The following is a 57,459-nucleotide window of genomic DNA, read 5'->3' on the forward strand; positions in this document are numbered from 1 at the left end:
GTTCGCCACGACGGAACTGCAAGCCGTAGGTTTTGCCGCCGCGGTCAACTTCCACGTCCAAGCGGGCCGACAGAGCATTTACTACTGAGGCACCCACGCCGTGCAGGCCGCCGGATGCGCTGTAGGAGCCACCGCCGAACTTGCCACCGGCGTGCAGTTTGGTGAAGACGACTTCCAAACCGCTCAGCCCAGTCTTGGGTTCAACATCCACGGGGATGCCACGGCCATCGTCTTGGACTTCGACCGAGCCGTCAGAGTGCAAGATGACATCAATGGCCTGCCCAAACCCGCCTAACGCCTCGTCAACAGAGTTATCGATGATCTCCCAGAGGCAATGCATCAAGCCACGGGAGTCGGTGGAGCCGATGTACATGCCTGGTCGCTTACGAACTGCTTCCAGGCCTTCCAATACGGAAAGGTGCCGGGCACTGTAATTGTCGGATGAAGCCACTGAGCTGTTGTCTCCTACTTGCATGAGAAAGTACGTCTTGCTTCATATTCTAATCGTTAATGTGTTCGAATACCCGCTATTTTCCGGTGCTGGCGGGCACGCCGGGCAGGTATGAGCTTATCCACATGCGCTACGCGGTGAGCGAAAGAACAGCCAATTCGGGATAAAGTCGGGATCCAAGCTGGTTGTATAGAGTAACCATCAACTTTAGGAGGCTGGCAATGACTACTACGACCGCTAGTCGTGAACTTAACGCCCTCGACCGGTGCGACCGTTGCGGCGCACAGGCCTACGTGCGAGCCGTGCTGGCTTCGACCGGCGGTGAGCTGCTTTTCTGCGCTCACCATAGCCGCGATGTAGAACAAAAACTGCGTCCGCAGACTTCCCTCTGGCAGGACGAGTCCTCGCGGCTCTACGAAAAGCCCAAGGTAGACGCCAACGACTAATCTCGTGGCCAACTGCTGATCAAAGAAGGCGACCCGCTTTGGGTCGCCTTCTTCTTGCATTAATGGCAATAAAGAATGTGGCCAGCAGTTCATTGCATGAACTGCTGGCCACATCCTCAGTTTCTTAGTCCAGGTAGTCGCGCAGCACCTGGGAACGCGATGGGTGACGCAGCTTCGACATCGTCTTGGATTCGATCTGGCGAATGCGCTCGCGGGTCACCCCGTAGACCTTGCCGATTTCGTCCAGCGTCTTAGGCTGGCCATCGGTCAGGCCGAAACGCATTGCCACGACGCCTGCTTCGCGCTCCGAAAGCGTGTCGAGCACCGAATGCAGCTGTTCCTGCAACAGGGTGAAGGACACTGCATCGGCTGGCACAACGGCTTCCGAGTCTTCGATCAGGTCACCGAATTCGGAGTCGCCGTCTTCGCCCAGTGGGGTATGCAGGGAAATCGGCTCACGACCGTATTTCTGGACCTCGACGACCTTCTCAGGAGTCATGTCCAATTCCTTGGCCAACTCTTCTGGGGTCGGTTCGCGACCGAGATCCTGAAGCATCTGGCGCTGGACACGCGCCAGCTTGTTGATGACTTCAACCATGTGCACAGGAATACGAATGGTACGCGCCTGGTCCGCCATGGCACGGGTGATTGCCTGGCGAATCCACCAAGTGGCATAGGTCGAGAACTTGAAACCCTTGGTGTAGTCGAACTTCTCCACCGCACGGATCAGGCCCAAGTTGCCTTCCTGGATCAGGTCCAGGAAGAGCATGCCGCGGCCGGTGTAGCGCTTGGCCAGGGAAACTACCAGGCGAAGGTTTGCTTCCAGCAGGTGGTTCTTGGCAATCTTGCCATCGTGGATGATCTGCTCGTAGTCCCAGCGCAGACGCTGATCCATGGAGCCATCGTCCTTCTCCAGCTTGTCAGCTGCGAACAGGCCAGCTTCAATGCGCAGAGCCAAGTCGACTTCTTGCTCGGCGTTCAGCAGGGCAACCTTGCCAATCTGCTTCAGGTAGTCCTTGACCGGGTCAGCGGTCGCGCCGGCCACCATGACCTGCTGCTGCGGAGCGTCGTCATCACCGGTTGAAAGTGTGAAGCCCTTTGATTCATCGTCGGACTTCGCATCCTTCGAATCGGTGCCTGGCTCAGCATCGTCATCGGCGTCAGCCAACGCTCCGGTTGATTCGTCTTGCGCTGCGGTTTCGGCAGCGACCTTTTTAGTCCGAGGCTTGGCCTTGGTAGCGCGCTTCTTCGCTGCAGGGGTGGCTGATTCGGCCTCAGCCGCGTCGACCTCGGCCTCAGTTGCTATGCGATTAGCGTTCGTCTCAGAAGATGACACGAATAACCTTTCTAACGATGCGTTCCGGATGCACCTGCCGGTAACACCACTATGACCCTGTCAAGTCCGATAGTGCTCAGTCGCTGACTAAACACCTAGGGCTGGCACATTGGTATCAACGCATCAAGCCCGCCTAATGTTCCCGAAATCCACAGATTTCAAGACCTAGGCAATTCGAACCTAACCGGGTCTGTTGTCCCATTATCCATGAATTAGCATCAGGACACCACTTGAGACACTCCGGCCTCCGTTGCTCAGCTGAAATTGGCACGCCAAGCCCGCAATTTATCGGTCGCCCACTCGGGCATGATTCCATGGGACATCAGCTTCTGCAGCAACCGCGCCAACTCGTAGTTCGGGTTTTCTTCTACAGCCCTGCCCAGCAGGCACAAGGCCATAGTCCCCCGGCCTCGTGCCCACTCGATCCAGGCAAGAATGCACAGCAGGGCCTGCCGGTTGTTGCCTTCGGCCACACCGAGCAGGTCTCTGGCTACCGACCACAGCCGGTCAATCCGCTGCCAGTCTGGCGAATGCCAACCACGGCCCAGCAAATAGTTGGTCAAGGGCGAGGCAGCCGCTTCCCGATCTCCGCGCATCACGCCAAACAGCACATCCAATGCCGCGTCCAGACCTTGGCCAGCCAAATACGGAAGCAGGTCTCGGACGATTTTCACTTCCAGGGAACCAAGCAGCAGTGCGGTGTGCTCATGCTCTTCGTGGATCCAAGTTCGGGCTTCAGTTTCGGCGAGGTCCATCGTCTGCAGCCATGCTTCAAGGCAGTTGATCACGTTGTGCTGCTGGCTGGAAACAATCTTCAGGATCTCGGCGGCCTGCGGCCACTCAGGGATTCCACTGCCGTCCCATGGAACATCCAACGGTGCTGATCCAGCAAAGACCAGCGACAGATGCGTCTCGTTGGTTTCCAGCGGGCGCACCGGGGTCGGCTCTGCGTAGTCGTCGGTCGCGTAGTTCCAGACGAATCGGCCCTGCCGGCACCAGCTGTGGCGCAACAGGACTTTTTTGCCAGCCAGCCCCTGTTCGAGCTGCGCAACCATGTGCGAGTACGGAATACGGCCCTCGGCCAGCGAATCTTCCGGCGCGTAGACCACCAGAACCACCCCTTGGATATGGGGCATGCGATCCAGGAGGCGAAGCACCTGCGCGGTCCACGACTCCCGCTCGGACGAAGTGTCCTCTTCCGGCAAATCGACACGCAGGGTCGCTTCCAGGTGGTCCTCGTCGATCAGCATGAGCACAGCAGAATTTTGCGGATAGAAGCCGAGGGCATGAGGCACATAGGCCAGGATGTCCTCGCAGCTGGACAGCGAGAGGGGATGGCGTTCTGGTGTAGTTGTCATGGCTCCACGGTGCATCGCGGCGCTTGGCACAGGACGTCAACGCGTGCGAGCTGTGGAGAACCTTCTGGTCCGGGCCTCGGGGCCGGCGGTTACTGTTCGGCGAGGAATCGGCGCGCCTTGCGGCGTTCGATGACCATGAATGCCATCCCGAGCAATGCCATCACGAATTGGAAGGACAGTGCCACCCGGAAAGCCGGCAGGTTGTAGAGTTCTCCGACCGAGCCGTTGGCCTTGTGCAGCATGTCCATGATGAAACCGATGACGTAGATGGTGACGAATGCTCCGATGAATCCGCCGGTATTCACCAGGCCGGTGGCAGTTCCCAGAACCCGCGGCGGGTTGAACGTACGTGCGAAGTCGAAACCGATCACTGAGGCCGGGCCGCCGGCGGCAATGACGACCATCAGCAGCACCAGAATCCATAGCGGCGCCTGTCCTGGCCAGAGCAGAACGGCCGCCCATAGCGCCAAGATGGAGCCCACGATGGACAACGCAATATTGGAACGCTGGCTGGCATGGCGCGCGGTCAAGGCGCCGAGGATCGGACCCAGCACGATGGCGACGACAACGAATACAGCCATCAGGCCCGAAGCTAACGCACCGTCTATGCCTTGGCCCTCGACAAGGAATGGGTAGCCCCACGTCATCATGAAGGTGTTGATCATGAAGGCCGTAGAGAAGTGGGTCCAGAAACCCAAGCGGGTCCCTGGCTGCTTCCATGCCTGCGAGATCCGCGAGCCGGTCTCCTGCTCCCCCGCGCCATGCCCATTCCAGTTCTTCCCATTGCGCACGAAGGCGATCGTCGTGATGAAGGTGGCGAAAGCGAACCCTGACATGATCGAGAATGCCGCGGACCAGCCGACGCCAAGCAGGATCATATGGAATGGAAAGAGGCTGATCAGCTGCCCGAGCTGGCCAAAAGTACCGGTGAGCTGGGTGAGCACCGGAATGCGCGAACCGGAGAACCACAGGGGCAAGAGCTTGAGCACGGAGACGAAGACCATCGCGTCGCCCATGCCGACCATGACGCGCCCGGCCAAGCCCATGGGCACGTTGACCGAAATCGCCAGGAACGCTTGGCCGGCAGCCATCAGCAACGCGCCGCAGGTAATCAGGATGCGGGGCCCGAATTTATCCAGCAGCAGCCCTACGGGGACCTGCGCCCCGGCATAGACAACGAGCTGCACGACCGAGAACGTCGCCAGGATCTGTGCGCTGGCATCGAAGCGTTCGGTGGCTTGGATGCCTGCGACTCCGAAGCTGGTGCGTTGGGAAATTGCAGAAATGTAGGCAAGAATTGCGAAGCCGAAGACGAGCCACGATTTCGGCGAATTCAGCTGGGCTTGGCTCACTGGTCGTGATCACCTGGCAACGGTTCGATATGACCGTTTTTCAACCAATCTTCGGTGTTCTCGATGGCGGCCAGGAAATGCTCGGCACTGGCGCCCAGTTCCTCGGCATCCGCCATCTGCTCATCTTCGTCCAGCAACAGCGAACGCGACTCGTGCTCCTTGGCATGCGCGTCGAAACGTTCCTCGAATCCGTCCACCATCTGGCGGACGTCGCTATTGGCTTGAAGCTGCTCGGCGAGCTGCTGGTCAACCAATCGGGCCGCTTCGCGCAGCTTGTCGGTCGGCAGAGCCAGCTTCAGCGCCGCGCCCACATACTCCAGCGTCGCAACGGCGACCGCCGGGTACTCGGATTCGGCAAGGTAGTGCGGGGTATGCATCGAGTAGCCCACGACATCCCGGCCGGCTTCGCTCAGGCGGATTTCGAGCAGCGAGGCCAAGCCTGCAGGAGATTCGACCGTAGGGCTCCACGTCGAGATGTTCTCGATCAGATCCTTGCGGTTGCCGTGGGCGGTCACGCCGACCGGCCGGGTATGCGGCACCGGCATCGGCAATGATGCGGTCCCAACAACCAGCGATACGTTGAAGGCCTCGATGAATGACTGCAGTTCCGCGATCACGCGTTCCCACTTCAGATCCGGTTCAACTCCGTTGAGGAACCAGAACTTGCGGTCCATCTCATCAGTCATCAGGTAGATCTCGATGCGCGGGGCCTGGTATCCGGCGAAGTGGTCGCCGAGGAAAGAGACCCGCGGGCGCTGGGAGGTGTAGGCGATCAGCTCGTCGGCATCGAAAGTGGCGAAGAGTTCGGATTCCAGACGGCCGAAAAGCTCGTTGGAGACCTGCGCGTGATTATGCCCGGCATCACTGATGCTCTTCAGCGAGATGAACATGCCAAGACCTTGAAGGCGCGAGTTATCCAAATCGTCTGCGACCAGCGTCATCAACGAATCCTTGGACATTTTCTCCTCATTCAGGGTCGGCATCCGGCACAGCAGGGCGGCAACCATCGGCCAGGACTGAACTTCTGCAACAGATCAATGCTCCATCCTATCGCTACTTGGCTTTCGCTCGCTGTGAAGTAACGCACGATGACGCGGAACCTCGGATAACCTAGATGCAGGAGACGCACAGCCCACCGGCAGGATCTGCTCCGGAATACCACTTGGGCTGTCGCGACCTTAGACCCTACAAAGGCATAGAAGGAATGATTTTGTGATCAACTCCAGTGATCTCACTCTGAGCGCCATTGGCACTGACATCAAGCGCAAGAGCGCTGACGCCCTCATCCTGGGCGTACTCAAGAACGGCGACAAGGTGTCCATCGCGGCATCCCCCTTCGCCGCCGACACCACTACCTCGCTGGAGCAGTCGCTCTCGGCTTTGGGCGTTGCCGGGAAGGCCGACGAAATCACCGCGCTGCCTGGCGTGGACGGCACGAAGGCCAAGGTTCTGCAGTTCATCGGCCTTGGCGTTGACGAGCTGGCCGATCTGACCGAAGAGAAGCTGCGCCGTGCAGCCGGCTCGGCTGCCCGCCAGTTGAGCAACGCCAAGAGCGCCATTTTCGCTTTGCCTGCCGACAGCGTTGAGCGCGTTGCCGCCGTGGCTGAAGGCATCGCCTTGGGCAGCTACCGCTACGAGAACCACCGGTCGAAGAAGAGCGAGAAGCCAGTACTGGCCGAAGCCCAGATCGTCACCTCGGTTGCCACTTCCAAGGATCTTCCGGCCGTGCTCAAGCGCGCGGCAATCCTGGGCCGCGCGGTCCGCGGCACCCGCGACCTGATCAATGCCCCAGCCAACGTGCTGTACCCGGAGTCTTTCGCCGCGGCGGTCAAGGACTACTCAAAGTCGCTGCCGCTGAAGGTCACCATCTTCGATGAGAAGCGACTGGCCAAGGACGGCTTTGGCGGACTGATCGGCGTCGGCGGCGGCTCGGCTCGCCAGCCGCGCATGGTCAAGGTCGAGTACGCGCCATCGAAGGCAGCCAAGCACATCGCCTTGATCGGCAAGGGCATCACCTTCGATACCGGTGGCACCTCGCTGAAGCCTGCTGCAGGCATGCACGCCATGAAGTCGGACATGTCCGGTGCCGCCGCAGTCTTCCAGACCGTCGCCGCCGTCGCCGAACTTGGGCTGAACGTGAAGGTCACCGCATGGCTCTGCCTGGCAGAGAACATGCCAGGCGGCGCCTCGACCCGTCCGGGCGATGTGCTGACGATGTTCGGCGGCAAGACCGTTGAGGTGCTGAACACTGACGCCGAAGGCCGCCTGGTCATGGCTGACGGCTTGGCCGCAGCCAGCCTGGAAAAGCCGGATGTCATGATCGACATCGCTACGCTGACCGGCGCGCAGATGCTGGCTCTGGGCCTGCGCACTGCAGGCGTCATGGGCGACAAGCAGGTCACCAGCGACCTGGTTGCCGTCTCGGACAAGGTGGGCGAATTGGCTTGGGCCATGCCGCTGCCGGAAGAGCTGCGTCCATCCATCGAGTCGCAGGTCGCCGATCTGGCGAACATCGGTGAGCGCATGGGCGGAATGATGACCGCTGCCGTCTTCCTCGAAGAGTTCGTCGGCGAAGTCGACGGCAAGAAGATTCCTTGGGCCCACATCGACTTTGCTGGTCCGGCCTTCAACGAAGGAAGTGCCTGGGGCTACACCCCGAAGAACGGCACCGGCTCGCAGGTACGCACGCTGGTTGCCTACGCAGAACAGGTTGCCGCAGCGAACTAGCCGTTAAACGCAGCGGCATAGCAGCTGCAGTGCCATGAAACTCATCCCGGTATCGCCAGAATCAATTGGCCGATGCCGGGATGAACTCAAAATTAGAGACATACCTGACTTTTAATGCCCCGAAGGTGACTCTAGCCATTCGACGGTACTAAGGTAAGTTTTGAAACATCACCGTGGATCAAAGGTGCGCGCCCGCATGTGTCACGCTCCAGAAAGTCCACACCCGATCCCCTGGTCGGCCAAAGCCGGCCTCACTAAGCGAATACGAGGGAGCGTTCACGTGGCCGATTCGGCAGCAACGCAAGAATTTGATGTCCTCATCCTCGGCGGCGGATCCGCTGGATACTCGGCAGCATTGCGCGCCATCCAGCTGGGCTACACCGTTGGATTGATCGAGAAGGAAAAGCTGGGCGGCACCTGCTTGCACACCGGCTGCATCCCAACCAAGGCTTACCTGCATGCAGCAGAGCTGGCAGAGAACGCTCGCGAGGGTGCCAAGTACGGCATCAACTCCTCGCTGGAGTCGATCGATCTGGCCGGCGTTCGCAAGTACAAGGAAGGCATTGTCGCTGGCAAGCACAAGGGCCTGCAGGGCTTGCTGAAGATGAAGAAGGTCAACGTCATCACCGGTAACGGCCGACTGGTTGCCCAGGATTCCATCGATGTCGATGGCACCGTCTACAAGGGCAAGTACATCGTCCTGGCCACCGGATCCACTTCCAAGACCATGGGCCTGGAAATCGGCGGCCGCGTGCTGACCAGCACCGAAGCACTGAACATGGAAGACCTGCCAAAGAGCGCCATCGTTCTGGGCGGCGGCGTCATCGGTGTCGAATTCGCCTCGGTCTGGAAGTCCTTCGGCGTCGACGTCACCATCGTCGAGGGCCTGCCATCGCTGGTTCCAAACGAGGATCCAGCCATCATCAAGAACCTGGAGCGTGCTTTCAAGAAGCGCGGCATCAAGTTCAACACCGGCGTTTTCTTCGAGAAGGTCGAGCAGGATGCCAACGGCGCCAAGGTCTCGCTGGCTGACGGCAAGGTTCTGGAAGCTGAGATCGTCCTGGTTGCTGTGGGCCGCGGTCCAGTCACCGAGGGCCTTGGCTTCGAAGAGCAGGGCATCACCATTGATCGCGGTTTCGTAATCACCGACGAGCGCCTGCACACCGGCGTTGGCAACATCTACGCCATCGGCGACATCGTTCCAGGCGTCCAGCTCGCACACCGCGGCTACCAGCATGGCCGCTTCGTCGCCGAGGAAATCCACGGCCTGAAGCCAACCATCGTTGAGGACATCAACATCCCGAAGGTGACCTTCTGCGAGCCAGAGATCGCATCGGTGGGCTACTCCGAGCCGAAGGCCAAGGAGAAGTTCGGCGCTGACCAGATCGAAACCACCGAGTACAACTTGGCTGGCAACGGCAAGTCCTCGATCTTGGGCACCAGCGGCATCATCAAGATGGTTCGCGTCAAGAACGGCCCAATCGTTGGCGTTCACGGCATCGGCGGACGCATTGGCGAGCAGATCGGTGAAGCGCAGCTGATCGTGAACTGGGAAGCATACCCAGAGGACGTATCGCAGCTGATCCACGCTCACCCAACCCAGAACGAGTCCCTGGGCGAAGCCGCAATGGCTTTGGCCGGCGCACCGCTGCACGGTTAATCACGTTTTGGTCATTCAGGCAGCGCGTTGATGTAACGCGCTGCCTGAATGCACTAGGCTCGGAGGCAACGCCTCCCACCACTTTTCAAGCTTTATAAAACAAGGAGATACGGGACGATGTCTGAAACCGTAAACCTACCCGCACTGGGTGAAAGCGTTACCGAAGGTACGGTAACCCGCTGGCTGAAGCAGGTCGGCGACCGCGTAGAGGTAGACGAGCCGTTGGTGGAAGTTTCCACTGACAAGGTTGACACTGAAGTTCCTTCGCCGGTAGCTGGTGTCATCGAGGAAATCTTCGTGGCCGAGGACGAGGACGCCGAAGTTGGCGCCCCACTGGTTCGCATCGGCGATGGCTCCGGCTCCGGCGACGCTGCACCGGCAGCACCAGCCGCTGAAGAAGCACCTGCCGCACCAGCCGCAGAGGAAGCACCAGCTGAACCGGCAGCCGAAGAAGCTCCTGCAGCCGCACCTGCCGGTGGCGATGCCTCGGGTACCGAAGTTACCCTTCCAGCCTTGGGCGAGTCGGTGACCGAAGGTACCGTTACCCGCTGGCTGAAGGAAGTTGGCGATGAGGTATCCGTCGACGAGCCGCTGCTTGAGGTTTCCACCGATAAGGTAGACACCGAAGTTCCTTCCCCAGTTGCTGGCACCCTGCTGGAAATTCGCGTTCCAGAAGATGAGACCGCTGAAGTCGGCGCTGTTCTGGCCGTTATCGGTGCCGCTGGCTCCGCTCCAGCAGCTGCTCCAGCCAAGAAAGAGGCGCCAGCTGCTGCTCCTGCAAAGGAAGCTCCAGCTGCTGCTCCTGCAAAGGAAGAGGCTCCTGCTGCCCCAGCTCCTGCCAAGGAAGAGGCTCCGGCCGCTCCGGCAGCCCCAGCTCCAGCTAAGGAAGAAGCACCTGCTGCCCCTGTCGCTCCAGCTGCACCAGCAGCCGAGGCAAACAACGAGTCCGGCTACGTCACCCCGCTGGTACGCCGCCTGGCTAACCAGCACAACATCGACATCGCTTCGGTGAAGGGCACCGGTGTTGGCGGCCGCATCCGCAAGCAGGATGTGCTGGACGCTGTTGCCGCCCAGGAAGCTGCTGCTCCAGCTGCTCCTGCCGCCGCTGCTCCTGCCGCCGCAAAGCCGGCTGCACCTGCAGTAGAGGTTTCCTCGCTGCGCGGCACCGAGGAAAAGGCTCCACGTATCCGCCAGGTTATCGCTCGCCGCATGCGCGAGTCCCTGGACATATCGACTCAGCTGACCCAGGTCCACGAAATCGATATGACCCGCATCGTGAAGCTGCGAGCTGCGGCCAAGGCCAACTTCAAGGCCACCAACGGCGTGAACCTCACTTACCTGCCATTCATCGCCAAGGCTGTTGCCGAAGGCCTGAAGGCACACCCTAAGCTGAACGCTGAGTACAACGAAGAGACCCAGAAGATCACCTACCACAATGCCGAGCACTTGGCATTCGCAGTCGACACCGACAAGGGCCTGCTGGTTCCTGTCGTGTCGAACGCTGGCGATCTGAACCTGGCAGGCATGGCTTCGCGCATCGCTGATGTTGCTGCACGCACCCGCAGCAACAAGATCGGTCCAGACGAGCTGTCCGGTGGCACCTTCTCGATCACCAACATCGGTTCGGTTGGCGCACTGTTCGACACCCCGATCATCAACCAGCCACAGGTAGCCATCCTGGGCACCGGTGCGATCGTGAAGCGTCCAATGGTCGTCACCGATGCAGAAGGCAACGATTCGATCGCCATCCGCCACATGATGTACCTGTGCCTGACCTACGATCACCGCCTGGTTGACGGTGCCGATGCAGGCCGCTTCCTGCAGACCGTCAAGGCTCGCCTTGAAGGTGGCGCCTTCGAAGGCGAACTGGGACTGTAAAGATCCAGTCGTGGCCCTCGTAGCCTAGGTAGATAATCGCCCCTGTCGTTGATTCGACAGGGGCGATTCTGCGTTTTCTACGATCAGTCGAAAATAGATTAGGCTAGTGTCATGACTATTCTTCTTTCTCTCCTGATTTTCGTGCATATCTTGGGCGCAGCAGCTATCTTCGGTGGCTGGCTGGCCAACTTCAAGACCCCTACTGTCTCTGTATGGCAGTGGTACGGAGCCATCGTGCAGCTGGTAACGGGTCTGGCCATGGTCGGCATTCTCGAGGCCGGCGACGGTTCGCCAAACCACATGAAGATTGGCATCAAGTCGCTGATTGCAATCATCATCCTGGTCGCAGCTTTCATTGGCCGTAAGAAGATGAAGAACGGCGAGGAAGTTTCTACCGGTATTGCTCACGCAGTGGGCGGCATGGCCTTCATCAACATCGCGATTGCGGTTCTCTGGAGCTAGTCCGTAGCAGCCTTGATGGTGGGAGAAGCAACCAACAGCTTTGAGCAAGCTTTGGTGTCGTCTCCCGCCATTAAGCATTTAACGTCGTAATACCTTGCCGATCTTCCAGCCGCTTTCTTCCAGCACCATTTCAACTTCGATGCGTTGCGGCTCTGCGGCCTGGACGGTGTGCATCGTGACCCCTTCAGCATCCACGTATCGGTATTCCTCTTGGGTCGATGTCGCGGCAAGAATGACAGTGTCACCCTGTCCACGGGCGGATACCACCACATCCGTCAGTTTTGTGCGCAAGCCTTCAAGTCCCAAACCCAAATCCAGAAGCTGATCTATCGTTTCGAGATCTCGCTGCAATTGCTCGGCTCCCGGAGTGTAGAGCCTCTTGAGTTTCTCCCCCGCCAGCTGACCCATCGCTTTGTCTCGTTCTCGTGAAAGTGCCAAGAATGCAGAGACCACTGTATCCCGATTCAATGCACAGGCGGGCACTTGCGCACCATCCATGATTCTGCAGTCTAGGTCTGCTGGGGGCGCCATTGCCGGCGCAGTCGCTTCCTTCGCCTCAGCGGCCCGGAAATGATTGACGCCCAGCATGCTCCCGAGTATGACCATGATGCCCAAGACTGCAGCACCAGCCAGCTTCACGGCCCCGGGTGTCCTGCGCAACCGATGGCTGTGCCAAGATTCATCATTCCCGCTGTTCCGCTGCCTTGCTGCGTTATCCCTTGCGCGCTTTGAGCGCCTGTGCGCAGCACCCGATTCCTGGGTTGGATGGATGGTTTCCATCAGATGAGTAGCTTCAGCAGCTACATGACCTTCCCAATGGATGGGCTCAGCTGGACAGCTCGCGAACAGCGTTCGAGCAAACTGGTCGACGGTTGGCCTCGCTTGCGGCACCGGATTCATGGAATCAATCAAGAGCTCATGAATAATCGAGGGGATGCCGGGGAACATCACGCTAGCTGGTGGACGCATCAGTTCCTCTTCGGGAACCCGTCCCGACAGGAGAAACCACAAGCAGGCGCCCAGCGAGTACACGTCCTGCTCTCCAGCTTGGCTTTCCATCGCCCCGGCCTGCATTTCAGGGGCGACGAATCCGGGTGTGCCGGAACCAGTAAGCGCTTGACTTGACGAAGCAGCTTCCTGGAAGTCGATGATCTTCGGCATGCCCTTGGCGGTCAGCAGGATGTTGGCTGGCGACAAGTCCCCATGGCGTTGGCCCTGCGAATGCATGACCGATAGAGTTTGCGCAATGGGAGCCAACGCAGTCACGCATTCACCAAGCGCAAAGGCGCTGCGGCTGGAAACGAGGTCTGCCAAACTCCCGCCGGGACAATATTCCATGACCAGCCCCTCACCGAATTGAGTCGGCAGGGTTCCGTAAAAATCGACGACATATTTCCGCGACTGCCTGACCTCTTCCTGGCGCAGAGAAGTGATGTTTTCCATAGTCAGGCTAAGTTTAAGCGTCAGATACATCTGGTCGCTTTCCCTCCGGATCAGCCAAACTTTGCATGGTGACTTGGCACTTAGCGGCTTGACAGTCACATGCCCAGGGCTTGTCGGCCACGCTAGAACATTCGTTGATTCATCCATGTTTCCGTTGTATCCCACAAACAGGAAATGCAAGCTGGATATCCACAGGCAAGCTGAACGGCACTGAATTAGCGACCGATCGTTCAAGAGCGTAGGCTAGCCGTCATGGCGATCGAATTCGAACGAGTCGGACTAGGCTCAAAATTTGTGCCCTACATGGAAGCTTGGGATTATCAGATCCAACTGCATGATGCGGTAGCCGCGGACACGCAAACCCCTAGAGTCCTGTTCCTGGAGCACGAAGCGGTTTATACCGCAGGCAAGCGCACCGAACCCGAAGACCTCCCGCTGGACGGCACCCCCGTCGTGGATGTGGACCGCGGTGGCAAGTTGACCTGGCATGGCCCGGGACAGCTCATTGGCTACCCCATTGTCAAGCTCCGCAAGATCAGCGCAATCCGTCTTTACGTGGAGACCCTGGAAGAAGCCCTAATTAACGTCGTGAGCGAGCTTGGCATTCCAACGGCCCAGATCAAGGGCCGTTCCGGAGTTTGGGTACCAGGCAAAGACGGCGCGCAGGACCGCAAGATTGCAGCCATCGGCATCCGTATCAACCACGGCGTCACCATGCACGGATTCGCCTTGAACTGCTCGAACGCGCTTTCCGCATACGACCAGATCATCCCCTGCGGCATCTCCGATGCAGGTGTCACCACCATTTCCGAAGAACTGGGCCGTACCGTCACCCCTGAAGACGTCGTTGACCGAGTTCAAGCGGAAATAGAGCGTCTGCTTACCCCGCAAGTCGTCTAGACAACCACTCACTTCCTTCAGAAAGAGCAGTCAATGAGCATCGAGCCAGAAGGCCGTCGACTACTGCGCGTCGAAAAGCGCAACTCCGCCGTTCCCGTGGAGCGCAAGCCCGAGTGGATCAAGGCGAAACTCAACATCGGCCCGGAATACGTGGGGCTGAAGAACCTGGTGCAGTCCGAGGGGCTGCACACCGTCTGCGAAGAGGCAGGCTGCCCGAATATCTTCGAGTGCTGGGAAGACCGCGAGGCCTCGTTCCTCATCGGCGGTTCCGAATGCACCCGCCGTTGCGACTTCTGCCAGATTGCCACCGGCAAGCCGGTGGCCATCGACCGCTCGGAACCTTTCAAGGTGGCCATGAGCGTGAAGAAGATGGATTTGCGCTACGCCACCGTCACCGGTGTTGCCCGCGATGACCTCGAAGACGAGGGCACGTGGCTGTACGCGGAGACGGTGCGGCAGATCCACAAGATGAACCCGAACACCGGCGTCGAGTTGCTGATTCCCGACTTCAGCGGCAAGCCCGAGAACCTGGATGTCATCTGCGATTCGGAGCCGGAGGTCTACGCCCACAATGTCGAGACCGTGCCCCGCCTGTTCAAGCGCATTCGCCCGGCCTTCCGCTACGAACGTTCCATGGATGTGATCACCCACGGCCACAAGCGCGGATTGATCACCAAGTCAAACCTGATCCTGGGCATGGGCGAAACTCGTGAAGAAATTTCAGAGGCCATGCGCGACCTCTATGAGGCCGGCTGCGATCTGCTCACCTTGACCCAGTACCTGCGCCCCACGGACCTGCATTTGCCAGTTGACCGTTGGGTCACTCCGCAGGAGTTCCTTGAACTTCAGCAGGAAGCCGAAGAACTCGGATTCTCGGGCGTCATGGCCGGGCCATTGGTTCGCTCTTCCTACCGCGCTGGCCGTCTCTGGGCTGGTGCCATGCGCAAGAAGGGCCGGGAAATCCCTGAGGCCCTGTCGCATATCGAGTCCTCGGGCAACACTCGCCAGGAAGCAGCTTCGCTGATCAAGTAGCTGGTTCTTGCGAACCAGTTTGGACGATGGCCCCGGGCCTGCAGATGGAAACCATCGCGGGTTCCGGGGCCATTCCACTGCCCGTTCATGGCCAATTCAGCCGAAAATGCCATGTTCGTTCCAGCACGGCTTAGAACTATCAACTTCATCGCGTAGAATTAAGGCACTATGGCCAAAAACTCCGACAACGACGCAGCCGCGCCTAAGCGTGGCTTGTTTTCGCGTAAACCAAAAGCTGAGAAGAAGAACAAAGAACCAGGCCGCCTGAAGCAAATTGGCCAGGTCTTCCAGATGACGCGCCGCAACGACCCTATGGTCGTGTGGTGGATGGCATTGGCCGCCTTGGCCGTCATTGCTGTCTGCTTGGTCATCGGCTTCTTGATCAATAACTGGATCACGATGTTGATCATCGCAATCCCGTTGGCGCTTCTTGCTGCAATGTTCATCATGTCGCGCCGTGCCGAGAAGGCTGCGTTCTCGCAGCTTGAGGGTCGCCCAGGTGCCGCTGGTGCTGCTATGAGCGTGCTGCGTCGCGGCTGGATCCTGAAGCAGGAACCGGTTGCCTACAACCGCCACCAGGATCTGGTGTTCCTCGGCATCGGCCGTCCAGGCATCGTCCTGGTCACCGAGGGCCCGAAGAACCGCGTTCGCGAACTTGCCGCATCCGAGCGCAAGCGCATTGCCCGTGTTCTGCCGAACGTGCCTGTGCACATCATCAACGCTGGTTCCGAAGAAGGCCAGACTCCATTGGCTGAAGTCGGCAAGGCAATGAAGAAGCTTCCGAAGTCGATTACGAAGCTGGAAGTCAGCGCAATCGACAAGCGTCTGAGCACGTTGACTGCGAACCGTCTGCCCATCCCCAAGGGCGTAGATCCAAACCGCGTACGTCCAAACCGCCGCGCTATGCGTGGACGCTAAAGACAGCACTAAAGAAGCCGCAACAGGATTTTCCTGTTGCGGCTTCTTTAGTGCTGTCCGGACCCGAAGGCTAGGAGATATTCACCAAGATGGTTTTCGGCAACCGATCATGAAGGCCACGCTGGTCCTTGTCGGTAATGAAGGCCGGAATAGCCAAGCAAAGCAGCAACGAACGGCTCAAGCCTTGCAATGGCTTGATCGCGGTTCCATCCAGCGCCTGCACCTGCATGCCAAAGGTGCGATGACCGATCGTGTGCCCCGTGAACCCGACACCGATGATTTGCCCGGCACAAAACAGGCCCAGCGTTGCCAGGTCATGGCCATTGAACAGCCACCAGCTGAGCAGCATGGACAGTCCCCAGTCCAGGAGCAGGGCGCCGACCCTTCGCGGGAACCTGGCAACGGAGCCAGGACCCTTGACTGGGCGTCCCATATCCTGTCCGGGCCATTCTTGCGTATTGTGCTGCGGCGGCCCTTCAAGCCACGAGCTGAAGTCTTTTCTTTCCACCTATACAGTCTATCCAGCGATTCTGTGCGCCAGTTAGAACCCCATAACGCGGTAGCAAGTATCCAAGTCAGATTGTTACAGCTGGCAATCTGCGCAGATCAGATCGATACGACACGCCCGGATTCTCCGCTTGTAACAGGTTGGAAACAATAGAGACACCATTCAGAAATGGATTATAGGTAAGCTTGATACGTAAGCAAGAGGACCAGGCAGATAATTCTGGCTACGGGTTCCGTTTACCAAACCTCATATCTCACCAGGGAGTCACCTGCACATGTTTACCAGTCCAGAAGAAGTCTTGGCATATATTGCCGAAGAGGACATCAAGTTCGTCGATATCCGTTTCACCGACCTACCAGGTGTACAGCAGCACTTCAACGTGCCGGCCAAGTCCGTGGATGCCGACTTCTTCGTCAACGGCCAGCTCTTTGATGGTTCTTCCATCCGCGGCTTCGCAGGCATCTCTGAGTCCGACATGCAGCTGATCCCAGATGTCACCACCGGTTTCATCGATCCGTTCCGCCTGGAAAAGACGCTGGCCTTCAACTTCTCGATCATCAACCCACGCACCGGTGAGCCTTACCACCGCGACCCACGTGGCGTTGCCGAGCGTGCTGAGGCGTACCTGGAATCCACCGGCATCGCTGACACCGCATTCTTCGCCCCAGAAGCTGAATTCTTCATCTTCGAAGACGTTCGCTACGAATCCAAGCCGCAGGGCGCGTTCTACTCGATCGATTCCGACGAAGCACCCTGGAACACCGGTCGCAAGGAAGAAGGCGGCAACCAGGGGTACAAGACTGCTTTCAAGGGCGGCTACTTCCCTGTTGCACCAACCGACAAGCAGGCCGACCTGCGCGACGCCATCTGCGTTGAGCTGGATAAGGCAGGCCTTGAGGTAGAGCGCAGCCACCACGAAGTTGGCGCAGCCGGCCAGGCCGAAATCAACTACAAGTTCAACACCATGGTGCACGCCGCGGACGAACTGATGCTCTTCAAGTACATCGTGAAGAACGTGGCCGACGCCTGGGGCAAGTCCGCGACCTTCATGCCGAAGCCTGTCTTCGGCGACAACGGCTCGGGCATGCACGTCCACCAGTCGCTGTGGTCCAACGGCGATCCGCTGTTCTACGACGAAAAGGGGTACGCCGGCCTGTCCGACACCGCTCGCTGGTACATCGGCGGCCTGCTGAAGCACGCAGACGCCGTGCTCGCGTTCACCAACCCAACCGTGAACTCCTACCGTCGTCTGGTCAAGGGCTTCGAGGCCCCGGTGAACATGGTGTACTCGCAGGGCAACCGCTCCGCTGGCATCCGCATCCCGATCACCGGTTCGAACCCGAAGGCCAAGCGCATCGAGTTCCGCGCCCCGGATGCTTCCTCGAACCCGTACCTGGCCTTCGCAGCGCAGCTGATGGCTGGCCTGGACGGCATCAAGAACCGCATCGAACCAGCAGAGCCAATCGACAAGGACCTCTACGAGCTTCCTGCCGAAGAGGCCAAGGAAATCCAGCGCGCACCTGAAAGCCTCGAAGAAGCGCTGAAGGCTCTGGAAGCCGACCACGAGTTCCTGCTCGAAGGCGGCGTCTTCACCGAGGACCTGATCCAGACTTGGATCGAGTACAAGCGTGAAAACGAAATCAAGCCACTGAGCCTGCGCCCGAACCCATACGAATTCGAGCTCTACTACGGCTGCTAATCACCGTCTCGTACGGTAACGGCTCAACGCCGGGTCCCGCCTGTTGGCGGGACCCGGCGTTGTTTCGTCTCGGGGTAGGCTGGCGTCATGAACATTACAACTTGGGTCAGCGTGCAGCGCGAAGACGGTGAAACCGTCGGTTATCTCGACCCAGCGGATCCCGACTACCAGCGGGTGACCCCGCGCAATGTCTTGGGCCACGCCGTAGCCGATGATTGCGACTACCTTGACGGCGAACAGCTGCTCGTCGAGCGCGGCATCAGCGAGTTGATGAATTCCTGGGTGCTGGATGCCGGATCCTGCGACGCTACTGAATTGCTGTCCATCGTGGAGGTCTCGCCCCGCGGCATTGTGCTGGCCAATGCGTTGCGGGCCAAGGCATTGCAGCCTGCCGCACGCATCCATGTCCCGTGGCCTGATGTGGAGCATCGGCTGGCACCAGTCCAGCGCTGAGACGGCGGCGGCTAGTATTCCTGCTTGTCGCCCTTGGCGGTCCACGCCTCGAAAGCGGCAAGGGCTGAAGGCATGTCGACCTTGGTGAAGGGGATGCGGCGTTGGCTCATGGGCAGTTCCAGCTCGGTGTAGATGAAGTTGTCGTCGAAACCGATGCTTGCCGCGTCCTGCCGGTCGTTGGCATAGTAGACGTGCTTGAATCGCGCCCAGTAGATGGCGCCGAGGCACATCGGGCACGGCTCGCAACTGGTGTACAGCTCGCACTGGGACAAATCGAAAGTCCCAAGCTCCTGCCCGGCTTTGCGGATCACATTGACTTCCGCGTGGGCTGTCGGATCGGAATCATGCACCACGGTGTTGTAGCCGGCGGCAATGACCTTGCCGTCCAGTACCACTACGGCCCCAAATGGGCCGCTGTCGTTGCTGCCCAACGCCAGCAACGACTGGTCGACCGCTGCCTGCATTAGCTGTGGATCCATGGCCTGCTCCCCTCGCACCATCGGCGCCATCAGGCACTGCGCAAACGCCGAACCGAAATCTGGATCTGAGTGCCTAGCATATCCCCTTATCAGACACCGGTGCGAGGACTTCGGAAAATTGATGCTGTGGCGACCGCACCCTGCGCGCGACGATGTCCAGAGTTATCGTTGGCGTAGCGCCCGTAGGTAGCGCCATCGAGTAAGCTTCTGCGCGCCCAGCAGCAGCCAGAAGACCGAACGCCAGGCCCGGCGATCCGACGCGGCCGTGAGCGAACGGCTTTCCAAAAATCACTGATGACCCCAGCCGACGCAGGATGAACGCTTCCTCCCCGGAGACCGGGTGTCCGGGCAACGTTCGATAGGCGAATCCCACAACATCGCTGCGTTCAAGGACTTCCACAACCTCGACGGGCTCGTGGATGGACACCGGCCCCACCGGGACGATGATCTGCGGCTTGGCTCCGCTGCGGACTTTGTCCTGCGGGCTGATGCGAAATCCGCTGCGGGTCTTCACCTCCCAGCGCAGCAGCGCGACCGCGGCCTGCCCCCAGAATGCTTCGCCCGAGCCCAGATAGGCTTGGCGTTGCCACACCCGGTAGCGCCCGGGCTCAGGGTTCCACAGCTTCTCGCTGATCCGTGTCAGGGACATCCGGGTTAGTCTTCGAAGCCGTAGAACAGCTGCTCGAACAGGGCTCGCGAGTGCCTGGTGGCGCGCAGGTAGTCTTCTTCCAGTTCCATGCCGGTGTTCGGCTCATAGCCGCACCAGCGAGCCACGGCTTCCATATCGCGCGCCGAGCTGGGCAGCACATCGCTGGAACGTCCGGAGGTGATGATCTCGGCACTGCGGATCCGGGTAGCCAGCCGCCAGGCAGTCGCCAGCAGCTCGCTGTCTTGCTCGGAGATGAGCTCCAGTTTGGCCAATTCTTCCAACGCCTTGAGCGTGGATGTGGTGCGCAAGGATTCGTGTTTCCACGCGTATTGCAGCTGGTAGAACTGCACCAGCCATTCGATATCCGACAGCGAGCCGCGTCCCAGCTTCAGGTGGCGGTTCGGGTCGGCACCGCGCGGGAGCCGTTCAGACTCGACGCGGGCCTTGATCTTGCGGATTTCACGAATCTCCGTGTCTTCGAGCCCCTTGCTATAGCGCACCGGCTTGATCAGTTCCATGAAGTCTGCGGCCAACTGGTCGTCTCCGGCAAACGGGCGGGCACGCTGCAATGCCTGGCGCTCCCAGATTTCCACCCAACGCTGGTAGTAGCTGGCGTAGGCGTCAATCGACCGGACCAGCATGCCTTGGCGGCCCTCGGGACGAAGATCCGAATCGACCTTCAATTTCACTTCCGCTGGAATCGCCGGCTTCAAAGGCTTCGAAGTCCACGACACCAGGTCGGTGACCACCCGAAGCGCTTGTTCCTGGGCGGCTTGGTCTTTGGCGCCGGGGACCGGACGCTGGACAAACAGAACGTCCGCATCGGAGCCGTACCCGATTTCCCGACCGCCTTGGCGGCCCATGGCAATGACCGCAATTACCGCATGCTCCCCGTGTTTGGCCTGGTCGTCAGCCAAAAGGACCTTCAGCACCCCGTCCACCATGGCGGCGTCAATGTTCGATAGTGCATTGCCGACTTCATCAACAGTTAGCAGGCCCGCTCCGTCGGCCAGCGCAACACGCAAGAACTCGCGGCGGCGCACCATGCGGATCATCCGGATGGCCGCCTCGGGCTGTTTCGTGCGATGGATGATGGAAGTGTTCTGCTGCAGCAGGTTCTCGAAGGTCTGCGGCGCCAATGAGGCGTCAGAGCCCAGCCAGGCGGCTGCGGCAGGCTCATTGGCCAGCAGATCAGTCAGAAAGCGCGTGTTCGACAGCAGATGGCTCAATCGCTCGGCGGCGGCATTCGTATCGCGCAGCATGCCGAGGAACCAATGGGACTTCCCCAGCGCCTCGCTGAGCCTGCGGAAGCCCAGCAAACCTGCGTCCGGGTCCACCCCGCGGGCAAACCAGTCCAAGAGCACCGGGAGCAATTGCCGCTGCAGGGAGGCGCTGCGCGAAACCCCGCCGGTCAAGGCTTCGATATGTCGCATCGCTGCCTTGGGGTCGAGATAACCCAGGGCGCGAAGTCGGGCCTGCGCGGATTCTGCGGTGAGCCTGACATCATCGGCCGAAAGGTTGGAACTGCTCACCAGCAGCGGCCGGTAGAAAATACGCTCGTGCAGCGAACGCACCATGCGCTTGGTTTCATTCCACCGGCGCATCAACTTCTCCGGGCTGCTCGGCTGCAGGTCTCCGGCACCGCGAATTGATCGCGCCAGTACGCGCTGGGCATTTTCGGCCCGGGGCATCAAATGGGTTCGGCGCAATTGGCTGAGCTGGATTCGGTGCTCCAGCAAACGCAGGAAACGGTAGGAGTCATCGAAATTCGTGGCGTCGTCACGGCCAATGTAGCCGGTGTCGCTCATGGCCTGGATGGCCAGGGTGGTTGTTGCCACCTGAATGGCAGGTTCCACACGTCCATGGACAAGCTGGAGCAGCTGGACGGTGAATTCGACGTCGCGCAGCCCGCCGGGGCCGAGCTTGATCTGCCACGCGACGTCTTGCTTGTCGATGTTGTCGCTGACGCGGCGGCGCATCGCTTGGACCGATTCGACAAAACCCTCGCGTTCAGAACTGGACCACACCATGGGCGAGACCATGCGCTCGTAGGAGCGTCCCAGTTCTTTGTCTCCGGCTATGGCGCGGGCCTTGAGCAAGGCTTGGAATTCCCACGAGTGGGCCCAACGCCGGTAGTACGCTTCATGGGAAGAGAGCGTACGGGTCAACGCCCCGTCCTTGCCCTCGCGGCGGAGATTCGCGTCCACTTCCCACAGCATCGGCTCCGGTCCTGGCACCATCAGGGCACGCGCCGTGTTGCCGCAGATAACCGTGGCGATCGCGGCGGCGAGATCTTCGTCCATGCCCAGGGCTGAATCATGGACATAGATGACGTCCACGTCAGAGATGTAGTTCAGTTCACGTGCACCGCATTTGCCCATGCCGATGATGGTGATCTTCACCCGGTCGACGTCGTCCGCATCATATTGTTCGGCGGCTTCGGCCCGGGCAATGGCCAGGGCTCCTTCGAGCGCGGCCCCAGCCATGTCGGCCAGTTCGGCGGCAACCTTGGGCAGGATGCGCTGCGGCTGGGTGGATCCCAAGTCCCGGTATGCCAGCGATAGCAAGGCCTTTCGGTAGGCGGTTCGCAAACGCTGTCGTGCTTCAGCACCAGTATAGGAAGAAACCCAGTGCCCGCCCTCGGATTCATTGGCCTCGATGGAAGCCAGCAAGTCCTCGACCAGTTGTTCCGAGGCAACGGACGCGAATTCGCCTGGAGGAGCTTGGCGGACGATATCCAAGGCCTCGGGGCAGCGTATGAGGAACTCGCCCAGCGCCGACGAGCTGCCCAGGAGCCTTACCAGCCCTTGGCAGCTGGCCGGCTCCATGAAGATGTCGATGGCTTCCGGATGCCGGTCAACCAACCTCAGCGCCAGCAGGAGCGCCTGATCCGGATCTGGCGCGTGCGCCATCTTGCTCACGATCAGGTGGGGATCAATCTTGGACAATTCCTTGGATTGAAGGAAATTCTTGGCCCGTTCGACGTCGCTGAAGCCAGCGTTGATCAATGCTCGCGAGGGTACTTCCGGCATGGTTTCTCGTGTTCTCCCGCATTTCGCCGCGCAGCTTCACGCGGCGAAGTCTCTAGAGGATTCCCAAATACTTGTTCAGTTCGTATGGGGTGATGACCTGGCGGTACTCTTCCCATTCGGTGCGCTTGTTCGACAGGAACGAGTTGAATACCTGTTCGCCGAGGATCTCGGCCATGAGTTCCGACTCTTCCATAGCGCGCAATGCGTCGTGCAGGCTGCCGGGCAGCGGAACGTGGCCCGAAGCACGGCGTTCCGCCGTAGACAGGCTCCAGACATCGTCCTCGGTCGGCTCTTCCAGCTCGTAGTCTTCGCGGATGCCCTTCAGGCCGGCGCCGAGCAAGACTGCATAGGCGAGGTACGGGTTCGCTGCCGAGTCGATCCCGCGGTATTCGACGCGGGCCGACTGGCCTTTGCCCGGCTTGTAGAGCGGCACGCGGACCAGTGCCGAACGGTTGTTGTGTCCCCACGAACGGTGGCTCGGCGCTTCTCCCCCGCCCCACAAGCGCTTGTACGAGTTCACGTACTGGTTGGTGATGGCGGTCATTTCCGGCGCGTGGTGCAGGATGCCTGCGATGAAGGAGCGCGCCACGTCGGAGAGCTGGTATTCGCGGCCTGCTTCGAAGAATGCGTTCGCATCGCCTTCGAACAATGAGAAGTGGGTGTGCATGCCGCTACCCGGATGGTCGGCAAAGGGCTTGGGCATGAAGGTCGCGTGGATTCCCTTCTGCATCGCCATTTCCTTGATGACGGTACGGAAGGTCATGATGTTGTCGGCGGTCTGCAGCGCATCGGCGTAGCGCAAATCGATTTCGTTCTGGCCCGGGCCGTTTTCATGGTGGGAGAACTCCACCGAAATGCCCAGAGCTTCCAGCGTGGTCACCGACGCGCGGCGGAAGTCCTGTCCCACGCCATCTGGCACATGGTCGAAGTAGCCGCCGTTGTCGATCGGCTGCGGACGGCCATTGGCATCCAGCTGATCGTTCTGCAGCAAATAGAATTCGATCTCCGGATGGGTGTAGCAAGTGAAGCCCATATTGGAGGCTTCGGCCAGCTGGCGCTTGAGCACCTGGCGCGGATCGGCGTTAGATGGCTGGCCTTCCGGAGTCAGGATGTCGCAGAACATGCGGGAAGTCGGTTCAACCTCGCCACGCCAAGGAAGAATCTGGAAGGTGGCAGGATCGGGCTGAAGCAGCATGTCAGATTCCGAGATCCGGGACAGTCCGTCAATGGAGGAACCGTCAAAGCCCAGACCTTCTTCGAAAGCATCTTCAACTTCAGCAGGAGCCAAGGCCACGGACTTGAGTGAACCAACCACGTCGGTAAACCACATTCGCACAAATCGAACGTCGCGTTCTTCAATGGTGCGCAGTACGAATTCCTGCTGACGATCCATTTTCCACCACCTTCGAGATTCTGATATCCGGCGCTGATTACAACCGGCAAGAAAATTGACCTGTGGCAACACTATATCGGGTCAGGACGGTCCCCACGATCTGCATCGCCCTGTCCAAGTGCGATAAAGTCGTTTCATGCCACAACCATACCTAGGGATTCCTGAAAAAGGCCCGTCCCGTATCCGACTTCATCATTTGCAGAAGGCCAAGGACAATGGCGAAAAATTCGCGATGTTAACTGCTTATGACGTCATGATGGCCGAAATTTTCGATTCGGCGGGGATCGAGATCCTGCTGGTTGGCGACTCAGCCGCCAATACCGTCCTCGGCTACGAGTCCACGCTGCCGATCAGCCTCGACGAAATGATCGTCTTCACCAAAGCTGTTGCCAATGGCGCCAAGCGCGCGTTGGTCGTCGCCGACTTGCCGTTTGGCAGCTACGAGCAGTCTCCGGCACAGGCCGTGGCCACCGCGGTGCGCCTGATGAAGGAAGGCCATGCCCACGCGGTCAAGATGGAAGGCACCGCGCAATACGCCGAGCACGTTCGCGCCATGGTCCTTGCCGGTGTGCCCGTCATCGGGCACATCGGGTTCACCCCGCAGTCCGAGCATGCATTGGGTGGGTACCGCGTGCAGGGCCGCGGCGACGCCGTCGCACAGATGAAGCACGACGCTGTCGCATTGCAAGATGCCGGCGCCTTCTGCATCCTGATGGAAATGGTGCCAAGCCCGGTCGCCGCCGAAATCGATGCCGCGCTGAAGGTCCCGACCATTGGCATCGGCGCCGGCAACTCCACCACCGGACAAGTCCTGGTCTGGCAGGACATGCTTGGCCTTGGCGGGGGCCGCACCCCACGCTTCGTCAAGAAGTACGCAGATCTGCGTGAGGTTATCGGCACCGCGGTGCGCGAATACCACCAGGACGTCGTAGCCGGCGCTTTCCCGTCCGCAGAGTACGAATTCAAGGAATGAGACTGGCTCACGCCGCATAGCACAATGGTGCACTTCCAGGTTGCCCAACCCGGAAGCGCACCATCCTGCCATTCACAGCACCGCTGGGCCCGGTGCCTTCAGCGACTACTGGTCGTCTTCCTCCGCCTCGTCCCAGGCTTCATTGCGGGCCTGGACCTTCGCCATCGCGGCTTCGGCTTCAGCAACCGTGTCATATGGCCCGAGCAATTGCGACCAATCAGACTGCGGGCCCTTCTCCACGGTCTTGGTTGAGACGTTGTACCAGTACTGGCCTTCACCCGGGGTGCCAACTGAGCTCATGGAAAACTCCTCTAATCTCGAAACCTGCTATTGCTTCCACGGTATCCCAACCGGTGGAAAATAGGTGCAACACCACCAGTTCTTTCGGCTATCTCTTGGTGAAGCTGAAGATACCTGTAGCTAGAATAAAAGCATGGCTATTGCTTCAACTGCACCACTTGGAAATCTCACCGCCGGCACGGTATCCCCGGAACTTCCGGTACCGCAACACATCGAACGTCCCGAATACGTTGGCAAGAAGGAACCTGCCGCCAACACGGCTTCCGAAGTCAAAAGCCCAGAAGTTATCGAGCGCATCCGGATAGCTTCCAAGATTGCCGCCCAGGCGCTGCAGGAAGTGGGCAGGGCCTGCCAGCCAGGGATAACCACGGATCAGCTGGATCGCCTGGGCCATGAATTCCTCATGGATCACAACGCGTACCCGTCAACCTTGGGCTACCGCGGATTCCCCAAGTCACTGTGCTCGTCATTGAACGAAGTCATCTGCCATGGCATCCCGGACACGACCGTGCTGCAAGATGGGGACATCATCAATATCGATATCACCGCTTATATTGGCGGCGTTCACGGAGACAACAACGCCACCTTCCTGGTCGGTGACGTGGATGAAGAATCCCGCCTGCTGGTTGAGCGCACCGAGAATTCGCTGAAGCGCGCCATCAAAGCCGTGATGCCAGGACGCGAGATCAACGTCATTGGCCGAAGCATTGAAACCTACGCCAAGCGGTTCGGCTACGGCGTGGTCCGGGACTTCACCGGCCACGGAGTGGGAGAAGCCTTCCACTCCGGATTGATCATCCCGCACTATGATGCGGCCCCCGCCTACAACACCCTGATTGAACCGGGCATGGTCTTCACCATCGAACCGATGCTCACCTTGGGCACCATCGAATGGGATATGTGGGAGGACGAATGGACCGTGACGACCAAGGACAAGAAGCGCACCGCGCAGTTCGAGCACACCCTGCTCGTCACCGACGACGGCGCCGAAATCCTCACGCTGCCATAAGCGACTGCCCAGCCTAGCGCAAACGCCAGTGGCCCCAGCCTCGAAAGGCTATGGGCACTGGCGTTTTGCTTTGTGCGAAGGGGGCTAGTCGGCCGAAAGCGGACGCTGGGTTCCCTGCGGAACCTTGCCCCGGCGGTCGCGCAAGCGTGCAATGGCCGTCTCGAAATCAGTCAGCGACTAGGAAGTTATGATAGACACTGGCAAAGCGCAGGTAGGCGACCTCGTCAAGGCGCGATAGCGGCTCCAGAATTGCCAGGCCCACCTGGTGCGCCGGGATTTCGGCGGCACCGGAGGTCCGGACCGACTCTTCGACTTCCTGGGCCAGGATTGCAAGGTCGTGATCGGTGACCGGACGGCCCTGACAGGCCTTGCGGACGCCGTTGATGACCTTGTTACGTGAGAACGGTTCTACGGCACCGGACTGCTTGAGCACGTTCAGGCTCGCAGTTTCGGTAGTGGTGAAACGGCGCGAGCAGGCAGTGCATTGGCGGCGGCGACGGATTGAGACGCCGTCGTCGGCCACTCGACTATCGACCACTCGGGAATCGGCATTACGGCAATACGGGCAGTTCACGGCACCTCCATCTGTAGCCCAACAAGTATTCTCGCGCACCTGCGGCGGCAAGAATCAACTCATGTCACCTATCAGTTTAGCGTCTATTGCGCGTTTCGCACCGCGACCGCGTCGCCATGGGCCGGCAGGTCCTCGGCATTGGCAAGATTTATCACGTGAGCGGCCACTTCGCCCAGTGCCGCCTTGTCGTAGTTGATTACCTGGATGGCCTTCAGGAAAGTGTTCACATTCAGGCCCGAGGCGTGCAGCGCCGTGCCGCTGGTTGGCAGCACGTGATTGGAACCTGCGCAGTAGTCGCCCAAGGACACCGGAGCGTAGGCTCCGACGAAAATGGCACCGGCCGCGGTGATGCGGGCGGCGGTGGCTTCCGCGTCGGCCACCATGATTTCCAGGTGCTCGGCAGCGTACGCATTGCACACCTCGATGCCCTGCTCCAGGTCCTTGACCAGAATGATGGCAGACTGGGTACCCGACAGCGCTTCGGTCACGCGGGCCGTGTGCTTCGTGGCGGCTACCTGCTTTTCAAGTTCCTTGCGCACGCCGGCCGCCAGGTCCGGCGAATCGGTTATCAGCACAGCCGCAGCGTTGGCATCGTGTTCTGCCTGCGAGATCATGTCTGCGGCGACAAAGCCCGGGTCGGCTCCCTGATCGGCAAGGATGGCAATTTCCGTGGGACCTGCTTCAGCATCGATTCCCACCACGCCCTTCACCAGTCGCTTGGCGGTGGCCACGAACACGTTGCCCGGGCCGGAGATCACGTCCACCGGTTCGATGCCGCCGCGTTCGTCGTTAGGCACCTCCACCCCGTAGGCGAACGCTGCAACAGCCTGGGCGCCGCCCATGGCGTGCACCTCCTCGATGCCCAGCAGCTTGGCCGCAGCCAGGATGGTTGGGTGCGGCAGGCCGCCAAATTCCTTCTGCGGCGGGCTGGCCAGGGCCAGCGAGCTGACCCCGGCAGCCTGGGCAGGCACCGCATTCATGATGACCGAGGAAGGATAGACGGCCAGGCCGCCTGGGACGTACAAGCCGACACGGCGCACCGGGACCCACCGCTGGGTGACGGTTGCACCGTTGGCGTAGCGGACTTCGGCGTCGTCTGGGCGCTGGGCCTTGGCGAAGACGCGGGCGCGGTCAATGGATTCTTCCAATGCCCGGCGGACCTTCGGTTCCAGTTCTTCCAGGGCACGGTCCAGTTCGTGCTGCGGCACGCGAGTGTGTTCCAGCTCGACATGGTCAAAGCGCTTGGACAGGTCCTTGAGCGTCTCCATGCCATGGGCGCGCACATCGTCGATGATCTGCTGCACTGCGTCGGCAGCGGTCTGGGAGTTCACCGCCGGGCGGGGCAGCTTGGCCTTCAGCTGCGCGTAGCTCAGGGATTCGTTGCGCCAATCGAGGGTGGCGAGTGCCGAGAATTCAGTTTCTGGAATAGTGCTCACCTTCCTAGTTTAACGCTGATGGCCGGGGAAGGTTTTATTAGTTACCTTCCCCGGTCATCGGGTCGGCCATTCGGGTTCCTACACGTCCAGGCAGTGCGGGCCGAGCAGGACCTTCAAATCGCCGAACAGCGCGGGGTTCGGGTTGACCCGGAAGTTCATGCCCAGGCGCATCAGCGAGGTGCCGCGGCTTCCGGTGAGCTTGACCCGCACCTCGGTGTTGCCGCTGTGCGTGCGCAGCACATCGCCGAGTTTCTGCACCAGGGTTTCGGTGGCCTTGTGGGTTGGAATGCCGATGACGACCGGTCCCCCGTTGGCGTCCTCGGAAATTTCCGGGATCATCATTTCCTGCGCGTTCAGGGTGATCGAGCCGTCATCGCGGCGCTGCACGCGTCCCTTGACCACTACGATCAGGTCATCGGCCAAGATCTCGGCGATCGGCTGGTAGGCCTGGCCGAAGAACATGACTTCCATTGAGCCGGAGAGGTCCTCGATCTCGCAGCGGGCATACGGGTTGCCGCTCTTCTTGGCGATGCGGCGCTGCAGGCCGGAAATCATGCCGGCGATCGAAATGATGTGGCCGTCCTGCGGACCGTCGTCCGAGAGCACGTGAGTGACCGGCATATCGGCGTACTGCTCCAGGGCGGAGCCCAGGCCCTGCAGCGGGTGGTCGGAGACGTACAAGCCGAGCATGTCGCGCTCGTAGGCCAGCTTTTCCTTCTTGTCCCAGTCGGGAATGTCGGGGATCGCCACATGCATGGACTCGGAGGATTCCTCGGCACCCAGGGCACTGAACAGGTCGAACTGGTTGGCGGCCTCGTTGCGCTTGACCTGGATCACCGAATCCACGGCTTCTTCGTGGATGGCCACCAGCGCCCGGCGCGGATGCTTCATGGAGTCGAAGGCGCCGGCCTTGATCAGCGATTCAATGGTCCGCTTGTTGCAGACCACGGCCGGGACCTTGCCCAGGAAATCGTTGAAGTCGTTGTAGTGGCCCTTCTCCGTGCGGGCTTCGACCATGCCGGCCACCGCGTTGGTTCCGACGTTGCGGATCGCGCCCATGCCGAAGCGGATGTCCTTGCCCACTGGGGTGAAGTTCAATGCCGATTCGTTGACATCCGGCGGCAGCACGGTGATGCCGATGTGGCGGCATTCGTTCAGGTACAGCGCCAGCTTGTCCTTGTCGTCGCCCACCGAGGTCAGCAGGGCAGCCATGTATTCAGCCGGGTAGTGCGCCTTGAGATAGGCGGTCCAGTAGGAGACGACGCCGTAGGCCGCCGAGTGGGCTTTGTTGAAGGCATAATCGGAGAAGGGCAGCAGGATGTCCCACAGGGTCTGCACGGCCTGATCGGAGTAGCCGTTGTCGTTCATGCCCTGCTTGAAGCCGGCGAACTGCTTGTCCAGCTCGGCTTTCTTCTTCTTGCCCATGGCGCGGCGCAGGATGTCTGCCTGGCCCAGCGAGTAGCCGGCCAGCTTCTGCGCAATAGCCATAACCTGTTCCTGGTACACGATCAGGCCGTAGGTGCCGCCGAGGATTTCTTCCAGCGGCTCGGCCAGCTCCGGGTGGATTGGGGTGACTTCCTGCAACCCGGTCTTGCGCAGCGCATAGTTGGTGTGCGAGTTGGCGCCCATGGGGCCCGGGCGATACAGCGCGATCACTGCGGAAATGTCCTCGAAGTTATCCGGGCGCATCATCTTCAGCAGCGAACGCATCGGGCCGCCATCGAGCTGGAACACGCCCAGGGTATCTCCACGTGCCAGCAGCTTGTAGGCCTCGGGGTCCTCGATGGTCAGGGTTTCGAGATCGATTTTCTTGCCGGTGTTGTACTCGATGTTCTCCAGCGCATCGGAAATAATGGTGAGGTTGCGCAACCCCAGGAAGTCCATCTTGATCAGCCCCAGGCCTTCGCAGGTCGGGTAGTCGAACTGGGTGATGACCTGGCCATCCTGGATACGGCGCATGATCGGGATGACGTTGATGATCGGGTCCGAGCTCATGATCACGCCGGCGGCGTGCACGCCCCACTGGCGCTTCAGCCCTTCCAGGCCCTTGGCGGTCTCGAAGACGCGTGCCGCTTCCGGGTCATTTGCCACCAGGTTGCGGAAATCGCCGGCTTCGGAGTAGCGCTTGGATTCCGGATTGTCGATATCGTTGAGCGGGATGTCCTTGGCCATCACCGCCGGCGGCAGCGCCTTGGTCAGGGATTCGCCCATGCTGAATGGGTAGCCGAGCACGCGCGAGGAGTCCTTCAGCGCCTGCTTGGTCTTGATCGAGCCGTAGGTCACGATCATCGATACGCGCTCATCGCCGTACTTTTCGGTCACGTACTTGATGACCTCGGAACGACGGCGATCATCGAAGTCGACGTCGAAGTCGGGCATGGAAACACGTTCCGGGTTCAGGAAGCGCTCGAAGATCAGGCCGTGCCTCAGCGGGTCGAGGTCGGTGATGCGCATGGCGTAGGCGACCATGGAACCTGCACCGGAACCGCGTCCCGGGCCTACGCGGATGCCGTGGTCCTTGGACCAGTTGATGAAGTCGGCCACCACCAGGAAATATCCCGGGAAGCCCATCTTGATGATGACGTCCAGCTCGTAGTCCGCTTGCTTGCGCGACTCCTCCGGGATGCCGTTCGGGTAGCGGTAGTGCAGCCCCTTGTCGACCTCCTTGATCAGCCAGCTGGTCTCGTCCTCCCCCGGCGGGCAGGGGAACTTCGGCATGTAGTTGGCGTTGGTGTCGAAGGAGACTTCAACACGGTCTGCGATCTCCAGGGTGTTGTCGCAGGCCTGCGGCAATTCCTTGAACAGCTCGCGCATCTCGCGCGCCGACTTCAGGTAGTAGCCGGTGCCGGAGAAGGCGAAGCGGCTGCCGCCCTGGTCGTAGGTGGGCTCGTCGAGCGTGGATCCGGAGTTGATGGCCAGCAGCGCTTCGTGTGCCTTGGCATCGGATTCGTGGGTGTAGTGCAGGTCGTTGGTGGCCACCAGCGGAATGTCCAGTTCCTTGGCCAGGCGCAGCAAGTCCTTGGTGATGCGGCGTTCGATCTCCAGACCGTGGTCCATGATCTCGCAGTAGTAGTTTTCCTTGCCGAACAGATCCTGCAGTTCTGCCGCGGCGGCCTTGGCAGCGTCGTACTGGCCCAGGCGGAGCTTGGTCTGCACTTCACCCGATGGGCAGCCGGTGGTGGCGATTATGCCTTCGTGGTGGTCGTTGAGCAGCTCGCGGTCCCAGCGGGGGTATTTGCCGAAAACGGAGTCCAGCGAGGCACGGGAAGAACCCTTGAAGAGGTTGTCCATGCCCTTGTTGTTGTACGAGAGCAAGGTCATGTGGTTGTAGAGGCCGCCACCGGAGACGTCATCGCCCTTTTGCGATTCGTCGGTACGCCATTTCACGCGGGTCTTGTCATCGCGTGCGGTACCGGGGGTGACATAGGCTTCGACACCGATGATCGGCTTGACGCCGGCGCCGGTGGCCTGGCGCCAGAAATCGAAGGCACCGAACAGATAGCCATGGTCGGTAATCGCCATGGCTTCCATGCCCTGCCGGTTGGCTTCAGCGAAGAGTTCGCCAAGCCGCGCCGCACCATCCAGCATGGAGTATTCGGTGTGGGTATGAAGATGGACAAATCCGTCACGTGTAGCACTCACCCAACCAGTCTAGCGATCATTCCTGGTCTTGGGCTCACCTCGGCGCGGTGCTGTGGCTAGCGCGACACAGGGTGCTGACGGCCAGTGGCCAGCAGCACCTAGGAGGCTAGTATCCGCCGTCGCGAAGCAGCTCGACGGCCCCTGCCAGATCCGCAGGATATTCGCTTTCGTATTCCATCCACTGGCCGGTCACCGGATGGGAAAAGCCCAGCCGCTTGGCATGAAGCCACTGGCGGGTCAGGCCCAGGGCGGCCCCCAGCTTGGGATCCGCGCCGTAGGTCTGGTCTCCGGCGCAGGGATGGCCGAAGGCCGAGAAGTGGACACGGATCTGGTGGGTGCGTCCGGTTTCCAGATGCACCTCGACCAGAGAGGCCCGGCCAAAGGCTTCGATGACCTTGTAGTGGGTGACCGAGTCGCGTCCGCCTTCCAGGACGGCGAACTTCCAGTCGTGGCCCGGATGGCGTCCGATTGGCGCGTCGATGGTGCCCTCCATCGGGTCGGGCAAGCCCTGCACTACCGCGTGGTAGATCTTCTTCGGGGTGCGTTCCTTGAAGGCGCGCTTCAATTCGGTATAGGCGCGTTCGGTCTTCGCTACCACCATCAGGCCGCTGGTACCCACGTCCAGGCGGTGCACGATGCCTTGGCGTTCGGCGGCACCGGAAGTGGTGATGTTGTACCCCTCGGCCATGAGTGCGCCGACCACTGTCGGGCCGACCCAGCCTGGGGATGGATGGGCTGCGACGCCCACGGGCTTGTCGATGACCACATAGTCATCGTCGTCCGCGACAATCTTCAGCTCTTCCACTTTCTCAACCTTAATTTCTAATGGGTCTGCTTGCGGCGGGATGGTGACAACCAGCCGGTCGCCCGCCTTGATTTTCAAGGATTTGGTAATGGTGCGCCCGTTGACTTGGATCTGCGAGTCCTTGCAGAGGCTAGCGGACAAGGTTCGCGGGATCTGCAGGGATCGGGAGATATAGGCATCAAGGCGCGTGCCGGCATCGGCTGGTTCGACCAGCAGTTCGTGTATGGCGGTTTCCTTCGAGATCATGCGCTTGGTTCTGCTTCGCCCTTATCCGCCTGGTCCTTCTTGGGAGGATCGCCAATGCTGCCATCCAGGTTGCGGCCACGGATGAGCATGTACGCCACGGCGATCATGGAGCAGACAATGAACGAGTCTGCGACATTGAAGATCGCGAAGTGGTTGACGGACAGCATGTCCACCACATGCCCGAATCCGAAACCCGGTTCACGGAAGAGCCGGTCCACGACATTGCCCAGCACGCCTCCGAGCAGACAGCCCAGGGCGATGGCCCAGCTTCTGGATAGCACCTTGCGGAAGAGCAGGTAGATGACATAGATCGCCACAGCGGATTGCAGGATCGCAAAGACGATCGTGAAGTCTTCGCCAATGGAGAACGCTGCACCGGGATTCAGGATGTAGTGGATGTTGAAGAACCCGGGAATCACTTCGATCGACTGCCCAAGCCGCATGTTCTGCTCAACGATAATTTTGACCGATTGGTCCAATACCAGCGCGATCAGAGCGATCACAAGGCCAAGGCCTACGTATTTCCTGGCCTTAGCGCCCGTGCTCCCGGATTGAACTGCGTCCACAGTGGTACCCATGATTTCCTCTTAAACGTCAACGGTGGTGACCGGAGTAAATCCGTACACCACCGTTGATCTTACTTGATAGCTAGATCAAGCCATGAACTGTCAGCGACTAGTTGGTCTTGCCTGCTGCGCCAGCATCGATCGAACCCTGGGACTCAAGGTCGCGCAGCTGTCCTTCGATGTAGGTCTTCAGGCGAGCACGGTAGTCGCGTTCGAAGCCACGCAGCTGCTCGAGCTTGCGCTCCAGTACCGACTTCTGCTGCTCAAGTGCCGAGAGGGTCTTGCGGCTCTTCTCTTCAGCGGTGGTGACCAAGGTGTTGGCTTCGGTCTTCGCTTCGGAGATGATCTTGTCGCGCTGCTCGACACCGGCGGCGACGTATTCGTCGTGCAGGCGCTGAGCCATGGACAGCACGTTGGCGGCAGATTCTGCGGATTCGGTGCGCGGAGCTGCAGCTGGTGCCGCTGCCGCGGCCGGAGCTGCAGGTGCCTTCTCTGCGGCAGCTGGCTTTGCTTCGGACTTCTTTTCCTCGGCTGGCTTGGCAGCCGGGGTTTCTGCCATTGCGGGCTCTGCAGGCTTGGCTTCTGCCTTCTTCTCTTCAGCTGGCTTGGCAGCAGGAGTAGCTGGAGCGGCCGATACCGGCGCAGGAACAGCCTGTTCCTTCGATACTGAACCCGCATCTTCGCCGAGTTCGGCAAGGCGGCTGCGCAGAGCCTCGTTCTCACCGGTTAGGCGACGCAGTTCCACAACGATTTCGTCGAGGAAGTCATCTACCTCGTCTTGGTCGTAGCCTTCACGGAACTTGGTCGGCTGAAACCGCTTATTGACTACGTCTTCTGGCGTAAGAGCCATTGGGTCACCTCAATACTGGGATCATTTCCGCACAACCATTGTCTTGCCTTGCGAAACACTTACCGTTTTTGTCAGTGTCGCGACCGGTGAAGTCGGAGCACCATTTCCTAAAGGATATAACGATTTGGACAATTATTACGAAATCGAGCTTTCGCGCGAGTCTCTTATTCTCTGAATCTACAGCTTTTGACTGTTCAGGACAATCCCCGTGAAGAACGGAAATGCCCTAATCAGATCCCTGTACTCAGCCCAAGGTTACCTACCACCGCTTTAAGAATGATTACGACGATGAATAACACAAGAAACGACAGGTCAAGGCGGATTCCGCCAAGATCTAGGGGTTTGATCTTCCGGCGCAACCAACGCAGCGGAGGATCGGTAATTGACACGATTGCACTTGCGACAATCAATGCGATGCCTTTGGGTCGCCAGTGGCGAGCAAAGCTTTCCGTTACATCCAACACAATTCTCATCAAAAGCAGAATTTGGAGGATGGCTAACGCGAGATAGATGATCCCGAACACCATTTTGTGCGTTTGCTCCTGGTGTCTTAGCTCTGGTTAAAGAAGGTTGCTTGCGCTTCGGACTGCTTGCGGTCTTCACCGAGAACCTCAACGGTTGCCGGCGAGAGCAGGAAGACTTTGTTCGTAACTCGCTCGATGGAGCCATGCAGGGCGAAAACAAGACCCGCCGAGAAGTCTACGAGGCGCTTGGCATCGGTTTCACCCATGTCGGTGACATTCATAATCACCGGGATGCCGTCACGGAAGTTCTCACCGATGATCTTGGCATCGTTGTAAGAACGAGGGTGGACGGTAGTAATCTGACGCAATTCGGAATCCTCATCCCGTACTGAAGGGGCACGCTTAATAGGGGTGACCGGAGCACGGTATTCCGTCTCTGGTTCTCTAGCTTGAGTTTGCGGCGCAGCTGGCCTCGCGGCAGGCTGTGGGCGTGGGGCTTCGGCAGGTCGCTTCGGAGCAGTGTCCTCAACCACCCGAACTTGGGTTTTGGGCTCAGCGTTTTGTGTCTGGGTCTCGTCCTGCTCGACGGCATCCGCCAAGCCGAGATAGACCATTGCCTTACGCAGTCCGTCAGCCACGATGTTTCTCCTCGTTTATCCCATGCATGCAACCCCATTGCATGCTTCCGCTAACTTCGACGCTACCGCACAAAATATTGCTGGCATCGTTCATTCGTTCAATTATTGGCGGTGTGTCGCGCACGCCTACGCAGCGGACCAGATGAGACCGGCAAGGCGTCCGGAACGGCTTGAGCGTCGGTAGGAATAGTAGTTCTCATCTTCCAAAGTGCAGACTCCGGATTGCCGGATATCGACTCCGAGTCCGCGCAGCTCATCTTCGGCTGACGCCGGAAGATCCAGTCCCGGAGTTCCCCAGCGCGTCGCGGTGCGAATCCCGGGTCGCAACTGCTCGGATTCCTGGGCCATATCTTCGGGAACTTCATAGCATCGCCCGCAGATCGATGGGCCAATCACAGCTTCCATCACATCGGCACCATGGGCCCTCAGGGCCTCGACGGTATTTTCCAGAATCCCGTCGAGCAGACCGCGCCGCCCAGCGTGGGTCGCCGCACTCAGGGTCTGCCCGCTTTGCGAGTTCCGGCCAACGAACAGAACCGGAAGGCAATCTGCCACCATTACCGCCAGGGGTTGGGCACCCGTGGCGTCCAGCAAGCCGTCGCAAGTTGGCGCTGCTGGTTCCAGCCAGGACGTGCGTTGCACCGGCTGCACTTCATGGACAACGGCGGAGTGCACCTGGTTCATGAAGTTCAGCGAGAAGCGTCGAACCCCGATCAAGTCTTCCAGCCTGGCCCGGTTCTCCGCCACGAGGCGGGGATCGTCGTTCACGTGCAGGGCGAGGTTGCCCTCGGCCTGCGAAGTGAATGCCAGTTGGATACTCGGATCGAGGTTCGACGCGAAATGTAGCACTGCTCAGCTTCTTGCTGTTTTTACTTCAGGAAGTCCGGGACATCCAGGTCATCGTTGGAGCCGTTCAGGTCCGAGTCGACAACATCTGGAAGGTCCTGGAAGGAGTTGGACTGCTCTGCGGCAGCTGGCTTCTCCTGGGCAGCCTGGGCCGGCTTCGCAGCTTCGGTTGGAGCCGGTGCCGGGGTTTCAGGAATGCTTGCTGGCACCTGTTCGGCCGGGCGCGAGGACACAGCTGGCTTTGCTGCGGCCGGGGCCATTGGCTTGCTGGTGACATCTGGCTCGTCGAAGCCGGCAGCAATCACGGTGACGCGTGCTTCATCGCCCAGGGCGTCGTCGATGACGGCACCGAAGATGATGTTGGCTTCCGGGTGGGCAACTTCCTGCACCAGACGTGCAGCTTCGTTGATTTCGAACAGGCCCAGATCCGAGCCGCCCTGGATGGAGAGCAGAACGCCATGGGCGCCATCGATGGAAGCTTCGAGCAATGGCGAAGCGATAGCCAATTCGGCGGCCTTCACTGCGCGATCTTCGCCCCGCGCCGAACCGATGCCCATCAATGCCGAGCCGGCGCCCTGCATGACGGACTTCACGTCGGCGAAGTCGAGGTTGATCAGACCCGAGGTGGTGATCAAGTCGGTGATGCCCTGAACACCGGAGAGCAGAACCTGGTCTGCCTGGCGGAATGCGTCCAGCACCGATACGTTGCGGTCCGAAATGGAGAGCAGTCGATCGTTAGGGATAACAATGAGGGTATCGACTTCGTCACGCAGAGCTTCGATTCCCGACTCGGCGGAGTTCGCACGACGACGGCCTTCGAAGGTGAATGGACGGGTGACCACACCGATGGTCAGCGCACCAAGCGAGCGGGCGATGCGTGCCACGACCGGCGCGCCACCGGTACCGGTGCCGCCGCCTTCGCCGGCGGTCACGAAGACCATGTCGGCGCCGCGCAGGACATCTTCGATTTCTTCTACGTGATCTTCTGCTGCCTGGCGTCCCACATCCGGGTTGGCGCCAGCGCCCAGGCCACGAGTCAGTTCGCGTCCTACGTCCAGTTTGACGTCGGCATCACTCATAAGCAGAGCCTGGGCATCGGTGTTAATGGCGATGAATTCCACGCCCTTGAGACCGACTTCGATCATTCGATTGACTGCGTTTACACCGCCACCGCCGATTCCGACGACTTTAATGACCGCGAGGTAATTCTGTGGAGCTGCCACGTCCCGCTTCCCTTGTTAGATGTGCTACATATTTCACGACTCCAGCCAAAAACCTTAACCTTTAGCCTTAAGGTTAAGAATCTGTCAAGCTGTCGTTATTAGAAACGCTATGAGTCGAGTGGTCTTTCTGCAACGACCGCCTAGGCGTGTCGCTTATTCAAGACTATCTTTCCAGAATTTCTTGGCTTATTGGTCTTCCCGCGCCCAGAGCGCCGCGACTTAATACACCACGGGATTTTCCGGGTTGGTGACGTCGATTGTCGTCTTGGCCGCATGCTTTTTCTCGAGCTCTTTCAAGAAAATCAGTGCAACTTCATTTTTCAGGGCCGCCTTCTTCGCGTCTCCCCAAATCAACGTGCGGTTCTTCGGCAATGCCAATTCGGCAAAGCCGGCCTTGGACAGCGATGCGGTTGACACTTCTTCGAGCACTTTCTTGTCAACCGTGCTCAAGATACCGGTCAGCAGCTTGAACTGCTCAGCATCGGCAGTGACGTCACTGGCCTTAATCTTGGGAAGCTTGTCCTTGTCCTTCTTGCCGACGGTGCGAAGCTTCTTGCCTGTCTCGGAAACCAGGTATTCCTTCTTGCCTTCCAGCAAGATCGCCACCGGGACGGCTTCGATCACCTCCACCACCAAGGTATTGGGCATCTGCGCCTTGACTACGATCTCATTGATGGCGGGCTGGTCTCCGATGAGCTCCTGGACCTTGGCTTCGGAGATCCGCGGCAGCGGGGTGCCCTTCAGCGGTTCCAGGGACTCCCCCAACTTCTTGGAATCCACCAGCTTGGTGCCAGTGACTTCAATCTTCTTGGCAGCGATCACCGGCGAGAAGCTCAAGATCAGAACTGCAGCGAGGCTGAGCACGACAATGCAGGCCGCGACAATAATCAGGATCTTGCGCCGCTTCTTCTCCGGGTTCTCCGGAAGTTCTACGACTTTTGCTGCTTCACCCATGGATCACCTTGGTAGACGGAATGGGGCCGATCGCTGCGGCCCGGGACTCTGGACGGAAGTTGTCAGCTCAGGGACTTCACGATGTCTGGGCCCAGCGCGGTAACATCTCCAGCGCCAATGGTCATGATGACATCGCCCGGCTCGGCCTGCTCAACCGCATGCGCAACCGCGGCTGCCGGCACCAGAACCTGCGACGGGACTTCGATGCGCGAGGCAATCAATTCGCTGGTTACCCCTTCGATCGGCTCTTCACGTGCCGGATAGATATCCAGCACGGCTACCGAATCAGCCAAGGACAAGGCCTGCGCAAATTGGCGGTAGAACTCCTGGGTGCGGCTGAACAGGTGCGGCTGGAAAACAACGTGCAGCCGACCGTTGCCTGCCACGGTGCGACCTGCAGTCAAAGCAGCCTGCACTTCGGTTGGGTGGTGCGCATAGTCGTCGTAGACCCGGACACCAGCAGCCTCTCCCTTGAATTCGAACCGACGGGCTGCACCGGAAAAGCTGGAGAGCGCCTGCAGCGCTTCGTCGACATCCACGCCTGCGTCGATGCCGACTGACAGCGCGGCGGCGGCGTTGAGCAAATTGTGCTGGCCGGGCACTGCCAGGTCCATGATCCGGCTCTGTCCGCTGCCCCATTCGATGGTCGCGGTGAACCGGCCATCGTCGGTGGCGCGGGCGTCGGACAGCCTGCGGTCGGCATGTTCACTGAAGCCATAGGTCTGGACCCGGATATCCGGGCGCTCTGCGCGCATCTTGTGCGCCAAGGCATTGGCTCCTTCATCGTCGGCGCAGCAGATCAGCAGGCCGTCGGCTGGCAGCAGCCGGGCGAAGTCGGCGAAGGCCTGGTGCACCGCTTCAGCAGTGCCGTAGTGGTCCAGGTGATCGGCCTCTACGTTGGTCACGATGATGACGTCCGGCCGGTAGTTGAGGAAGGAAGCGTCGGATTCGTCGGCTTCCGCCACAAAGTAGGATCCGGCACCGAGTTCGGCGTTGGTGCCCAGGCTTGGAATGTTCGCGCCTACCGCGAAGCTTGGACGTGCGCCGATGGTCTTGAGCATGTGCGCGGTCAGCGAAGTGGTGGTGGTCTTGCCGTGGGTGCCGGCGATGGCCACGATCTTCTCGTGGCCGCGCATCGTTGCTTCCAGGCCTTCGGAGCGGTGCAGGATGCGCAGCCCGCGACGCACGGCTTCATCGTATTCCGGATTGCCTGATTTGATGATCGAGGAAATCACCACGGTGTCAGCGTCGCCCAGGTTCGCGGCATCGTAGCCTACATGGATGCGTGCTCCTCGCTCGCGCAGCCCGTCGAGCACCGGCAGATCCTTGGCATCGGTTCCGGAGACGGTCAGACCGTAGTCGAGCATCAGCCGTGCAACCGCTGATACGCCAACCCCGCCTACACCCATCAGGTGCACCTTGCCCAGATCGGAGTTCAGTTCGTCGGCTCGCAGTGCCATGGTTCTAGCCTTCCTGCCCCGCACGGCGGCGGGTTGAAACTTCTTCAATAATCCGTCGCGCCATGATCTGCGCGGCGTCGCGCTGCCCCAGTGAGGCGGCGGCGTGAGACATCTTTTCAAGTTTATGCTGATCGGCCAGCAGATTGATGACATTTTCAGTGATATAGGACTTTGTGAATTCAGCGTCAGAAACGAGGACCGCTCCCCCGGCGGCTACCAGTTCACGGGCGTTGAGCTTCTGCTCGCCATTGCCGATAGGCAGCGGGACCAAAACCGAGGCGGTACCGGCGACGGCCAATTCGCAGACGGTGCCTGCACCGGAGCGGCAGATCATCAAATCCGCGACTGCGTACGCGTAGTCCATGCGATCCACGTATTCGATCTGGGTGTATCCCTCATGGGCGAGCTGCTCGCCGGCGGCATCGCGAATCTGCTTGTCGCGTCCGGTGATGTGGATGGTGTGGATGCCAGCTGCGTCCAGCTCGTCAAGGGACTGCGCAATGGCTGTGTTGATGCTCTGCGCTCCGGAAGATCCACCGGTAACCAGCAGCACTGGCTTCTCGCCGGTGACACCGAAGTGCTCGCGGGCTGCTTCGCGCAATTCCGCCTTGACCATGGTCGCCACGTTGGAGCGCATTGGCATGCCTACCTGCACCTCGCCGGGCAGTCCTGTGTTGGCGAAGGTGGTTCCGACAAATGCAGCGTTCTTTGCGCCCAGCTTGTTGGCCATGCCCGCAACGGAGTTCGCCTCGTGCACGAAGATCGGCAGCTTCAGCTGCTTCGCGGCCAGGTAGGCCGGAGTGCAGACGTATCCTCCTACGCCCAGAACCGCTTCGGCCTTGGTGGCGCGCAGAACCTTCTTGGCGTTATTGACTGCCGTGATGAAACGGAATGGGAACTTGAGCAGATCGGCGTTGATGCTTCGCGGCATCGGTGCCTTCGGAACGAATTCCAACGGGTAGCCGGCTTCGGGCACCAGCTTCGTTTCCAGGCCTCCGGGAGATCCCAGGGCAGTGACCTGTGCGTCAGGCTGCTCGGTCTTCACGGCATCAGCGATGGCCAGCATGGGCGAGATATGCCCGGCTGTTCCGCCGCCGGCGACCACTAGGCGAAGTGCTTCGCTCATTTGTTGCTGTACTCCTTCGACCTGCCTGGGGCAGGATCAATGTCCACCGCATATCCGGCGATGGGTCTCTGCTTCTGATAACGGCCGGTTGCGGCCCGCTATTTGGTTTTCTTGCTCTTGGCCGGCTTCTCTTCCAGCTTCGCTTCGAATTCACGTTTCTGCGCTCTGGCTGAAGAGAGGACAAACCCCATGGCAAGCATGATCGCGAGCATTGCCGAGCCGCCGGAGGAAATGAACGGCAACGGAACACCGATCACCGGAAGCACTCCGGTGACGGTACCCAGGTTGACGAAGGTCTGGCCGATTACCCATGACATCAAGCAGCCCATGAGCACCTTGGTGTACAGGTCGTTGGCGCGCGCAGCGATGCGATACATCGCCAAGGCCAGCAGGATGAACATGACTAGGACGAAGAGCACGCCGATCAAGCCGAATTCCTCGCCCAGGATGGAGAAGATGAAGTCGTTCTGCGCTTCGGGGACATAGGACCACTTCATGCGGGACTGGCCGGCACCCACGCCGAACCAACCGCCAGAGGCGAAGGCATGCAGGCCCATGCTGGCCTGGTAGCAAAGGTCATTGCTCGGACCGCAATCGGTATCCAGCCAGGCGAGGATGCGCTGCCGGCGGTTGGACGAAGCCAAGATCGCTATGGACAAGCCCGCGACGCCAACCGCGGAGAACGCCGCGAGCCACTTCATCCTGATGCCGCCAAGGAACATCGCCGCGGCAATGATCATCAACAGGACCAGGGCGGTACCCACATCCTTGCCGACCACTACGAGGCCAACGATGAGGACGCCAACCGGAGCCACGACGGGGACGATCAGGTGCTTGATGTCGTGAAGCATGTGCTGCTTCTTTTCCAGCATGAATGCAGCGAATACTGCCAAGGCGAGTTTGGCGAACTCGCTGGGCTGCAAGCCGAAGCCACCGATGCGGATCCAGTTCCGGTTGCCGAGTACCGTGTGGCCAAGTGGCGTGAATGCGACGAGGAACAGCAGGATGAACGCCGCGATCACGGAGGGCCACGCCAGCCGTTTCAGCACTTCCGGCTTGATGCGCTGCATGATCAGCATGCAGACAATGCCCAGCGCGGCGAAGCCGCCCTGGGCCAGTGCCACGGTGAAGCCGTCCCGGCCTTTGGCGATCGCTTCCACCGATGCCGATGACTGGACCATGATCACGCCGAAGACTGCCAGCGCGATGGAACCCACGAGCACCAGCCAGTAGTCGGTGGAGGCCGTGCGCCCGCTGGAGTTCTCCACGGTGCTGAGCATTTTGCCGATTCGCGCGTACCAAGGAATCTTGGCTTTGGATCCCGCTGGCTTCTTGCTCGATTTCATCGCCATCGGTGCCTCCTGCCTTGGTTTCGTTTGTTCGGTCAGCTCTCGACTACTTCTCTTCGCCAGCTTTATCCATCAGATCACTGACGGCAGCGATAAATGCGTTGCCACGCTGGGCGTAGGAACTGAATTGGTCCATCGAGGCCGCGGCCGGTGCCATGAGCACCGTGTCCCCTGCCTCGGCAACTTCGGCGGCCTTGGACACCGCACGGGTCATGACCTGCGCACCGCTAGGGGCTGATCCGTCGTTGCCCTGTGCCTCGCCGGTGATGTCGATGACTTCGACCTTTGGTGCGTGAGTGGCCAGCGCTTCGCGCAGGCCCGCGGTGTCGGTGCCGATGAGCAGCACCTTGGCCAGGCGCTGGGCATGCTTGGCGATCAGCTCCCCGTATTCCACGCCCTTGGACACTCCGCCGGCGATCCACACAACACGGGTGAAGGCCGCCAGCGAAGCGTCGGCCGCGTGCGGGTTAGTGGCCTTGGAGTCATTGATCCACAGGATGTCGTCCTTGCGGGCCACGGCCTGGATCCGGTGGTCTCCGGAGTCGAAGTTCTTCAAGCCCTCAGCTACTGCTTCCGGGCTCACGCCGTAGGCGCGGGTCAGCGCCGCGGCGGCGGCGGCGTTGGCGGCGGTATGGCGCGGAACAATCTCGCCGATGTCCTTCAGCGCGATGAGTTCCACCGCACTGGTCTTGCGCTCTTCGATGAAGGCGCGGTCCACCAGCAGGCCCTCGACAACGCCCACCATCGACACCGCGGGGGTATCTGTCGTGAAGCCGATGGCACGGCAGCCTTCGATGACGTCAGCATTTTCCACCATGGTGATGGTGACCTCGTCAGCCGCGTTGAAGATCGCCGCCACCTGGGTGCGTTCGTAGATCTTCGCCTTGGCGGCCTTGTAGTTCTCGAAACCGCCATGCCAGTCCACGTGGTCTTCGGCCAGATTGAGGACCACCGAGGCGACCGGCGAGATGCTGTGCGTGTAATGCAGCTGGAAGCTGGAGAGCTCGACGGCGAACACGTCGTAGTCCACCGGTTCGCGCACCGCATCGAGGATCGGGGTGCCGACATTGCCGACGGCGACGGCTTTCAGCCCCTCGGCACGCAGGATCGCTTCGGTCATGCCCACGGTGGTGGTCTTGCCGTTGGTGCCGGTGATGGCCAGCCACTGCGGCGCTGTGTGGCCGGCACGGTTCTGCACGCGCCATGCCAACTCGATATCGCTCCAGATCTCGATGCCTTTGGACTCTGCTTCCGCGATGACCGGGTTGCGGGGGTTCCAGCCCGGGGAAACCATCACCAGCTGGGCCTGCTGGCCATCGACCAGCGGCAGGGACTGGACGTTGGCGGTGCCGAGCAGCACCTCGTGGGCGCCGACGATCTTCAGGGTCTCGGCGCGCTGCTGGTTCATCTGGTCGTCACGGCCATCGATCACGGTGACGATGGCGCCGAGTTCGATGAGGGTGTCGGCTGCCGAGAATCCGGAGAGCCCCAATCCTGCGACGACAACACGCAGGCCTTTCCAATCAGCATCCCAGCTGTTCAGCGAGTCCAGTGATTTGCCAGCGTTTGCGCTCACAGTGCGACAACCCATTCAGAGTAGAAGAGACCCAGGCCCGCGGCCACGAACAGGCCGGCAAGGATCCAGAATCGGATAACGACGTTTTCCTCGGACCAGCCCGAGAGCTCGAAGTGGTGCTGCAGCGGTGCCATCTTGAACACGCGCTTGCCGCCCGAGATCTTGAAGTAGCCCACCTGGATGATGACCGACAGGGAGATGATCACGAACAGGCCGGCGATGACCACCAGCAGCAGCTGGGTGCGGGAAAGGATCGCGAAGGCCGCCACGGCGCCGCCAATGGCCAGCGAGCCGGTGTCGCCCATGAAGATCTTTGCCGGCTTGGCATTGAACCAGAGGAAGGCGATCAGCGCACCGGAGAGCGTGGCTCCCAGCAGCGCCAGGTCCTGCGGGTCGCGCACCGAGTAGCAGACATCCAGCGAGTCGATGTTGCTGCAGGCCTGGTTCTGCTGCCAGATGCCCATCAGGGTGTACGCGCCGAAGACCATGATCGAGGCACCGGTAGCCAGCCCGTCCAGGCCGTCGGTGAGGTTCACGCCGTTGGTGGCGCCGGTAACAATGAAGTTTGCCCAGAGCACGAACAGCACCATGCCCAGCAGCGGCCCGGCAAATGCCAGGTCGATGTTGGTGTCGCGCAGGAAGGAAATCGCGGTGGAGCCGGGGGTCAGGCCCTGCTCGTTCGGGAACTGCAAGGCCAGCACGGCGAAGCTGATGCCGAAGAAAGCCTGCAGGACGATCTTCTGCCAGGCGCGCAGGCCCAATGACCGCTTCTTGAAGATCTTGATGAAGTCATCGAGGAAGCCGACCAGGCCCATGCCGCCGAAGAGCATCAGCACCAGCAGGCCGCTGGCGGTGATTCCCGACGAGGTGCGCCCCATCAGCGAAAGGATGCCATGGGTGGCGAAGTACGCCACGAACACGGCCAGCACGAAGACCACCCCGCCCATGGTGGGGGTGCCGGACTTGATGGCGTGCGAGTTCGGCCCGTCATCGCGGACGACCTGGCCGTACTGCTTCTTGGTGAGCAGGCGGATGTACAGCGGCATGGCCACCATGGTCAGCACGAGGGCAATGCCTGCCCCCAGGATCAATGCGATCATGCGTTATCGCCTTCCTTCGCGAATGCCGCGATCTCGTCGCCGAGGAAACGCAGGCCTGCCCCATTGGACGATTTGAACAACGCAATATCACCCGGCTGCAGCTGCTCCTGCAGCAGTGCGCGGGCTTCATCCACGTCTTCCACGTAGAAGGCCTCGTCGCCCCAGCTGCCTTCGAGCACAGCGGAGTTGTAGGCGGGCTTGGCCCCGCGGCCTACCACTACAAGTTTCTTGATGTTCATGCGAACTGCCATGCGGCCCAGCAGGTCGTGCTGGTGGATGCTGTCATCTCCCAGTTCCAGCATTTCGCCCAGCACCGCCCAGGTGCGCCGGCCTGGTGCTCCGTCGGCGCCCAGGCCCAATTCGGCCAGGGTCACCAGCGCGGCACGCATTGATTCGGGGTTCGCGTTGTAGGCGTCGTTGATGATGCTCACGCCGTCAGGGCGCTCGATGCGTTCCATCCGCCAGCGGCTGCCAGCGGCTCGGCCTTCAAGGCCGGCGCAGATCAGCTCCGGGGCAACATCCAGCGCCAGTGCTGCGTTGGCTGCGGCGAGGATGTTGGTGACATGATGGCGGCCCAAGAGGCCCGAGGTGATCCGCTTGCTGAAGCCGCCGGGGAACTCAAGGGTGAGTTCTGGCTGCCCGTGCTTGTTCACGGCAACGTCGGTGGCCCAGACTCCAGCGTTCTCCGGCTTGCTGCTTCCGGTGCCGAAGAAGCGCACTGCTCCCCCGGAACGCGAGTCCATGCGGGCCACGCGAGGGTCTTCGGCATTCAGGATGGCGATGCCGTCGGCGTCCAGCGCCTCTACCAGCTCGCCCTTGGCCTTCTCGATGTTCTCCACCCCGCCGAATTCGCCGGCGTGCGCGGTGCCGACGCACAATACGACGCCGACCTGGGGATGCACCATATCGGTGAGGTAGGTCAGGTGGCCGATGCCGGTAGCACCCATCTCGATTACCAAATACTTGGTCTCTTCGGTGGCGTTGAAAACCGTCAGCGGTACGCCGACTTCGCCGTTGTAGGAGCCAATGGGCGACACGGTCGGCGCCACCTGCGACAAGATGCCTGCGAGCAGGTCCTTGGTGGTGGTCTTGCCGGCCGAGCCGGTGATTCCCACGACCTTGGCGTCGTTCTTTTCCTTGAGATGCGCAACGATGCGGGCGGCGATTTTGCCCATCGCTTCCACCGCATCGTCAACGATGACCGCCGGGTGCTCCCTGCGGTCTTCGTCATAGGTCACGCGTTCGGCTAGGGCCAGCACGGCGCCGGCGGCGCGTGCACGGTCGATAAAGGCGTGCCCGTCGGAGAATTCTCCGGGCTTGGCAACAAATAAGGCACCCGGGACGACTTCGCGCGAGTCAGTGGTCACGGAAGTGATCACCGTGTCGGAGGCGGCTGTGGCAGTCGCCTTTCCTCCGGTGATGTCCAGCAGGTCGGTCAGAGACAGTTCAATCATGGCAATAAGGACTTTACACTTGAGCGGTGGCGATAGTGGTCTTGTACGTTCTAGGATTTGGTCACAAATCCATGAAGATTCAGTGCGTTCGCCAGTTCCACCCGATCATCCAGTTCCACGTCAATTCCCGCGACGTCTTGGCTGACTTCATGTCCGCGCCCGGCCACCAGAATCGCATCGTTGGCACCGGCCAAACTCACAGCGAACTCTACGGCTTTGGCGCGTGGCGCGATGTTGAACAGCTGCACCTGCGGACGCTCGGATTCGAGCACGTGCTGTGCGCCGGAGGCAACCTGGTCGCGGATCGGCGCCGGGTCTTCGCCATGGGGATCGTCGTCGGTGACAATCACGATATCGGCATGACGGGCCGCTACCGCTCCCATATCCGGGCGCTTGGTCTTATCGCGTTCTCCGGTGGCGCCGAAGACAACGATGCGACGGCCCTGCTCCCCCGGGCGGATGGAATCCAAGGCCTTGGCCAGGGCATCTGAATTGTGGGCAAAGTCGACAACGGCGACCGGTGACTCGCCTACGACCTGCATGCGTCCGGGAACGGCGACCGACAGCGGGTCCTTGGAATCCAGGGCACGCTGCAAGGCGTCGAGGTCTGCGCCGCCAGCGAGCACCATCAGGGCCGCTAGGGCGCCGTTGGCGACGTTGAACATGCCTGGCAGCAGCGTACGGGTCCGCAGCTGGCGCCCGTCGCGGTGGACCAGGGTGAAGCTGTGGCCCAGGCCGCAGTGCTCCAGCTCGGTGACCCGCCAGTGCGCCGTGGCATGATCGCCATCAAGGCTCAGTGTTTCGGTGGGCACCAGGGCGCGATCGGCCAGACGCTGGCCGTATACGTCATCGACCATGACCACGGCGCGATCGGAGCGTTCGGCGGTGAACAGTTCGGCCTTGGTTTCGAAGTACTCGTCCATCGTGCCGTGCAGGTCCAAGTGGTCCTGCGTCAAGTTGGTGTATCCGGACACGGCGAAGCGCAGGGCATCGACCCGTCCGTAGCTCAACGAGTGGCTGGAGACCTCCATGGCCACCGAAGCCACTTCCTGCTGGGCCATGCGCGAAAGCACCCCGTGCAGCTGGGTGGATTCCGGGGTAGTCAGCACGCTGGGGATGATCTGCCCGCGGGCAGACATCTCGATGGTGCCGATCAAGCCGGTTTCTTCGCCCAGGGCATCCAGGATTGCGCGGATCATGAAGGTGGTGGTCGTCTTGCCGTTGGTGCCGGTCACGGCGAACAGCTTCGGACTGCGCTGGTCCGTTCCGTAGACGGCCTGCGCGATCACTGCGGCGGATTTGCGGACGTCGGCCACGACAGCCACCGGGATTGCGAGATCATCGCCGAGGAATTCGAGTCCGGCGGTATCGGTGATCATCGCCACTGCGCCGTTGCCGATTGCGGTGTCCACGAATTCGGCTCCGTGGCGCTTGGCGCCGGAGATGCCGAGGAAGACGTCTCCTGGCTGGACGATCTGCGGGTTGAGGCTGACACCGAGAATTTGCGGAGCGGCGTTGAGCAATGCTCCAGTTCGCACCGCACCTGCTGTTCCGCAGAGCTGGTCGAAGCCAATGCCGGCGGTGCTGTCCGGGCGTAGGTACCGTTCTAGCTCACGCGGAGTGTCGGGGTTCTGGACTACCAAGATTTCTTCTGATCCTCACCTACAAAGACGTCGTACGCCTCTGATTTAGTCGTGCTCGGCGGCACATTGAATGTATTGAGAGTATGGCTCATGACATCGGTAAACGTATCCGCTACCGAGAAGTCTTTCCAGTTGCCCTTCGGCCGGTACATTGTTGCCACGACCACGAACTGCGGATCCTCTAGCGGGGCAACACCCGCAAAGGAATAAGTATATCCGTCATAGCCCTTGGCGCTTGCCGCCTGGCCGGTACCGGTCTTGCCGCCCACTCGGTACCCGGGAATGCGCTCTTTGTAGCCGGTGCCGTGGTCCACGACCGATTCCATGAGCTTGAGCATTTCCTCAGCTGTGCTCTTCTTGACCACGCGCTTCTTTTCAGGCGCCGGAATCTTGGTGATCGAACCATCTTCGTTCCGGTAGCCCTCAATCAGGCTCGGTGAAAGCCGAACGCCTTCGTTGGCCAAGGTCTGGAAAATCGAGGCGGTGTGCAGCACGGTCTGCGAATAGCCCTGGCCGAACATGGTGGTGTACTGCTGGCGCCGGTCCCAGTTCTCGGGATGGGCGAGCTGACCAGCGCTGGCGCCGTTGAGCCCTACGCGGATGGGCGAACCCAATCCGAAAGCACGCATGTAGTCGTAGCGGGTCTGCTTGCTCATCGTGTTGCCGACCATCACGGTACCGGTGTTGTAGGAGCGGGCAAAGATGCCCGAAACGGTCATGTCGTACGTCGGGTGTTCCAAGGAGTCGTTGATGGTTTCCTTGGTGAACGTCTTCTTGTGCGGCACGCGCATCTCGGTTAGCGGATCCACGCCGCCCTGGTCGATAGCGGCAGCGAAGATCGGGGCCTTGCCGGTGGAACCCGGTTCAAAGGCACGGGTGATGGAGGTGGACCGGCGGAATTCGGGCTTGGTGGCGCCTGGATCGTTCGGATCCAATTCCGCGGAGTCGCCGATGGCCAGAATCTTGCCGGTGTCGACTTCCATGACCACCACGGAAACCCATTCGGCATTGAATTCGGCCTGCTTCTTTTCCGCTGCGCGCTGGGCGACGTAGTTGATGTCCGAGTCGATGGTGAGGATGACATCTTGCCCATCGACGGCCGGGGTTTCTTCGACCTCGGTGACAGGAATGCGCACGCCATCGGCGCTGATCTCGTATTTGCGGCTGCCTGCCTTACCGGCGAGGTGTTCTTCCTGGCTCAATTCCAGGCCTTCGGCACCAACCACGGATGTCTGGTCTTCGGAGTTGCGCACGAAGCCCAGCAATGGTCCGGCGATCACGCCTTGCGGGTATTGGCGTTCGCTGCGCAGCAAAGAGGCAAGGCGCGGGATGCCAATTTCAAGGACTTCGTTGCGCACTTCCGGGGTCACGCTCTTGGCCAGCACGACGTAGCCTTTCGGCTCGGCGTCCCCCTGCGGACGCACCTTCTTGGCCAGTTCCTCGCGATCCTGGTCCAGGGTTTCGGCTAGTTCATCAATGGCCTGGTCCCATGTAATGCGTTCTTGGCCGTTGGTGCCGTCCCGCTTTGCGCGGCGAATGGTCTCGCCCTGCTTGCGCTGGTCGATGACCAGATCGTAGCGGTCCACGGAGACAGCGAGCGTGGTGCCATTACGGTCTTCAATGGATCCGCGATTGGGCGCAATGGTTTCTACGCGTTCGCGATTCTCTTGCGCGGCGTTGGCAATGGTTGCCGAGTTGATGCCCTGAACCCAGACAAGCCGCCCGAGGATCACCAGCAGCAAAACCACGGAGAGGATCAGCACTAAGCGCATTCGCTTTTTTGCAGTGTCGATTGCGGTCGAGCTCACAAAAGAACCTAACTTTCCCTCAGCGCGGTTTTCCAGCAGCGGCAGCCACCTGTATCTAGCTTAGAAAGAGCTGGCTACTCTGCTGGGGATTTGATGCTTGGTGCAGGGATCGTGCCCCCATTTAGCTCAGTGTCCTGGAACACTGGGCGGCCGTCCTTGTCGATTTCACGTTCGGTTTTCTCGGCCTTCACCTCAGGTTCCTTGGAACCATCAGTCGTTCCTGATTCCTTCTGTGAATCTGCTGAGGCTTTACCCACAGTGGTCTTCGGCGTGTTTGATGCGTTGGCATCGGTTTTGCTTTCGCCCTTGCGGATGCTGTCGCCTGGCAGCGGAATAGTTCCATATTCCTGCTTGCTGTTCTTGGCCTTGACGGCCTTCTCAGCGTCCTGGGTAACCTTGCCCTCGGAGAGGCTGATCAACCCTGGAGCGCCTGGCGAAACCAAGCCGAGGTCCTTTGCCTTTGCGGCCAGCGCCTGCGGTGCTGCCAAAGACTGTGCTTCCTTCAGCAGCGCCTGATTCTCTTGGGAGAGTGCTCGTTCCTGCGATCGCAAGTTCACAATGTCGTACTGCCGCTGAGCTACCGAAGTATTGAGCAGCACCAGCGTGACGATCACGCTGAAGGCCAAGAAGATCAGCACCGCAGACATGGTGAACATGGAGCGCTTGTTGGTCTCGTTCATTTTGGGAACCAGCGAAAGCGTTACGCGCTGGCGCGAATCCCCTTTAGGCAGGTTGCTAGCTGGGACGGGCTCGGGTCGCATTACACGCGCAGTGTTACCGTCGACAACCGGCTGGCTGTTCACGGCTGCGGTCTTCTGCACGCGGCGCTGGGCTCGTTGGCTCATGCTAGCTCCTCTTCAACACTCGTTCCACAGCACGCAGGCGGGCTGAGGCTGCACGTGAATTTTCTGCTATTTCGTGATCGCTTGGCTTCTCGGTGCCCTTGGTGAGCACCTTGTATTCAGCTTTGTGTTCATCCAGTTCCACCGGGAACCCCGGAGGAGCCGACGAGGTTGATCCTTGGACGAAGTGCCGTTTGGTGATCTTGTCTTCCAAAGAGTGATAACTCATGACGACAACGCGTCCGCCGACGTTCAAGGCCCCCATTGCAGCCGGGATGGCGCGTTCCAGGACGTCAAGTTCCTCATTCACCGCAATACGCAGGGCTTGGAACGTTCGCTTGGCAGGGTGGCCATGGTTTCGGGCGGCCGCTGCCGGCACGACGCTGCGGATCACGTCAACGAGTTCAGCGGTGCTGGTGATGCGGTTCTTGGCACGCGCCTCGACGATTGCCGTTGAGATGCGGCCGGCAAACTTCTCTTCGCCCCACTGCCGGATAATTCGAAGCAGTTCGTCGCGTTCCAAGTCGTTGACGAGGTCCTCGGCAGTTGGACCGACCGAAGTGTCCATGCGCATATCCAGCGGAGCATCATAGGAATAGGCGAAACCGCGTTCGCGTTCGTCGAGCTGCAGCGAAGATACGCCGAGGTCAAACAAGACGCCGTCAACGCCAGGGAATCCAAGGTCTTCCACGACATCCGCAATTTCGTCGTACACGGCGTGCACGAGGTCGATCCGGTCTTGGAACGGAGCGAGTCGAGCACCCGCAAGTTCGTGCGCCTGCTCGTCACGGTCTAGACCGATCAGGTGCAAATTATCGAACCGTCGCAAAATGGCTTCGGAATGCCCGCCCATGCCGAGGGTGCAGTCAACCACAATTGCCCGACGGCCTTCAGCATTGGCTCGCTCAATACCTGGAGCTAGCAAATTAACGCATCGGTCCAGAAGTACTGGAACGTGGCGTTCGGATGCTGGTCGTTGGGAATCCTGATTTGGCACTGCGCCCCCTTTCGCTTTCGATCTGCTGTTGAGATCAGATCCCCCTCCAACCAAGTGGCGATCCAATCTTCTGGCTCCGGGGAAGTGAAGCCAGACGATTGTCTACCCCATGGTGGCTGGAGATCTCATCCCAACAAACGGTGTGTCTTGTCGGCCTAGCGCCCGAGGGCCTAGTCTTCGTCGGTATCGGAGAACACGTCTTCTTGTTCGTCCAAGTACTGCTGCCATGCAGTTGAATCCCAGATTTCAATACGGTTACCCGCACCGATAACTGTGACCTCCCGATCCAGGCCTCCGTAAGTGCGCAGCACTTGCGGAATCGTTACGCGTCCCTGCTTATCCGGAACTTCATCCGAGGCCCCTGAGAGAAACACACGTGCGTAGTCGCGTGCTCGCCGAGAAGTCAAGGAAGCCTGCGCCAGTTGCTCGTGCTGCTTCTCAAACTCCCGCTGGCTGAAAACGTAAATGCAACGCTCTTGGCCACGGGTGAGAACCAACCCGTAGGACAGCTCATCCCGATATTTAGCTGGAAGAATCAACCGGCCTTTTTCATCGAGACGCGGTGTGTAGGTTCCTAAGAACATGCACACCACCTTTCGCGTGAAGTGGCCGGAAGCCCCATTCTTCTCTACTTGCCTCCACTTTACTCCACAACCCTCCACTGTCAATGCAATTTCAGTGGTTTCGCGAGGGTATGGACTTAAAAAACAGCTGAATCTAGCGGGTGCTCAGCCTATGCTCAGGTGGAGGGAATTGGATCATCACTCGGCCCGGTGGAGCATCATTCAGAAATTTGACGCGCAGAATCCCCGGAATATAGCTAATTTCAGGCGCTGTGGTGGAAAGTGGAGGACCCCGGGGAGGAAAGTGGAGGCCGGCTCGGCCAACCAGGTGGAACTGAACCTTGGAATCTGCAGAGAATCCAAGATCACTAGAATTTGGTGCGTTCCCCCGACGCTGACATGCCGAGTATCCAGGGCAACCATTCTCGGCCCTAAGCCAAATCTCTCGCATCGCGGCATCTGGCGCACAGGGGCTGCCTCGGCGCAAGGAGCACAGCTTAAACGAAAAAGAGGTGCAACCCTTAGGGTCACACCTCAATATCTATTGCTGATCAGCTATCGGACTGATCACGTTTCCGCTGGTTCCATTTTTCCTCCAGGCCGGAAAGGAACTGCGAATTATTCTTGCTGGCCGATTTTGCGCCCGCTCCCTTGGAAGGACCGATTTTTCCGGTAGCCGTTTTTGTCAAGGCGAGCAGTACACCTGCGAACATCACGGCGAAACCGAGGACGCCAACGATGATGATGTGCTGGGATATTCCAAAAATGAGCCCCGCAAGGCCGGCGATTACCAGCAAGATGCCCAAAACAATATTGCGGGTCGACAGGCGCCCCGTGCCCGATGGGCCCTTCATGCTGGAAGCGAAGCGACGGTCTTCATGCAGCTGCTTTTCCAACTGCTCCAACAAACGCTGCTCGTGCTCCGATAGCGGCATCGTCTTCTCCTTCCAAAGGCAAACCTGACGGTCGTCCACCGTCTCCAAGTTCAACGTCGCGCCAATGGGAAAAGTTCCCCGGATTCGATTGAACTTACTTCAAGGATAGACTCTTTTGCACTCGCCCTGCTAGTTGATCTTCACCACTGTCCAGATATCCATACGTTCTACACAGAATGCGTTTATTCCTTGGGTCGCAGAAAACGAGCCGGGGTCACAATGGACTGCGGAAATTTCTGTCCGATCTGGTCAGCGATCCGTTCTGCTTCTCGCGCCTTCTCTTCACGCGGGTCCAAGCTGAATTGCAGACCCAACTCGTAATCTTGCAATCTTTCAGCTCTCACTCCGATCAACCGGACTGGTTGGGCCAACGGGGTCAATTTCCGCAACAGTGCCAGAGCGGACTCGCTAATTTTCGTAGATGAATCTGTAGCGGCAGCAAGAGCCTTGGAACGCGTAATTCCAGAGAAGTCCTTGTACTTGATCTTGATCCCAACACCGTTGGCTGATTTGCCGTGCTGCCGCAGTCGCTGACCGACCCTATGGCTTAGCCGCAAGAGCTCACCCTCAAGCACCTGCGGCTCGGTGATGTCAACCGCGAACGTGTGTTCAGAGGAGATGCTTTTTTCATCCCTGCTAACTTCCACCGGACGGTTGTCTATCCCCCGAGAGAGCAGGCGCAGGGCCCGGCCATGCTCCCCCAGCCGGCTGATCAATCGCGCTTCCGGCTCGGTAGCAAGCTGCCCAACGGTCTCAATTCCCAAGGCATGGAGCTGGTCGGCGGTACGTTTTCCCACGCCCCACATTTTTGACACCGGCAATTCGTGCAGGAATTCTTCGGTTCTCTCGGGGGCAATTACAGCCAATCCGTCTGGCTTGGCGTAGGTCGAGGCCAGTTTCGCAACGAATTTGTTCCTTGCGATGCCCACGCTTGCTGTCAGGCCCATTTCCGCGCGTATGTATTCGCGGATTTTCTGGGCAATTTGCACCGGACCGCCAAGCATGCGCATGCTTCCCGTAACGTCCAGGAATGCTTCGTCAACACTGACTTGCTCAACGAGGGGAGTCAACGTGTGGAAGTAGGCCATGATCTGCGCTGAGGCTTCCGAGTACTTGTGATGGCTTGGCTCGATCACAGTAGCTTCCGGCATCAGCGGGATGGCCTGGCTCATCGGCATCGCCGAATGGATCCCTCGGGCTCGGCAGTCATAAGAGGCAGAGAGCACGACACTGCGTCCTGAAGGGTGCCCCACAATGACTGGCTTGCCCACCAGGTCAGGGCGGTCGCGCAGTTCCACGGAAACGAAAAAGGCATCCATATCGACATGCAGGATCGCTCGCTCCGTCATTCCAACCCTCTCCCCTTCTTATGGCCGCACCATCAGCGTGCTCGAATGTATATTCGAGTTTAGCCCACGAGCTGAATCCAGCAGTGCCTTCTTTGCCAGACGAGAATCACCGGTAGAGTTGTTGCTAACCACCAGTTGCTTACCCGTAGAAATGATTTTGCATGTCGATGCCTGATTCCGTGCCGGCCCTCAGCAGTGAAGCCCAGGGCTTGAGCCGCAGCTACACCTCTGATGTTGCTCAACTACTGGAGGAGTTTCTGGCTGCGAAAAGCGATGAAGTTGGTCAAATCACCAGCAGCGCCATCGAAATCGTCAATGCAATCACCTCGCTGACCCGTGGCGGCAAGCGTCTCCGTGCGCTGTTCGCCTTCTGGGGCTACCTTGGCGCCGGCGGACAACCTGAAGATCGCGACATTGTTCGCCTCGGGGCCGCCTTGGAGCTCTTCCAGGGTGCAGCGCTTATCCACGATGACATCATTGACAACTCGGATACCCGACGCGGCCAGCCGAGCGTCCATAAGCGATTCGAGGCCCAGCACCTGCAGCTTGGACTGTCAGGGAGCGCTTCGAGCTACGGCACGGCCAGCGCAATCCTTGCCGGTGACCTATGCCTGTCACTAAGCGAGGAAGTTTTCTCGGGCATTACGTCCCTCACCCCTCGGGCGCGAACCATCTTCAATCAAATGCGCACCCAAGTGATGGCCGGTCAATATCTCGATGTTCTCGAAGAGTCTGCAGGTCCTGCCTACGATCCGAAGGAAGCGGTCAAGCGCGCTCGCACCATCGTGCGCTTCAAGTCAGCGAAATACTCCACCGAAAACCCGTTCTTACTTGGCGGCGCGTTGGCAGGGGCCAGTGAAGTGCTTTTGAATCACTACTCTGAATTCGCGCTTCCACTGGGCGAGGCGTTTCAGCTGCGTGACGATGTCCTGGGCGTGTTTGGCGATCCAGAAATCACCGGCAAACCGACAGGCGGCGATCTGCTGGAAGGCAAGCGGACTGAGTTGATTGCCCATGCACTGCTGCTTTCAACTCCTGACGAACAGGACTTCATTCAGGGGCGTCTCGGCGCAGCGGATCTCTCTCAAGAGGAAGTTGCACGGCTCAGCAATATTCTGCGTGATAGCGGTGCTTTGGCGGCAACGGAGCAGAGCATTAGCGAATTGACTACCCAATCAGATCTCGCGCTCGAAGCATTGCAGGTCTCCCCCTTGGCCCTGGCGGGAATGCAACAGCTTAGCGACGCCGTGACAAAGAGAAGTAAATAGCGAGACGTTACTAAAATTAAACAAAAGGTCTCAACCATGCATCCGTCAGGATGATGGTTGAGACCTTTTGTTTATGCTGGGGCAACTTCTTTCGGACCTACCAGCCCAGTGCCTGCGCCCTGCGGCGGATCTCGGTTTTTCGCCCCGTACGCAAAGCATTCATTGGCGTGCCAGGCAGCGACTCATCCTCGGTGAACAGCCATACAATGGCTTCTTCATCCGAGAAGCCGGAATCCGACAGTACCGAGAGGGTGCCTTTCAGGCTTTCAACCACGATGCCGTCTTGGAGAAAATCTGCAGGGATCGAACGGACATTGCGTTCGCCAATTCTCAACGAAACAATGGCACGCTCATCAAGCAGGCGGTGCACACGGCGAATGTCTACTTCTAATTCTTCAGCCACATCGGGCAGGGTCAGCCACTGGCCGACGAGTTCTACGGTTTCCTTCACCTCTCAAGGTTCCCACAAATTCCTGATCCGCGCAGAAATCTGGATGAAACCCACCTCAGCAGTTCCCATCAGTCACAGTAGTAGTGTAAATTTTCTTGTATCACTTTGATAACAATTGCATCACAGACAACATGAGGAACGATTTCCCTTTGTTACCTGCGGAGCAAAGCCCGTTATTTTCACCGTATAAATGAGGATTGACTTCATGGCCCACGAATCCAAACATGCTTCCAAGCATGCGTTAGGCGTTGTAGCAGGCGCGGCCATTCCCGCTGCGGTCATCGGTAGTCTCGCCTTGGCTCCAGCAGCGCAGGCAGCACCGACGATTATTCCTAACACCTCAGGAAGCTTTGCCAAGGCGGTAACTCCAGAGACCATCAAGGTTGCTGAGGACCAGATAAAAGCCCACCTGATCGCTTCGCGCGTATCTACGTTGGGCTTGCCAGCGAAACGAGATGTTTCCGAGATCAAGATTCCAGCAGGCGCATCCCTGTGGAGTATCGCTCGGGAATACGACACCACGGTATCCGAGCTGAAGAAGCTCAATAACCTCAAGAACGATTCGATCATTGCCGGCAAGACGCTCAAGGTCTCCGGTCATGCTTCAAAGAGCAGCTCCAAGGGCAAGTCTTCAAGCTCTTCGTCATCGGCGTCCACCTACACGGTTAAAAATGGCGATACGCTCAGCGCCATTGCTCGCAAGCACAATATGAGCTTGTCGGACCTGCTAGACAAGAACGACATCTCGGCAAGCAAGGTGATCTTCCCCGGCGACAAGATCAAGGTCAAGGGTTCGGCTTCGAGCTCCAGCGGTGCAACCCATGCGAAGAAGTCTT

At 59.8% G+C, this 57,459-nt stretch carries 50 protein-coding genes and 1 pseudogene (1 of these 51 cut by a window edge); 14 read left to right on the forward strand and 37 right to left on the reverse strand.

Going from position 1 to position 57,459, the window contains the following annotated elements; all coding sequences use genetic code 11:
• Positions 1–451: the 5' portion of a DNA gyrase/topoisomerase IV subunit B gene (locus ANI01nite_RS12480; RefSeq protein ID WP_066144392.1), read on the reverse strand. It extends 1,658 nt beyond the left edge of the window; the window shows 451 of its 2,109 coding nt (coding positions 1–451); it begins with the start codon at positions 449–451; its stop codon lies off the left edge, out of view.
• A 221-nt stretch (positions 452–672) separates the two neighbouring features.
• On the opposite strand from ANI01nite_RS12480, the gene ANI01nite_RS12485 reads away from it, so the two are divergent.
• Entirely contained in the window at positions 673–897 is a 225-nt protein-coding gene (locus ANI01nite_RS12485) for a DUF7455 domain-containing protein (protein ID WP_038991880.1), read from the forward strand.
• Between the two features lie 124 nt (positions 898–1,021).
• Here ANI01nite_RS12485 and ANI01nite_RS12490 read toward each other — a convergent pair whose 3' ends face one another.
• The 4 genes from ANI01nite_RS12490 to ANI01nite_RS12505 all read right to left on the reverse strand — a co-directional run bounded on the left by ANI01nite_RS12490 (position 1,022) and on the right by ANI01nite_RS12505 (position 5,902).
• Positions 1,022–2,233: an RNA polymerase sigma factor gene (locus ANI01nite_RS12490; RefSeq protein WP_121867011.1), complete on the reverse strand. Its 1,212-nt coding sequence runs from the start codon at positions 2,231–2,233 to the stop codon at positions 1,022–1,024.
• A 254-nt stretch (positions 2,234–2,487) separates the two neighbouring features.
• Positions 2,488–3,591 (reverse strand): DUF4192 family protein, encoded by a 1,104-nt coding sequence (locus ANI01nite_RS12495; RefSeq protein ID WP_170214644.1) that lies wholly within the window; start codon positions 3,589–3,591, stop codon positions 2,488–2,490.
• Positions 3,592–3,680: 89 nt separating this feature from the next.
• Entirely contained in the window at positions 3,681–4,943 is a 1,263-nt protein-coding gene (locus tag ANI01nite_RS12500) for an MFS transporter (RefSeq protein WP_084083842.1), read from the reverse strand.
• Positions 4,940–5,902 carry a proteasome assembly chaperone family protein gene (locus ANI01nite_RS12505; RefSeq protein WP_141358359.1) on the reverse strand — a complete coding sequence of 321 codons (963 nt, stop codon included), beginning with the start codon at positions 5,900–5,902 and terminating at the stop codon, positions 4,940–4,942. The genes ANI01nite_RS12500 and ANI01nite_RS12505 overlap by 4 nt, the downstream gene beginning before the upstream one ends.
• A 253-nt stretch (positions 5,903–6,155) precedes the next feature.
• Between ANI01nite_RS12505 and ANI01nite_RS12510 the strand changes: the two genes are divergently transcribed.
• The 4 genes from ANI01nite_RS12510 (at position 6,156) to ANI01nite_RS12525 (ending at position 11,670) form a co-directional block, all read left to right on the forward strand.
• Complete coding sequence (locus ANI01nite_RS12510; protein WP_038991884.1) at positions 6,156–7,670, forward strand: leucyl aminopeptidase; 1,515 nt, start codon at positions 6,156–6,158, stop codon at positions 7,668–7,670.
• Positions 7,671–7,950: 280 nt separating this feature from the next.
• On the forward strand, positions 7,951–9,330 hold the full coding sequence (gene lpdA, locus ANI01nite_RS12515) for a dihydrolipoyl dehydrogenase (RefSeq protein WP_038991885.1): 1,380 nt from the start codon (positions 7,951–7,953) through the stop codon (positions 9,328–9,330).
• Between the two features lie 117 nt (positions 9,331–9,447).
• On the forward strand, positions 9,448–11,208 hold the full coding sequence (gene sucB / locus ANI01nite_RS12520) for a 2-oxoglutarate dehydrogenase, E2 component, dihydrolipoamide succinyltransferase (RefSeq protein ID WP_141358361.1): 1,761 nt from the start codon (positions 9,448–9,450) through the stop codon (positions 11,206–11,208).
• Between the two features lie 111 nt (positions 11,209–11,319).
• Positions 11,320–11,670 carry a hypothetical protein gene (locus ANI01nite_RS12525; RefSeq protein ID WP_141358363.1) on the forward strand — a complete coding sequence of 117 codons (351 nt, stop codon included), beginning with the start codon at positions 11,320–11,322 and terminating at the stop codon, positions 11,668–11,670.
• A gap of 78 nt (positions 11,671–11,748) precedes the next feature.
• On the opposite strand, the gene ANI01nite_RS12530 is transcribed toward ANI01nite_RS12525, so the two are convergent.
• The gene (locus tag ANI01nite_RS12530) at positions 11,749–13,143 is read right to left on the reverse strand and encodes a serine/threonine protein kinase (protein ID WP_170214645.1); all 1,395 of its coding nucleotides are present in this window, start codon (positions 13,141–13,143) and stop codon (positions 11,749–11,751) included.
• A 195-nt stretch (positions 13,144–13,338) separates the two neighbouring features.
• On the opposite strand from ANI01nite_RS12530, the gene lipB reads away from it, so the two are divergent.
• The 3 genes from lipB to ANI01nite_RS12545 all read left to right on the forward strand — a co-directional run bounded on the left by lipB (position 13,339) and on the right by ANI01nite_RS12545 (position 15,963).
• Positions 13,339–14,013 carry a lipoyl(octanoyl) transferase LipB gene (gene lipB / locus ANI01nite_RS12535; protein WP_255314534.1) on the forward strand — a complete coding sequence of 225 codons (675 nt, stop codon included), beginning with the start codon at positions 13,339–13,341 and terminating at the stop codon, positions 14,011–14,013.
• A 33-nt stretch (positions 14,014–14,046) separates the two neighbouring features.
• The gene (gene lipA, locus ANI01nite_RS12540; protein WP_073706029.1) at positions 14,047–15,045 is read left to right on the forward strand and encodes a lipoyl synthase; all 999 of its coding nucleotides are present in this window, start codon (positions 14,047–14,049) and stop codon (positions 15,043–15,045) included.
• A 168-nt stretch (positions 15,046–15,213) separates the two neighbouring features.
• Positions 15,214–15,963 (forward strand): DUF4191 domain-containing protein, encoded by a 750-nt coding sequence (locus ANI01nite_RS12545; protein WP_038993837.1) that lies wholly within the window; start codon positions 15,214–15,216, stop codon positions 15,961–15,963.
• Positions 15,964–16,033: 70 nt separating this feature from the next.
• On the opposite strand, the gene ANI01nite_RS12550 is transcribed toward ANI01nite_RS12545, so the two are convergent.
• Positions 16,034–16,471 (reverse strand): RDD family protein, encoded by a 438-nt coding sequence (locus tag ANI01nite_RS12550; protein ID WP_141358367.1) that lies wholly within the window; start codon positions 16,469–16,471, stop codon positions 16,034–16,036.
• Between the two features lie 274 nt (positions 16,472–16,745).
• Here ANI01nite_RS12550 and glnA (ANI01nite_RS12555) point away from each other — a divergent pair, with 274 nt between their 5' ends.
• A complete protein-coding gene (gene glnA, locus ANI01nite_RS12555; RefSeq protein ID WP_038993839.1) occupies positions 16,746–18,170 on the forward strand; it encodes a type I glutamate--ammonia ligase in 1,425 nt (474 codons plus the stop codon).
• A gap of 87 nt (positions 18,171–18,257) precedes the next feature.
• The gene (locus tag ANI01nite_RS12560; protein WP_141358369.1) at positions 18,258–18,623 is read left to right on the forward strand and encodes a hypothetical protein; all 366 of its coding nucleotides are present in this window, start codon (positions 18,258–18,260) and stop codon (positions 18,621–18,623) included.
• Between the two features lie 11 nt (positions 18,624–18,634).
• On the opposite strand, the gene ANI01nite_RS12565 is transcribed toward ANI01nite_RS12560, so the two are convergent.
• From ANI01nite_RS12565 to glnA (ANI01nite_RS12580), 4 genes are all read right to left on the reverse strand, one after another.
• Positions 18,635–19,102, reverse strand: a complete 468-nt coding sequence (locus tag ANI01nite_RS12565; RefSeq protein ID WP_038993847.1) for a nucleoside deaminase — start codon at positions 19,100–19,102, stop codon at positions 18,635–18,637.
• Between the two features lie 73 nt (positions 19,103–19,175).
• Positions 19,176–19,751: a DUF1990 family protein gene (locus ANI01nite_RS12570; protein ID WP_141358371.1), complete on the reverse strand. Its 576-nt coding sequence runs from the start codon at positions 19,749–19,751 to the stop codon at positions 19,176–19,178.
• 5 nt (positions 19,752–19,756) lie between these two features.
• A complete protein-coding gene (locus ANI01nite_RS12575; RefSeq protein ID WP_141358373.1) occupies positions 19,757–22,783 on the reverse strand; it encodes a bifunctional [glutamine synthetase] adenylyltransferase/[glutamine synthetase]-adenylyl-L-tyrosine phosphorylase in 3,027 nt (1,008 codons plus the stop codon).
• 52 nt (positions 22,784–22,835) lie between these two features.
• Entirely contained in the window at positions 22,836–24,176 is a 1,341-nt protein-coding gene (gene glnA, locus ANI01nite_RS12580; protein WP_038993843.1) for a type I glutamate--ammonia ligase, read from the reverse strand.
• 136 nt (positions 24,177–24,312) lie between these two features.
• Between glnA (ANI01nite_RS12580) and panB the strand changes: the two genes are divergently transcribed.
• Positions 24,313–25,149: a 3-methyl-2-oxobutanoate hydroxymethyltransferase gene (gene panB, locus ANI01nite_RS12585; RefSeq protein ID WP_038993844.1), complete on the forward strand. Its 837-nt coding sequence runs from the start codon at positions 24,313–24,315 to the stop codon at positions 25,147–25,149.
• Positions 25,150–25,254: 105 nt separating this feature from the next.
• On the opposite strand, the gene ANI01nite_RS12590 is transcribed toward panB, so the two are convergent.
• Positions 25,255–25,449: a hypothetical protein gene (locus ANI01nite_RS12590; RefSeq protein ID WP_038993845.1), complete on the reverse strand. Its 195-nt coding sequence runs from the start codon at positions 25,447–25,449 to the stop codon at positions 25,255–25,257.
• Between the two features lie 133 nt (positions 25,450–25,582).
• On the opposite strand from ANI01nite_RS12590, the gene map reads away from it, so the two are divergent.
• Positions 25,583–26,458 carry a type I methionyl aminopeptidase gene (gene map, locus ANI01nite_RS12595; RefSeq protein WP_141358375.1) on the forward strand — a complete coding sequence of 292 codons (876 nt, stop codon included), beginning with the start codon at positions 25,583–25,585 and terminating at the stop codon, positions 26,456–26,458.
• Between the two features lie 84 nt (positions 26,459–26,542).
• On the opposite strand, the pseudogene nrdR reads toward map, so the two are convergent.
• The 24 genes and pseudogenes from nrdR to dinB form a co-directional block, all read right to left on the reverse strand.
• Positions 26,543–27,032, reverse strand: a pseudogene (gene nrdR, locus ANI01nite_RS12600) (transcriptional regulator NrdR).
• Between the two features lie 83 nt (positions 27,033–27,115).
• Positions 27,116–28,468 carry a histidinol dehydrogenase gene (gene hisD / locus ANI01nite_RS12605; protein WP_141358377.1) on the reverse strand — a complete coding sequence of 451 codons (1,353 nt, stop codon included), beginning with the start codon at positions 28,466–28,468 and terminating at the stop codon, positions 27,116–27,118.
• Positions 28,469–28,546: 78 nt separating this feature from the next.
• Positions 28,547–32,110, reverse strand: a complete 3,564-nt coding sequence (gene dnaE / locus ANI01nite_RS12610; RefSeq protein ID WP_038990512.1) for a DNA polymerase III subunit alpha — start codon at positions 32,108–32,110, stop codon at positions 28,547–28,549.
• Between the two features lie 106 nt (positions 32,111–32,216).
• On the reverse strand, positions 32,217–33,161 hold the full coding sequence (locus ANI01nite_RS12615; RefSeq protein ID WP_073706021.1) for an RluA family pseudouridine synthase: 945 nt from the start codon (positions 33,159–33,161) through the stop codon (positions 32,217–32,219).
• Positions 33,158–33,664: a signal peptidase II gene (gene lspA, locus ANI01nite_RS12620; RefSeq protein ID WP_255314532.1), complete on the reverse strand. Its 507-nt coding sequence runs from the start codon at positions 33,662–33,664 to the stop codon at positions 33,158–33,160. Before lspA ends, ANI01nite_RS12615 begins: the two co-directional genes overlap by 4 nt.
• A 172-nt stretch (positions 33,665–33,836) precedes the next feature.
• Entirely contained in the window at positions 33,837–34,577 is a 741-nt protein-coding gene (locus tag ANI01nite_RS12625) for a DivIVA domain-containing protein (RefSeq protein WP_141358381.1), read from the reverse strand.
• A gap of 230 nt (positions 34,578–34,807) precedes the next feature.
• Positions 34,808–35,104, reverse strand: a complete 297-nt coding sequence (locus ANI01nite_RS12630; protein ID WP_073706020.1) for a YggT family protein — start codon at positions 35,102–35,104, stop codon at positions 34,808–34,810.
• A gap of 23 nt (positions 35,105–35,127) precedes the next feature.
• Complete coding sequence (locus tag ANI01nite_RS12635) at positions 35,128–35,679, reverse strand: cell division protein SepF (RefSeq protein ID WP_038990516.1); 552 nt, start codon at positions 35,677–35,679, stop codon at positions 35,128–35,130.
• Between the two features lie 126 nt (positions 35,680–35,805).
• Positions 35,806–36,528 (reverse strand): purine nucleoside phosphorylase YfiH/LACC1 family protein, encoded by a 723-nt coding sequence (locus tag ANI01nite_RS12640; protein ID WP_141358383.1) that lies wholly within the window; start codon positions 36,526–36,528, stop codon positions 35,806–35,808.
• 20 nt (positions 36,529–36,548) lie between these two features.
• Positions 36,549–37,748 carry a cell division protein FtsZ gene (gene ftsZ, locus ANI01nite_RS12645; RefSeq protein WP_141358385.1) on the reverse strand — a complete coding sequence of 400 codons (1,200 nt, stop codon included), beginning with the start codon at positions 37,746–37,748 and terminating at the stop codon, positions 36,549–36,551.
• A gap of 219 nt (positions 37,749–37,967) precedes the next feature.
• Complete coding sequence (locus ANI01nite_RS12650; protein ID WP_073706017.1) at positions 37,968–38,702, reverse strand: cell division protein FtsQ/DivIB; 735 nt, start codon at positions 38,700–38,702, stop codon at positions 37,968–37,970.
• Between the two features lie 62 nt (positions 38,703–38,764).
• The gene (gene murC, locus ANI01nite_RS12655; protein WP_141358387.1) at positions 38,765–40,162 is read right to left on the reverse strand and encodes a UDP-N-acetylmuramate--L-alanine ligase; all 1,398 of its coding nucleotides are present in this window, start codon (positions 40,160–40,162) and stop codon (positions 38,765–38,767) included.
• A 4-nt stretch (positions 40,163–40,166) separates the two neighbouring features.
• Complete coding sequence (murG, locus tag ANI01nite_RS12660; RefSeq protein ID WP_141358389.1) at positions 40,167–41,288, reverse strand: undecaprenyldiphospho-muramoylpentapeptide beta-N-acetylglucosaminyltransferase; 1,122 nt, start codon at positions 41,286–41,288, stop codon at positions 40,167–40,169.
• 98 nt (positions 41,289–41,386) lie between these two features.
• Positions 41,387–42,640: a putative lipid II flippase FtsW gene (ftsW, locus tag ANI01nite_RS12665; RefSeq protein WP_141358391.1), complete on the reverse strand. Its 1,254-nt coding sequence runs from the start codon at positions 42,638–42,640 to the stop codon at positions 41,387–41,389.
• Positions 42,641–42,683: 43 nt separating this feature from the next.
• Positions 42,684–44,228 (reverse strand): UDP-N-acetylmuramoyl-L-alanine--D-glutamate ligase, encoded by a 1,545-nt coding sequence (gene murD, locus ANI01nite_RS12670; protein WP_141358393.1) that lies wholly within the window; start codon positions 44,226–44,228, stop codon positions 42,684–42,686.
• Positions 44,210–45,313 (reverse strand): phospho-N-acetylmuramoyl-pentapeptide-transferase, encoded by a 1,104-nt coding sequence (gene mraY, locus ANI01nite_RS12675; RefSeq protein WP_038990524.1) that lies wholly within the window; start codon positions 45,311–45,313, stop codon positions 44,210–44,212. The genes murD and mraY overlap by 19 nt, the downstream gene beginning before the upstream one ends.
• Positions 45,310–46,767: a UDP-N-acetylmuramoyl-tripeptide--D-alanyl-D-alanine ligase gene (locus ANI01nite_RS12680; protein WP_038990525.1), complete on the reverse strand. Its 1,458-nt coding sequence runs from the start codon at positions 46,765–46,767 to the stop codon at positions 45,310–45,312. Before ANI01nite_RS12680 ends, mraY begins: the two co-directional genes overlap by 4 nt.
• A 50-nt stretch (positions 46,768–46,817) precedes the next feature.
• Entirely contained in the window at positions 46,818–48,410 is a 1,593-nt protein-coding gene (locus ANI01nite_RS12685) for a UDP-N-acetylmuramoyl-L-alanyl-D-glutamate--2,6-diaminopimelate ligase (protein WP_073706011.1), read from the reverse strand.
• Positions 48,404–50,218, reverse strand: a complete 1,815-nt coding sequence (locus ANI01nite_RS12690) for a peptidoglycan D,D-transpeptidase FtsI family protein (protein ID WP_254589895.1) — start codon at positions 50,216–50,218, stop codon at positions 48,404–48,406. Before ANI01nite_RS12690 ends, ANI01nite_RS12685 begins: the two co-directional genes overlap by 7 nt.
• A gap of 74 nt (positions 50,219–50,292) precedes the next feature.
• Positions 50,293–51,021: a cell division protein FtsL gene (gene ftsL, locus ANI01nite_RS12695; protein WP_141358395.1), complete on the reverse strand. Its 729-nt coding sequence runs from the start codon at positions 51,019–51,021 to the stop codon at positions 50,293–50,295.
• 43 nt (positions 51,022–51,064) lie between these two features.
• Positions 51,065–52,057: a 16S rRNA (cytosine(1402)-N(4))-methyltransferase RsmH gene (gene rsmH, locus ANI01nite_RS12700; protein ID WP_038990528.1), complete on the reverse strand. Its 993-nt coding sequence runs from the start codon at positions 52,055–52,057 to the stop codon at positions 51,065–51,067.
• A gap of 170 nt (positions 52,058–52,227) precedes the next feature.
• Entirely contained in the window at positions 52,228–52,641 is a 414-nt protein-coding gene (mraZ, locus tag ANI01nite_RS12705) for a division/cell wall cluster transcriptional repressor MraZ (RefSeq protein WP_038990697.1), read from the reverse strand.
• Positions 52,642–53,171: 530 nt separating this feature from the next.
• Positions 53,172–53,555 carry an SCO2097 family morphological protein gene (locus tag ANI01nite_RS12710; protein WP_038990529.1) on the reverse strand — a complete coding sequence of 128 codons (384 nt, stop codon included), beginning with the start codon at positions 53,553–53,555 and terminating at the stop codon, positions 53,172–53,174.
• Positions 53,556–53,737: 182 nt separating this feature from the next.
• Complete coding sequence (gene dinB / locus ANI01nite_RS12715) at positions 53,738–54,904, reverse strand: DNA polymerase IV (protein WP_141358397.1); 1,167 nt, start codon at positions 54,902–54,904, stop codon at positions 53,738–53,740.
• Positions 54,905–55,065: 161 nt separating this feature from the next.
• Here dinB and ANI01nite_RS12720 point away from each other — a divergent pair, with 161 nt between their 5' ends.
• Positions 55,066–56,172, forward strand: coding sequence for a polyprenyl synthetase family protein (locus ANI01nite_RS12720; protein ID WP_083586590.1), 1,107 nt, complete (start codon positions 55,066–55,068; stop codon positions 56,170–56,172).
• A gap of 97 nt (positions 56,173–56,269) precedes the next feature.
• On the opposite strand, the gene ANI01nite_RS12725 is transcribed toward ANI01nite_RS12720, so the two are convergent.
• Positions 56,270–56,623: an Rv2175c family DNA-binding protein gene (locus ANI01nite_RS12725; protein ID WP_038990532.1), complete on the reverse strand. Its 354-nt coding sequence runs from the start codon at positions 56,621–56,623 to the stop codon at positions 56,270–56,272.
• 205 nt (positions 56,624–56,828) lie between these two features.
• On the opposite strand from ANI01nite_RS12725, the gene ANI01nite_RS12730 reads away from it, so the two are divergent.
• Positions 56,829–57,459, forward strand: a 631-nt coding sequence (locus ANI01nite_RS12730; RefSeq protein ID WP_170214646.1) for a lytic transglycosylase, incomplete at its 3' end; no start/stop codon positions are given.

The organism is Glutamicibacter nicotianae (genome assembly GCF_006539525.1).
Classification (GTDB): Bacteria; Actinomycetota; Actinomycetes; order Actinomycetales; family Micrococcaceae; genus Glutamicibacter; species Glutamicibacter nicotianae.

Bases quoted from the DNA above. Each gene is read 5' to 3' on its own strand.
- ANI01nite_RS12650 (WP_073706017.1), bottom strand. From the start codon at position 38,702: ATGGGTGAAGCAGCAAAAGTCGTAGAACTTCCGGAGAACCCGGAGAAG.
- lipA (WP_073706029.1), top strand. From the start codon at position 14,047: ATGAGCATCGAGCCAGAAGGCCGTCGACTACTGCGCGTCGAAAAGCGC.
- sucB (WP_141358361.1), top strand. From the start codon at position 9,448: ATGTCTGAAACCGTAAACCTACCCGCACTGGGTGAAAGCGTTACCGAA.
- murC (WP_141358387.1), bottom strand. From the start codon at position 40,162: ATGGCACTGCGAGCCGACGAACTGAACTCCGATCTGGGCAAGGTGCAC.
- ANI01nite_RS12505 (WP_141358359.1), bottom strand. From the start codon at position 5,902: ATGTCCAAGGATTCGTTGATGACGCTGGTCGCAGACGATTTGGATAAC.
- ANI01nite_RS12495 (WP_170214644.1), bottom strand. From the start codon at position 3,591: ATGACAACTACACCAGAACGCCATCCCCTCTCGCTGTCCAGCTGCGAG.
- ANI01nite_RS12570 (WP_141358371.1), bottom strand. From the start codon at position 19,751: ATGTCCCTGACACGGATCAGCGAGAAGCTGTGGAACCCTGAGCCCGGG.
- ANI01nite_RS12720 (WP_083586590.1), top strand. From the start codon at position 55,066: ATGTCGATGCCTGATTCCGTGCCGGCCCTCAGCAGTGAAGCCCAGGGC.
- ANI01nite_RS12565 (WP_038993847.1), bottom strand. From the start codon at position 19,102: ATGGATCCACAGCTAATGCAGGCAGCGGTCGACCAGTCGTTGCTGGCG.
- ANI01nite_RS12625 (WP_141358381.1), bottom strand. From the start codon at position 34,577: ATGGCTCTTACGCCAGAAGACGTAGTCAATAAGCGGTTTCAGCCGACC.
- ANI01nite_RS12560 (WP_141358369.1), top strand. From the start codon at position 18,258: ATGAACATTACAACTTGGGTCAGCGTGCAGCGCGAAGACGGTGAAACC.
- ANI01nite_RS12680 (WP_038990525.1), bottom strand. From the start codon at position 46,767: ATGATTGAACTGTCTCTGACCGACCTGCTGGACATCACCGGAGGAAAG.
- ANI01nite_RS12590 (WP_038993845.1), bottom strand. From the start codon at position 25,449: ATGAGCTCAGTTGGCACCCCGGGTGAAGGCCAGTACTGGTACAACGTC.
- murG (WP_141358389.1), bottom strand. From the start codon at position 41,288: ATGAGCGAAGCACTTCGCCTAGTGGTCGCCGGCGGCGGAACAGCCGGG.
- ANI01nite_RS12710 (WP_038990529.1), bottom strand. From the start codon at position 53,555: ATGCCGCTATCGGAGCACGAGCAGCGTTTGTTGGAGCAGTTGGAAAAG.
- murD (WP_141358393.1), bottom strand. From the start codon at position 44,228: ATGGGTTGTCGCACTGTGAGCGCAAACGCTGGCAAATCACTGGACTCG.
- ANI01nite_RS12630 (WP_073706020.1), bottom strand. From the start codon at position 35,104: ATGGTGTTCGGGATCATCTATCTCGCGTTAGCCATCCTCCAAATTCTG.
- ANI01nite_RS12525 (WP_141358363.1), top strand. From the start codon at position 11,320: ATGACTATTCTTCTTTCTCTCCTGATTTTCGTGCATATCTTGGGCGCA.
- panB (WP_038993844.1), top strand. From the start codon at position 24,313: ATGCCACAACCATACCTAGGGATTCCTGAAAAAGGCCCGTCCCGTATC.
- mraZ (WP_038990697.1), bottom strand. From the start codon at position 52,641: ATGTTCTTAGGAACCTACACACCGCGTCTCGATGAAAAAGGCCGGTTG.
- glnA (WP_038993843.1), bottom strand. From the start codon at position 24,176: ATGGATCGTCAGCAGGAATTCGTACTGCGCACCATTGAAGAACGCGAC.
- map (WP_141358375.1), top strand. From the start codon at position 25,583: ATGGCTATTGCTTCAACTGCACCACTTGGAAATCTCACCGCCGGCACG.
- ftsW (WP_141358391.1), bottom strand. From the start codon at position 42,640: ATGGCGATGAAATCGAGCAAGAAGCCAGCGGGATCCAAAGCCAAGATT.
- ANI01nite_RS12545 (WP_038993837.1), top strand. From the start codon at position 15,214: ATGGCCAAAAACTCCGACAACGACGCAGCCGCGCCTAAGCGTGGCTTG.
- ANI01nite_RS12530 (WP_170214645.1), bottom strand. From the start codon at position 13,143: ATGTATCTGACGCTTAAACTTAGCCTGACTATGGAAAACATCACTTCT.
- glnA (WP_038993839.1), top strand. From the start codon at position 16,746: ATGTTTACCAGTCCAGAAGAAGTCTTGGCATATATTGCCGAAGAGGAC.
- ANI01nite_RS12615 (WP_073706021.1), bottom strand. From the start codon at position 33,161: ATGATCTCGAAGGAAACCGCCATACACGAACTGCTGGTCGAACCAGCC.
- ANI01nite_RS12575 (WP_141358373.1), bottom strand. From the start codon at position 22,783: ATGCCGGAAGTACCCTCGCGAGCATTGATCAACGCTGGCTTCAGCGAC.
- mraY (WP_038990524.1), bottom strand. From the start codon at position 45,313: ATGATCGCATTGATCCTGGGGGCAGGCATTGCCCTCGTGCTGACCATG.
- ANI01nite_RS12485 (WP_038991880.1), top strand. From the start codon at position 673: ATGACTACTACGACCGCTAGTCGTGAACTTAACGCCCTCGACCGGTGC.
- dinB (WP_141358397.1), bottom strand. From the start codon at position 54,904: ATGACGGAGCGAGCGATCCTGCATGTCGATATGGATGCCTTTTTCGTT.